Origin of the sequence: Sphingomonas sp. EC-HK361, from assembly GCF_902498785.1 — a bacterium.
GTDB lineage: Bacteria > Pseudomonadota > Alphaproteobacteria > Sphingomonadales > Sphingomonadaceae > Sphingomonas.
On the sequence record NZ_LR701493.1, the window covers coordinates 1 to 56,964 of the forward strand.

51 protein-coding genes, 1 tRNA gene and 1 pseudogene (1 of these 53 only partly in view) are annotated in these 56,964 nt (G+C 65.8%); 41 read left to right on the forward strand and 12 right to left on the reverse strand.

Annotated features, from left to right (window positions below; genetic code table 11):
* Positions 1–181: 181 nt before the first annotated feature.
* From BOS5A_RS01410 to BOS5A_RS01425, 4 genes and pseudogenes are all read left to right on the forward strand, one after another.
* Positions 182–409, forward strand: a pseudogene (locus tag BOS5A_RS01410) (zincin-like metallopeptidase domain-containing protein); the annotation flags it as partial.
* Positions 406–828 (forward strand): DUF2958 domain-containing protein, encoded by a 423-nt coding sequence (locus BOS5A_RS01415; protein ID WP_151953450.1) that lies wholly within the window; start codon positions 406–408, stop codon positions 826–828. The pseudogene BOS5A_RS01410 and the gene BOS5A_RS01415, both read left to right, overlap by 4 nt.
* Positions 829–913: 85 nt before the next feature.
* A complete protein-coding gene (locus BOS5A_RS01420; protein WP_151953451.1) occupies positions 914–2,686 on the forward strand; it encodes a ParB/RepB/Spo0J family partition protein in 1,773 nt (590 codons plus the stop codon).
* A 146-nt stretch (positions 2,687–2,832) separates the two neighbouring features.
* Complete coding sequence (locus BOS5A_RS01425) at positions 2,833–3,588, forward strand: DUF3800 domain-containing protein (protein ID WP_151953452.1); 756 nt, start codon at positions 2,833–2,835, stop codon at positions 3,586–3,588.
* A gap of 15 nt (positions 3,589–3,603) precedes the next feature.
* Here BOS5A_RS01425 and BOS5A_RS01430 read toward each other — a convergent pair whose 3' ends face one another.
* Complete coding sequence (locus BOS5A_RS01430) at positions 3,604–3,819, reverse strand: hypothetical protein (protein WP_151953453.1); 216 nt, start codon at positions 3,817–3,819, stop codon at positions 3,604–3,606.
* 381 nt (positions 3,820–4,200) lie between these two features.
* Here BOS5A_RS01430 and BOS5A_RS01435 point away from each other — a divergent pair, with 381 nt between their 5' ends.
* From BOS5A_RS01435 to rlxS, 7 genes are all read left to right on the forward strand, one after another.
* Entirely contained in the window at positions 4,201–4,500 is a 300-nt protein-coding gene (locus BOS5A_RS01435) for a DUF736 domain-containing protein (protein ID WP_151953454.1), read from the forward strand.
* Between the two features lie 280 nt (positions 4,501–4,780).
* On the forward strand, positions 4,781–5,014 hold the full coding sequence (locus BOS5A_RS01440; RefSeq protein WP_151953455.1) for a helix-turn-helix domain-containing protein: 234 nt from the start codon (positions 4,781–4,783) through the stop codon (positions 5,012–5,014).
* Complete coding sequence (locus BOS5A_RS01445; protein ID WP_151953456.1) at positions 5,007–5,591, forward strand: S26 family signal peptidase; 585 nt, start codon at positions 5,007–5,009, stop codon at positions 5,589–5,591. Before BOS5A_RS01440 ends, BOS5A_RS01445 begins: the two co-directional genes overlap by 8 nt.
* Positions 5,579–6,187 carry a lytic transglycosylase domain-containing protein gene (locus BOS5A_RS01450; protein WP_234419153.1) on the forward strand — a complete coding sequence of 203 codons (609 nt, stop codon included), beginning with the start codon at positions 5,579–5,581 and terminating at the stop codon, positions 6,185–6,187. The genes BOS5A_RS01445 and BOS5A_RS01450 overlap by 13 nt, the downstream gene beginning before the upstream one ends.
* A gap of 260 nt (positions 6,188–6,447) precedes the next feature.
* A complete protein-coding gene (locus BOS5A_RS01455; protein WP_234419236.1) occupies positions 6,448–6,762 on the forward strand; it encodes a hypothetical protein in 315 nt (104 codons plus the stop codon).
* Positions 6,755–7,039, forward strand: coding sequence for a hypothetical protein (locus BOS5A_RS01460; RefSeq protein ID WP_151953457.1), 285 nt, complete (start codon positions 6,755–6,757; stop codon positions 7,037–7,039). The genes BOS5A_RS01455 and BOS5A_RS01460 overlap by 8 nt, the downstream gene beginning before the upstream one ends.
* Positions 7,036–9,012 (forward strand): relaxase/mobilization nuclease RlxS, encoded by a 1,977-nt coding sequence (rlxS, locus tag BOS5A_RS01465; protein ID WP_151953458.1) that lies wholly within the window; start codon positions 7,036–7,038, stop codon positions 9,010–9,012. The genes BOS5A_RS01460 and rlxS overlap by 4 nt, the downstream gene beginning before the upstream one ends.
* 233 nt (positions 9,013–9,245) lie before the next feature.
* Here the strand turns inward: rlxS and BOS5A_RS01470 are convergent, their stop codons facing one another.
* On the reverse strand, positions 9,246–13,238 hold the full coding sequence (locus BOS5A_RS01470; RefSeq protein WP_151953459.1) for a hypothetical protein: 3,993 nt from the start codon (positions 13,236–13,238) through the stop codon (positions 9,246–9,248).
* Between the two features lie 449 nt (positions 13,239–13,687).
* Here BOS5A_RS01470 and BOS5A_RS01475 point away from each other — a divergent pair, with 449 nt between their 5' ends.
* The 6 genes from BOS5A_RS01475 (at position 13,688) to BOS5A_RS01500 (ending at position 21,082) form a co-directional block, all read left to right on the forward strand.
* Positions 13,688–14,488, forward strand: coding sequence for an RNA polymerase sigma factor (locus BOS5A_RS01475; RefSeq protein ID WP_151953460.1), 801 nt, complete (start codon positions 13,688–13,690; stop codon positions 14,486–14,488).
* Positions 14,485–15,054 carry a hypothetical protein gene (locus BOS5A_RS01480; RefSeq protein WP_151953461.1) on the forward strand — a complete coding sequence of 190 codons (570 nt, stop codon included), beginning with the start codon at positions 14,485–14,487 and terminating at the stop codon, positions 15,052–15,054. Before BOS5A_RS01475 ends, BOS5A_RS01480 begins: the two co-directional genes overlap by 4 nt.
* Entirely contained in the window at positions 15,054–18,488 is a 3,435-nt protein-coding gene (locus BOS5A_RS01485) for a UvrD-helicase domain-containing protein (RefSeq protein WP_151953462.1), read from the forward strand. Before BOS5A_RS01480 ends, BOS5A_RS01485 begins: the two co-directional genes overlap by 1 nt.
* A 104-nt stretch (positions 18,489–18,592) precedes the next feature.
* The gene (locus BOS5A_RS01490) at positions 18,593–19,354 is read left to right on the forward strand and encodes a multiubiquitin domain-containing protein (protein ID WP_151953463.1); all 762 of its coding nucleotides are present in this window, start codon (positions 18,593–18,595) and stop codon (positions 19,352–19,354) included.
* 1 nt (position 19,355) lies between these two features.
* On the forward strand, positions 19,356–19,796 hold the full coding sequence (locus BOS5A_RS01495; protein WP_199857164.1) for a Mov34/MPN/PAD-1 family protein: 441 nt from the start codon (positions 19,356–19,358) through the stop codon (positions 19,794–19,796).
* Positions 19,796–21,082: a hypothetical protein gene (locus tag BOS5A_RS01500; RefSeq protein ID WP_151953465.1), complete on the forward strand. Its 1,287-nt coding sequence runs from the start codon at positions 19,796–19,798 to the stop codon at positions 21,080–21,082. Before BOS5A_RS01495 ends, BOS5A_RS01500 begins: the two co-directional genes overlap by 1 nt.
* Positions 21,083–21,114: 32 nt before the next feature.
* On the opposite strand, the gene BOS5A_RS01505 is transcribed toward BOS5A_RS01500, so the two are convergent.
* The 5 genes from BOS5A_RS01505 to BOS5A_RS01525 form a co-directional block, all read right to left on the reverse strand.
* Entirely contained in the window at positions 21,115–24,279 is a 3,165-nt protein-coding gene (locus tag BOS5A_RS01505; protein WP_151953466.1) for a UvrD-helicase domain-containing protein, read from the reverse strand.
* Positions 24,276–26,939, reverse strand: a complete 2,664-nt coding sequence (locus BOS5A_RS01510; protein WP_199857165.1) for a PD-(D/E)XK nuclease family protein — start codon at positions 26,937–26,939, stop codon at positions 24,276–24,278. The genes BOS5A_RS01505 and BOS5A_RS01510 overlap by 4 nt, the downstream gene beginning before the upstream one ends.
* Positions 26,940–27,225: 286 nt before the next feature.
* Entirely contained in the window at positions 27,226–28,491 is a 1,266-nt protein-coding gene (locus BOS5A_RS01515) for a NotI family restriction endonuclease (RefSeq protein ID WP_151953468.1), read from the reverse strand.
* Positions 28,491–29,744, reverse strand: coding sequence for a DNA cytosine methyltransferase (locus BOS5A_RS01520; RefSeq protein ID WP_151953469.1), 1,254 nt, complete (start codon positions 29,742–29,744; stop codon positions 28,491–28,493). The genes BOS5A_RS01515 and BOS5A_RS01520 overlap by 1 nt, the downstream gene beginning before the upstream one ends.
* Positions 29,741–29,920, reverse strand: coding sequence for a hypothetical protein (locus tag BOS5A_RS01525; RefSeq protein WP_151953470.1), 180 nt, complete (start codon positions 29,918–29,920; stop codon positions 29,741–29,743). The genes BOS5A_RS01520 and BOS5A_RS01525 overlap by 4 nt, the downstream gene beginning before the upstream one ends.
* 546 nt (positions 29,921–30,466) lie before the next feature.
* Here BOS5A_RS01525 and BOS5A_RS01530 point away from each other — a divergent pair.
* From BOS5A_RS01530 to BOS5A_RS01590, 13 genes are all read left to right on the forward strand, one after another.
* Complete coding sequence (locus tag BOS5A_RS01530; RefSeq protein WP_151953471.1) at positions 30,467–32,503, forward strand: conjugal transfer protein TraG; 2,037 nt, start codon at positions 30,467–30,469, stop codon at positions 32,501–32,503.
* Between the two features lie 2 nt (positions 32,504–32,505).
* On the forward strand, positions 32,506–32,922 hold the full coding sequence (locus tag BOS5A_RS01535; RefSeq protein ID WP_151954445.1) for a CopG family transcriptional regulator: 417 nt from the start codon (positions 32,506–32,508) through the stop codon (positions 32,920–32,922).
* Positions 32,919–33,908, forward strand: a complete 990-nt coding sequence (trbB, locus tag BOS5A_RS01540; RefSeq protein ID WP_151953472.1) for a P-type conjugative transfer ATPase TrbB — start codon at positions 32,919–32,921, stop codon at positions 33,906–33,908. The genes BOS5A_RS01535 and trbB overlap by 4 nt, the downstream gene beginning before the upstream one ends.
* Positions 33,905–34,246, forward strand: coding sequence for a TrbC/VirB2 family protein (locus tag BOS5A_RS01545; RefSeq protein ID WP_151953473.1), 342 nt, complete (start codon positions 33,905–33,907; stop codon positions 34,244–34,246). Before trbB ends, BOS5A_RS01545 begins: the two co-directional genes overlap by 4 nt.
* Positions 34,243–34,530 carry a VirB3 family type IV secretion system protein gene (locus tag BOS5A_RS01550; protein WP_151953474.1) on the forward strand — a complete coding sequence of 96 codons (288 nt, stop codon included), beginning with the start codon at positions 34,243–34,245 and terminating at the stop codon, positions 34,528–34,530. The genes BOS5A_RS01545 and BOS5A_RS01550 overlap by 4 nt, the downstream gene beginning before the upstream one ends.
* Positions 34,524–36,962, forward strand: coding sequence for a conjugal transfer protein TrbE (trbE, locus tag BOS5A_RS01555; RefSeq protein ID WP_151953475.1), 2,439 nt, complete (start codon positions 34,524–34,526; stop codon positions 36,960–36,962). Before BOS5A_RS01550 ends, trbE begins: the two co-directional genes overlap by 7 nt.
* A gap of 4 nt (positions 36,963–36,966) precedes the next feature.
* Positions 36,967–37,713: a P-type conjugative transfer protein TrbJ gene (gene trbJ / locus BOS5A_RS01560; RefSeq protein ID WP_151953476.1), complete on the forward strand. Its 747-nt coding sequence runs from the start codon at positions 36,967–36,969 to the stop codon at positions 37,711–37,713.
* Positions 37,714–37,828: 115 nt separating this feature from the next.
* The gene (gene trbL / locus BOS5A_RS01565; RefSeq protein WP_151953477.1) at positions 37,829–39,130 is read left to right on the forward strand and encodes a P-type conjugative transfer protein TrbL; all 1,302 of its coding nucleotides are present in this window, start codon (positions 37,829–37,831) and stop codon (positions 39,128–39,130) included.
* Entirely contained in the window at positions 39,130–39,942 is an 813-nt protein-coding gene (trbF, locus tag BOS5A_RS01570) for a conjugal transfer protein TrbF (RefSeq protein WP_151953478.1), read from the forward strand. Before trbL ends, trbF begins: the two co-directional genes overlap by 1 nt.
* Entirely contained in the window at positions 39,939–40,868 is a 930-nt protein-coding gene (trbG, locus tag BOS5A_RS01575; RefSeq protein ID WP_151953479.1) for a P-type conjugative transfer protein TrbG, read from the forward strand. Before trbF ends, trbG begins: the two co-directional genes overlap by 4 nt.
* Entirely contained in the window at positions 40,865–42,067 is a 1,203-nt protein-coding gene (locus BOS5A_RS01580; RefSeq protein ID WP_151953480.1) for a TrbI/VirB10 family protein, read from the forward strand. The genes trbG and BOS5A_RS01580 overlap by 4 nt, the downstream gene beginning before the upstream one ends.
* Before the next feature lies 1 nt (position 42,068).
* Positions 42,069–42,284: a DUF2274 domain-containing protein gene (locus BOS5A_RS01585; protein WP_151953481.1), complete on the forward strand. Its 216-nt coding sequence runs from the start codon at positions 42,069–42,071 to the stop codon at positions 42,282–42,284.
* A 3-nt stretch (positions 42,285–42,287) separates the two neighbouring features.
* A complete protein-coding gene (locus BOS5A_RS01590) occupies positions 42,288–42,488 on the forward strand; it encodes a helix-turn-helix domain-containing protein (protein ID WP_151953482.1) in 201 nt (66 codons plus the stop codon).
* Here BOS5A_RS01590 and BOS5A_RS01595 read toward each other — a convergent pair.
* From BOS5A_RS01595 to BOS5A_RS01605, 3 genes are all read right to left on the reverse strand, one after another.
* Positions 42,466–42,831, reverse strand: coding sequence for a hypothetical protein (locus BOS5A_RS01595; RefSeq protein ID WP_151953483.1), 366 nt, complete (start codon positions 42,829–42,831; stop codon positions 42,466–42,468). The genes BOS5A_RS01590 and BOS5A_RS01595 overlap by 23 nt on opposite strands.
* A gap of 33 nt (positions 42,832–42,864) precedes the next feature.
* Positions 42,865–44,088 carry a tyrosine-type recombinase/integrase gene (locus tag BOS5A_RS01600; protein ID WP_151953484.1) on the reverse strand — a complete coding sequence of 408 codons (1,224 nt, stop codon included), beginning with the start codon at positions 44,086–44,088 and terminating at the stop codon, positions 42,865–42,867.
* 173 nt (positions 44,089–44,261) lie between these two features.
* A tRNA-Leu gene (locus BOS5A_RS01605) sits at positions 44,262–44,348 on the reverse strand.
* Positions 44,349–44,474: 126 nt separating this feature from the next.
* Between BOS5A_RS01605 and BOS5A_RS01610 the strand changes: the two genes are divergently transcribed.
* The 11 genes from BOS5A_RS01610 (at position 44,475) to BOS5A_RS01660 (ending at position 55,709) form a co-directional block, all read left to right on the forward strand.
* Positions 44,475–45,422: a complex I NDUFA9 subunit family protein gene (locus BOS5A_RS01610; RefSeq protein WP_151954446.1), complete on the forward strand. Its 948-nt coding sequence runs from the start codon at positions 44,475–44,477 to the stop codon at positions 45,420–45,422.
* 34 nt (positions 45,423–45,456) lie between these two features.
* A complete protein-coding gene (locus BOS5A_RS01615; RefSeq protein WP_151953485.1) occupies positions 45,457–46,266 on the forward strand; it encodes an undecaprenyl-diphosphate phosphatase in 810 nt (269 codons plus the stop codon).
* Between the two features lie 152 nt (positions 46,267–46,418).
* Entirely contained in the window at positions 46,419–47,864 is a 1,446-nt protein-coding gene (locus tag BOS5A_RS01620; protein ID WP_151953486.1) for an NAD(P)-dependent oxidoreductase, read from the forward strand.
* Positions 47,861–48,157, forward strand: a complete 297-nt coding sequence (locus BOS5A_RS01625) for a hypothetical protein (protein WP_151953487.1) — start codon at positions 47,861–47,863, stop codon at positions 48,155–48,157. The genes BOS5A_RS01620 and BOS5A_RS01625 overlap by 4 nt, the downstream gene beginning before the upstream one ends.
* A 23-nt stretch (positions 48,158–48,180) precedes the next feature.
* On the forward strand, positions 48,181–48,639 hold the full coding sequence (locus tag BOS5A_RS01630; RefSeq protein WP_234419154.1) for a hypothetical protein: 459 nt from the start codon (positions 48,181–48,183) through the stop codon (positions 48,637–48,639).
* Positions 48,632–53,152, forward strand: a complete 4,521-nt coding sequence (gltB, locus tag BOS5A_RS01635) for a glutamate synthase large subunit (protein WP_151953489.1) — start codon at positions 48,632–48,634, stop codon at positions 53,150–53,152. The genes BOS5A_RS01630 and gltB overlap by 8 nt, the downstream gene beginning before the upstream one ends.
* 83 nt (positions 53,153–53,235) lie before the next feature.
* Entirely contained in the window at positions 53,236–53,658 is a 423-nt protein-coding gene (locus tag BOS5A_RS01640; protein WP_151953490.1) for a hypothetical protein, read from the forward strand.
* A gap of 51 nt (positions 53,659–53,709) precedes the next feature.
* Positions 53,710–54,381: a glutathione S-transferase family protein gene (locus BOS5A_RS01645; protein ID WP_151953491.1), complete on the forward strand. Its 672-nt coding sequence runs from the start codon at positions 53,710–53,712 to the stop codon at positions 54,379–54,381.
* Positions 54,381–54,752: a tRNA-binding protein gene (locus tag BOS5A_RS01650; RefSeq protein ID WP_151953492.1), complete on the forward strand. Its 372-nt coding sequence runs from the start codon at positions 54,381–54,383 to the stop codon at positions 54,750–54,752. Before BOS5A_RS01645 ends, BOS5A_RS01650 begins: the two co-directional genes overlap by 1 nt.
* A 472-nt stretch (positions 54,753–55,224) precedes the next feature.
* Positions 55,225–55,437: a cold-shock protein gene (locus BOS5A_RS01655; RefSeq protein ID WP_151953493.1), complete on the forward strand. Its 213-nt coding sequence runs from the start codon at positions 55,225–55,227 to the stop codon at positions 55,435–55,437.
* A 62-nt stretch (positions 55,438–55,499) separates the two neighbouring features.
* Positions 55,500–55,709 (forward strand): hypothetical protein, encoded by a 210-nt coding sequence (locus tag BOS5A_RS01660; protein ID WP_151953494.1) that lies wholly within the window; start codon positions 55,500–55,502, stop codon positions 55,707–55,709.
* A gap of 148 nt (positions 55,710–55,857) precedes the next feature.
* On the opposite strand, the gene BOS5A_RS01665 is transcribed toward BOS5A_RS01660, so the two are convergent.
* Both BOS5A_RS01665 and BOS5A_RS01670 read right to left on the reverse strand, forming a co-directional pair.
* A complete protein-coding gene (locus BOS5A_RS01665) occupies positions 55,858–56,646 on the reverse strand; it encodes an SDR family oxidoreductase (RefSeq protein WP_151953495.1) in 789 nt (262 codons plus the stop codon).
* A gap of 11 nt (positions 56,647–56,657) precedes the next feature.
* A protein-coding gene (locus BOS5A_RS01670) for an acyl-CoA dehydrogenase family protein (RefSeq protein WP_151953496.1) crosses the window boundary here: on the reverse strand, positions 56,658–56,964 show its end. It continues 854 nt past the right edge of the window; 307 of the gene's 1,161 nt are visible here — the last part of the coding sequence; its start codon lies off the right edge, out of view; it ends in the stop codon at positions 56,658–56,660.

A 56,964-nucleotide genomic window follows, 5' to 3' on the forward strand; every position in this document is an offset into this window, starting at 1 on the left:
AGAAATGGCGGCGGGTCTGCCGCCGGATATCCTTCACCACCCGCTCGGCAGAGGCCTTCACCAGCGATTTTGCATTGGAGGATTTGGGCTTCATCTTCGTTCCTTCGTCACTACGACGAAGCCCAAACCCTCCTTACATCACAACCTCAAATCTGTGCCATTGGCGCTGACGGCGGACACGCGCGAGGAACTGGTCGCCGAGATGGGATCGGCCTTCCTCTGCGCCGCGCTCGGCATCGTGCCGACCGTGCGCCACGCCGACTATATCGGATCATGGCTGGAAGTGCTGCGCGAGGACAATCGCGCCATCTTCCGCGCCGCCAGCGCCGCGACCAAGGCCGCCGACTGGCTGCTCGCCCGGCACCGCGAGGCGCAGGAAGCGCTCATCGAAGGGAGGATCGCGGCATGATCCTCCTGACCCCCGACCTGCGTTTCGCGCTGCGCGCGAACGCCATCAACCACCGCGCCGCCCAGCGTGACGAGGTGCCCGAACCCGATCCCGTACCGGTGCTGAAACTGTTCAATCCGGTGGGCGCGGCGACGTGGCTGGCGACCGAACTGGCCGAGGACGACGACACCCTGTTCGGCCTCGCTGACCTTGGCTTCGGATGCCCCGAACTCGGCTATTTCAACCTGTCCGAGATTGCCTCGGTTCGCCTGCCGTTCGGCCTCGGCATCGAGCGCGACATCGGTTTCGAGACGCCGCACCCTCTGTCCGTCTGGTCGGTGTGGGCGCGCCGCGCCGGTTCCATTCCTTGGGCCGAAACCTTGCTTCACCGTGCCGCCCAAAGCGGTGCGGACCCCGAGCTTCCGCCAAGCGGCGGATGACGCAGGCGGCCGTTTGCCGCCAATCCGTAAGCCGATCCGCCCTCCCGCAAAGAACGACGGACCGGCACTCACAAGGAGTGAAGTCATGAAACTCGAATTCATCGACATTGGCAACATCGACGACAGCGCCGTGAACATGCGCCATGGCAGGAAGGCTCCCGATGTGTCCGACATCCTGCCGACCGTCCGCAAGCGCGGCATCATCGTGCCGGTCATCCTGCGCCCCGGCGTGGCCGAGGGCCGGTTCGAACTCGTCGCCGGGCGGCGGCGCGTTCATGCCGCTCGCATCGCGCAGGCCGACGAGGGCGCGGACCCCGAGCTTGGCCGGGTGCCGTCCGCGATCATGGAGGCGGGCGACGATGCCGCCGCGCTCGAAGCCTCGCTGATCGAGAACTTGGCGCGGCTCGACCCCGACGAGGTGACCCAGTGGGAAACCTTCACCCGGCTGGTCAAGGAAGGCCGCGAGGTGGACGACATCGCGGCCACCTTCGGGCTTCCCGACCTCACCATCCGCCGCGTGCTGGCGCTCGGCAATCTGCTGCCGCGCATCCGCCAGCTCTACCGCGACGAGAAGATCGACCGCACCACCGTCCGCCACCTGACCCTTGCCAGCAAGAGCCAGCAAAAGGCGTGGCTGGCGCTCTACGACGACCCCGACAACTACACGCCGACCGGCCATCAGTTGAAGGCGTGGCTGTTCGGCGGGCAGTCGATCGCGGCGAAGGTGGCGCTGTTCGACCTCGCCACCTATGCGGGCGCGACCGTCGCCGACCTGTTCGGCGACGACCGCTATTTCGCGGACCCCGAGGCGTTCTGGACCGCGCAGAATGAAGCCATCGAAGCCCGGCGCGCGGCCTATCTGGAGGACGGCTGGAGCGATGTCGTGATCGTCCCCGCGTCCGAGCATTTCCATTCGTGGGAATATGAGAAGGCCCCCAAGCGCAAGGGCGGGCGCGTCTATGTAAATGTCCGCTCGACCGGCGAGGTGACCTTCCACGAAGGCTATCTGACCCGCAAGGAAGCCCGCCGCGTCGCCAGCGGCGAGGCTCCCCAAGGCGCGAAGCCGCAGCGCCCCGAACTGACTTCGACCTTGCAGACCTATGTCGATCTGCACCGTCACGCCGCTGTCCGCGCCGCGCTGCTGACCCGGCCCGAGGTGGCGCTCCGCTTGATGGTCGCCCACGCCTTGGTCGGCTCGCACCTGTGGCGGGTGTCGCCTGAACCGCAGACCACGCGCAACGATGAGGTGCGCGAAAGCCTCGAAACCGCGCGCGGCGAAACGGTGTTCGACGAGCGCCGCCGCGCCGTGCTGGACATGCTCGGCTTCTCTTCGGAGGAACCGACCGTGACCGGGGGAAACGGCGACGACTATGGCGTGGCGGGCGTGTTCCTGCGCCTCGTCGAGCTTCCCGATCCTGCCGTAATGGAGGTGATCGCGGTCGTCATCGGCGAAACGCTGGCGGCGGGCAGCGCCGCCGTCGCTGCGGTCGGCACTGAAATCGGCATCGACATGGCCGATTGGTGGCAGGCGGACGAGGCCCTGTTCGGCCTGATCCGCGACCGCGAGGTGCTGGGCCGGATGGTCGCTGAGGTGGCGGGAGAGACGGTCGCCAGCGCCAATGCGGGCGAGAAGTCCAAGACCTTGAAGCGGATCATCGCCGACCATTTGGAGGGCAATGACGGTCGTCCCAAGGTCGAGCGGTGGGTGCCGCGCTGGATGCAGTTCCCGCCCAGCGCCTACACCACGCGCGGCGGTGTCGGCACCGTCGCGGCCCACGCCAAGGTCGATGCCGCGCGCGATGTCGCGACCGTGCCTGAACCCGACGAGCAGATCGAGCCGTTCGCCGAAGCGGCGTGATTGATAACGGGCGGGGGAAGCCCCGCCCGCTTCATTTCGACCCTCAAAAATCGGCCGCGCGCCTCCGCCGTTCCGGCGTCGGCGCGCGGATTTTCTTCGACTCTCCGACGTGAGCGGGATCACCAAACAGGCTATCGGGGCGCGTTATGACCGCAACCCTCGAAGCGATTCTGCAGGACTTGCCCGAGTCTGGCCGCACGCTCGCTTTCTGCGACGAAACCAACCTGACCGAACAGGCGACGGCCACGCTCGTGGCGAACCTGCGGCTCCACGTTGCCGTTGTGGTGCAGTCCGAGGTCTATGGACCCGTCGCCGAAGCGCTCAGCACGTTCCTGGAGGTGAATGGCCTGCCCGAGTTGCACGCGACAGAAGTCGTCAACCCGAAGGCCAGCACACCGTGGCGGGACGTGCCGTTCGACCTTCGAGTCGAGGCATTCGAGCGGTTGGCCCAGGCCCTGGACATGGCCGGATCCCGGATTCCTTACCTCTACCTCTCGAAACAAGATCATGATGGGTTCGTCGCCCAATCGGGCGGTCTAATAACTGCCGACTATAAGCGCAGTCTCAAGACCGTCTTTTTGTCCTGCATGGCGGATTATCTGGTCGGCTCGACCGCCATCCTTGTGATCGACCGGGACAAGAACAGCCCGGGTCCGGCACTCCACGCGATCCAGTCCCCGGGCGATCTGCTTGGCGGCGGAGCGATTTCGGTCGAATCTCACAAGGTCGTCGGCCTCCAGATCGCCGACATGGCGGCCTATGCCGTGCGGCGCTACCTCCTCAAGCGCCACGCGCTCTACGCCGGCAATGGCGGACCATTCGACGAGATCGCTGCGAAGACGGTGGCATCGTTCGAAGGACGTTTCGAGTTGCTGCTAATTGCCGAACCGCTTGCCGCCTGACGGCGGCCCGAGACCTCATTTCGTCCGATAGCGGATCACTTTCTTCTCGCTTCCGCAGATCGAGCAGTGCTCCTTGCGGCGCTCGAACCCTCGCGTGCCGGCCAGCTCGCGCGTCTTGTGGTTGGCGTGCTGGCGCACGGAAAGTCCGAGCCGCTCGCTGATGCAGTCGTCGCAGATCGGTTCGGGCGACAGCCGTTCGATCAACCCGCGAACCTGATCCAGTACCGTCATCACATGCACCCTGTCCGATCGTCTAGCGGCGGGGGACGCTGAGGCCAGCGACCGACTCGGGTCAGGCTTCCGCCGGTTGCGGCTCGACGCCCATTCGCGATCGCCGACGATCCGTGCGTCCCACCCACTCCATTCCGTTCGCCCGCTGCCCCGGCGGCCTTGATCGATTGCGGTTTGCCGCAGTCCGTCCTCTGGCGCGCAACGGCCACGCCGACCTTCTTCCCCGGCGCGGTGCCCGCGCCTTCCTCGCGAGGCAAGAAGCCCGGCTTCCGGCCGTCCTCCGCTGCGCTTCGGCCTGTCGGTGCGCGCCGTCCGACCAGCGGCCTGACAACCGCATCGAGGCCGCATGGGGCGGCGTCGGAACATCGAATGGAGGTTATCATGGCACAGATCGGCACGTTCACCCGCGGTGAAGGCGGCGTCTACAACGGCGAAATCCGGACCCTGACGCTGCGCGTCAAGGCCAGCATCCGGCCCGTCGACCGCGAGAACGAGAAGGCCCCGGACCATCGCGTGAGCGCCGGCGGCGTCGAGTTCGGCGCGGGCTGGACCAAGGCGGCGCGCGACACCGGCGCGGAATATCTGAGCCTCAAGCTCGACGATCCGTCCTTCTCGGCGCCGATCTACGCCACCCTGACGCAAGGCGATAATGGCGAGCACAAGCTCATCTGGTCGCGCTGAATACGGTGCCCCGCGCGCTTCGGCGCGCGGGGTTCGAGCGGTGAGCCGGATTTGCCATAGCTCGCGAGGGACCTTGCAGGCGGGGGCGTTTGCTTGTGTCCGCTTTCCGTCGCGCGGGGCTTCCGGACCCGTGCCACCCGACCTAACCCGCACCGCTCTCATTCGGGGTGTGTCGAAAAAGGTCTCCCCGATTCCGACACTCCCTGTCGGATGCCGCGCCCTCCATCCCCGGGGCCGTGGACGGCACCCAGCCGTCCGAGACCAACATCGGACAGCCAATATGGATAATGACGACGACATCTCGCGCGCGAACCGCGCCAAACGCGGCTCCCCCTATCTCAATACTGATCAGGCGGCGGCCTATTTGAAGATCTCGGGCCGTTTGCTCCGGCGCTTGCGGCGCGACGGCAAGGGGCCGGTTTTCCGCCTCCACAGCCGCTTCGTGCAATATCACATCGACGACCTCGACGCTTGGTCCGAGGAACAGGCGGTGGGGGAGAAGCGCCATGACTAGGCGCTCCGATCACCGCTCCGAGCTGCCGCTCCTCGCCTGGGGCGACCAGCTCCGCGCCGACAAGGACAAGCGCCGCCGGCTCGGCCGTCGCATCGCGATCATCGGCGCCGGTATTGCGATTCTGGGGTTGACGACGGCCTTCCCGCCGTCACCGCGCCTCGTTTGGAACGCCAGCGCCAGCGCCCCGGTCGGGCTCTATGCCGTGACGCCGGGGAGTGACGTCGAGCCCGGCAAAATGGTGATCGCCTGGCTGCCCGACGCGTGGCGCACATTCGCCGCCAGCCGCCGTTATCTGCCGGCCAACGTCCCACTCGTGAAGCGCGTTGCGGCTGGACCGGGCGACGAGATTTGCGCGCTCGGACAGGAGATTTTCATCAACGGTCGATGGGCTGCTGAGCGGGTCGCGGCTGATCCGCGCGGGCGTCCGATGCCTTGGTGGAGCGGCTGCGTGCGGCTCCGCGGACACCAGTTCTTCCTGCTGATGACGAGCAGTCCGGCATCGTTCGACGGGCGCTATTTCGGGCTCACCGAGAGCAGCCAGATCATCGGCAAGGCGCGTCCGCTGTGGACGCACTGAGGCGATTGGCGGCGGCCGCCCTGATGCTGGTCGCGACGCCGGCGCATGCCGACGAGGTCGCGCGCTGGACGATCTATATCGATGAGGCATCGGCCCGCTTCGGCATCCCGGCCAGCTGGATCGAACGGGTCATGCGCGCCGAAAGCAACGGCCTGACCATGCTCAATGGTCGGCCGATCCGCAGCCGCGCGGGCGCGATTGGCCTCATGCAGCTGATGCCGGCGACCTGGGCCGAGATGCGTGCGCGGCTCGCGCTCGGCGCCAATCCGGACGATCCGCGCGATAATATTCTCGCCGGCACCTTCTATCTCCGGCTGATGTACGACCGGTTCGGTTATCCTGGGCTGTTCGGCGCCTATAATGCCGGCCCGGGCGCCTATGCCGAATGGCTCGCCGGGAAACGCCGCTTGCCCGGCGAGACCATCGCTTATCTGGGCACGGTCGGCGGCGCGCAGCGACCACCGCAGCCTGCTGACGTCCCAGCGCCATCGCCGAGTCTGTTCGTGGTGCGGCGGGACAATTCCGCGCAGATCGTAGCCCCCGATCCCGCCCGCGAGCAGGTTTCGTTGTTCGCGGTTCGCAAGGACGTGCCATGATCGCGGGCGTTGGAGGGGCTCGTCTCGATAGGCCTAGCATGACGGCTGGCGGAGCGGCTCTCAAGGCCCGCGGGTGCCCCCCAATTTGCTGCGCAAATCGGTTCCCCCCACGTCCGCTGCGCGGCGCTGCGCTTCGCTCCGCGGCCCTGACAGCCGCTCCGCCACCCGTCTTCTCCACGTTGTTCTCGATGATGGGAACGCAAGCGATGGAGATCATCATGACCATGTTTCAACCCATATCGGTGGCGGCGGATCGCGTGATGGCGGCGCTGGTTTCAGGGCTCGAGATCGAGTTCGGGCACGGCGCCGGCGAGGCCTTGGCGCATCGATTTCTGGAGGCCGAAGAGAGCGATTTCCTCTGGGATGCACGAGAAATGGAGCGCTGGATCGGCGCGTTCGAGAGCGTCGACGAGGACGAAATCGACCTCGATCGGGTACGGATTTTCGGACGACTGGACGGCAAATGGTTCGTCGCGGTGATGATCGTCGATGGCGACGGAAACCCGCACGGATTGATGGGAAAGCGCGAATTCACGCGGCGGCGCCGGGCATTGGCGGCGTTTGCGGATGCCTGATCGTCACATCTTTTCAGGCCGGGTCGCGGTGCCGGATCGGCATCGTGGCCCGGCTTTCTTTTTGATCCGAGCGGGAGGATCGGGACAGGAAGAAGGGAAAAGGCGAAAGCAAGAGAAAGGCAATGCCTCCAAGGCATTGCCAAGTGGTTGTCTGCACATCGTTTTTTTACGAGACATGCCGCGCAGCGCGCGAGACATGCTCGTGAAGATCGGCGGAAATCCGCCATTTTTGCTCGGCAATCCCGAGATTCACAGTCCTGCAGGGGCTCAGCGATGAGCGACGACGAGGATTTCACCCCTCGGCTCGGCCGGCAGCGACAGCGGAGCGGCAAGAAGGCGCGGCGCTACCTTGGCCGCATCGTCGGCGCCGCGATCCGATCGGCCGAGAAGGGCGCGATCAGAAGCCGGCGGTTCGACGGCAGCCGGATCGGCCGCGGCGCCAGCATGGGGCGGCTGCTTTCCAGCCGCGATCGGTTCAGCGGCTTGCGCGCGCGGCGCGCGGTCGTGAAGACCCGGCTCGTGCGCATCGGCGCGAAGGGCATGCCAGCGGCGCGCGCTCACCTGCGCTATATCCAGCGCGATGGCGTCACGCGCGAAGGGGCGCCGGGCGAACTTTATTCGGCCGAGCAGGACACGGCCGACGGCAAGGCCTTTCTCCAGCGCTGCGATGGCGACCGCCACCAGTTCCGCTTCATCGTCTCGGCCGAGGACGGGTCGGAATATCCCGACCTCAAGCCGTTCACCCGCCGGCTGATGGCGCAGATGGAAAGCGATCTTGGGACCAGGCTCGACTGGGTCGCGGTCGATCATTTCAACACGGCGCATCCGCATACCCACATCATGCTGCGCGGCGTGGACGATACGGGTCAGAATCTGATCATCGCCCGCGAATATATCTCCCACGGCATCCGCGAGCGCGCGGCCGAGCTGGTGACGCTCGATCTTGGACCACGCACCGACCAAGAGATCGAGGCGCGGCTTCGTCACGATATCGGTGAGGAGCGGATGACGGCGATCGACCGCCGTCTGATCCGGTCGATGGACGCCGATCGCCTGGTCACATCGGCAGACCGCGACCCCTTCCAGCAGGCGCTCCGAGCGGGCCGGTTGCAGAAGCTCGCCAGCTTGGGGCTGGCAGAGAATGTCGGCGCCGGCCGCTGGCAACTCGCCGAGGATCTCGAAGCGACGCTGCGAACGCTCGGCGAACGGGGTGACATCATCCGCACGATGCAACGCGAGTTGACCGCACGAAAGCTCGAGCGGCCCTGGCTCGGTCGCAGCCTGTTCGGCGCGGGCGAGACCGATCCCGAACCGATCGTCGGACGCGTAATCGCCCGTGGCCTCGCCGACGAGCATCGCGATCGCCACTATCTGCTCGTCGATGGCGTGGATGGCCACGCCCACTATGTCGACATCGGACGCGGCGATGCCGTCGCACCGATCGCCGAGGGCGCGGTCGTCCGTGTGTCGGCGCGCAGCCTGGTGGTCCGCGATGCCGATCGCGTCGTTGCCGAGGTGGCGGCAGCCAATGGCGGCCGCTATTCGACCGACTTGCATCTGCGCCACGATCCATCCGCCACGCAGACATTTGCCGAGACCCACATCCGCCGATTGGAGGCGATGCGCCGCGCCGGCGCTGGGGTGGATCGCCAGCCCGACGGCAGTTGGACCATTGCGCCCGATCATATCGATCGTGCCGCCGCCTACGAGGCACGTCGCCACCGCGACCAGCCGGTGGACGTTGAGACGCTGTCAGCGAGACCAATTGAGCGGCTGCGCGACGCTGACGCAGCAACCTGGGTCGATCGTGAGCTCGCATCGCAAGCGCCGCTACCAATCCGCGATGCCGGTTTTGGTCGGGAGGTTCGAAGCGCGATGACTGCGCGCAGACAGTGGCTGGTCGAGCAGCAGCTCGCCGACATCGAGGGGACAAACGTGCGGCTGCGCGCCAACGCGCTCATGTTGCTGCAAAGGCGAGAACTGTTGCGCGAGGGCGACGCACTTTCGAGCGAGGTCGGGAAGCCGTTCGTTGAGGCGCGCGTCGGCGAGCGGATCGAGGGGACGATCACCCGGCGGATCGACCTCGCCAGCGGCCGGTTCGCGATGGTCGAGAAGTCGCGGGAATTTACGCTGGTGCCGTGGCGGCCGGTCCTGGAAAATCAACTCGGTAAAGCCGGCTCGGGCATCATGCGCGCCGACGGTGTGAGCTGGCGGTTCGGACGCGGGCGATCAGGGCCCGAGATTACATGATTCGGGCGATGTCAGCTTGCGCCCCACAATCGGCTTCGAGACGACCGCTTCAGGAGGCGCTGCGCTCAATGGGCGCAGCCGCAACAGCGTTCGAAAAGCGCCCCGGCTGTCGGCGCGATGCCAGTGTTTCTTTCGTGCTGCTCATAGGCCGGCCCGGGGCACGGATCGTACGAACGCACGCCTGTGACAGCAACATGAGGCGGCGCTCCCCATCAACGATAGTTTCCCGCGGGTCACACGTTAGCAATGCGATCGCTCATCCATTTTCTGACCCAGCGCTGACGTTTGATATCCCCGAGCCCATCCAAGACTGATGCAGGCAAAAGTTCTTGTTCTCCGCTGAAGAGGCCACGCGCGGGATGCCCCTCGGGCAACAGATCGAGGATTGCCTGGGCAGCTCCCGGATCTCGATCATGAAGGAAATAAGCACCGAGAACGGCGAGCGAACGATCCACGTTCGAATGAGCCATGCGTTCGCATAGCGCGACAGCCCTCTCGAGCGGAGCATGGTGACAAACCAGCACGACCGCCGACGGCGCGAGCGCCGCGCCAAGCCTGACGATCCGTTCCGGCGTGAACGGCGCCAGCAGCTCGTCCTCAATTGTGCCGGCGAAGACCAAGGCATCAAGCGCATCGAGCCGAAGCCAACCACGATCGCGGTCGCCGAATAGCGCCCGAATTCTCATGCGAATTGCTGCGGACCCGCAGCCGGCTCCGACCCGCAGACATCCCTGGCTGAGCGCTCGATCCGAGGTGGTCGTCGCTAACTTTATGAGCTGGTCACTGGTCTCGTCGGATAAGGGGGCGTAGGCCGCAAGCCCTTCCACTGCCTCCCGCGCGATAGGGTAAGAATCAGGTTCGTTGTGTGAAGGGTCGGCGTCCGACCACGTGTCGCCGGTCAGACGCAGCAATACCGGGAAGTGATCGGGATGCGGCTTTGCCGCAATCGCGCGCACCAGTGCCTGACGAACGTGTCGGCCAGGATCGCCGGCCAGCGCGAGGATTTCGACGGGGAACGGCGGATCAGTTCGGCTCACCAAGAACTCGACAGCAACGACCCGCGCACTCGCCCGAACGTGCTGACGGGCCTTCGTGACGGCTTCTTCATCCTCGATCTCGACCGCAGCGGAGGCAGCGGCCTCTGCCAGGTCCTTGTCCTCGGTCTCATTCAACCATCGACGAATCGTCTCGACCGGCATCTCGCCCGCCTCAATCAGGAGCGGGACGACCTCCGAGAGGATGCGAGGCTGCGCCGTCTCAGCTGCTTGCCGCAAAATTTCAACCGCTTGATCGCTGAGCATCGCGGCACGCGACCGCCCGAGAAGCAGCGCCCAACCGACCTCGCGGTAAGGGGGATCCAGCGCCCGAATAAGGCTCACCATTCCGGCCTTCTGGAGCTTGGAATAACGGCGGCGCGCGGCACTCAGGTCGCAGAGGAAGGCAACGCGCAGGGCGGCGGTTGGAGAAGAAGCGAACGCGTCGGCAAGAAGGCTCTGGTCGACGCCCATGGCGCAGGCGATGGCGGCCTGACTGTCGCTTTGCTCTGGAATGCCGGCGATCAGCGCCTGCTTGAGCTTCTCTCTGAACTCCGAATGCCAATGTTGACGCAGCGCGTCCCACGCCGCGTCCTCATGTCCGTCCGCCTGAGCTGCAGCGAACATCGCTGACAGCTCCTCGGGACTTGGGGGGGCGGCGGCATCTGCGTCGCGGATCGCGCGCGCCCAGTAATAGCCGAACTCGGACGCGCGATTATGTCCGGCCAGCTCCTTCCAATCGCCGGCCGCACGGAGGGCTTCGATATAGAGCTCAACGATGATGCCAGATGCATAGCCATCGTCGTCATGGCCGGAGGTGTAATATTCCTCGAACCCATAGTCGCACTCGCCGTCGGCAATGAGGCGCCACCGTTCCACATTTTTCGCCCGCTGGGCATCATCGCCTGCAAGATCGTTAAGTGCCTCCTCGAACACCGCTTTGAAGGATGTCAGATCGCGTAGCGCGCCGGTCACCACCGCCTCAATATTCGACCCGTGGCCCATGCCAACCAGACGGCGCGCGGCATGAAGATAGGCGGGCTCAAGCCCAGTCGCGATGCGGTCGAGTGCCACCGGGAATTTGGCGCCGTAGGAACCATGTTCGTCGGAAAGCTGATCGCGAACGAAACGCTCGGCGATCAGAAAGGAGCGTGGATCCTGCGAAATTCGATCATACCATGCGTCGGGAAAGTTCGGTGCCTTCCATCGGTCAATGAAAAAGGCCGCGCCGCGCTGGACGCTGGTCAACAACCAACGGGCCAGTTCCGATGGATTGGAAGCCTCACTGCCTACGTCGCTGGCGAGCTGGAGTAGCTTGGGAAAATCCGCAGACGGATCGACCAGAGCAGCGTCCAGCCAACCATCGATTGCAGCTTGGGCGGCAGCGGGAACGTCGAAGGTGAACGCACCGTCCTCGACGCCGGCGACGAGCCGGCGCCCTTCGTCGATCAGGCGAGCGGCCGTCTCCATGCCCCACTCAACGTGCGGTTGCGGGAGGGTGGTGAGCGCGGTCAGCAGCGCTGCAAAAGCCGGCTCATATCGAAACAGGTCAGCCTTCAGATGGCTCTCGAAACCCGCCCGTACACTCGGATGCGCGAAGGCGACCGATGTTGTCGGCTGTCGAAGATGGCGCGCGGCGATCATCGTGTCGATCAGCTTGTCGAGACCATTGGCAAGGTCAGGCGCGGCGAGCCGTAAGGACCGCATCAATGCAACGAGCTGCGTGCGATCGAACGATCCCCGTGCCGCCAGCACGCCCCAGATCGCGGCGGATTGACCGGTTGTGTCGGCATGGGTCAGGAAGCGGTCGACTACGCCCTCGACCGCATCACGATGAGCGAGCCCGATCAGGCGATGTAGCCATTGCCCGTCATTCTCGCCCTCAGCGCGACCGGACAGGATGTTGGCGAAAAACAGGGCGAGCTCAAGAGGCTTTTCGAGCACGCGGAGAACATCCGGTCTGAAACTGAGCGCCTTTGCCTGAAGGTCGGGCGGGAGGAGGTCCATCCGTTTATCGTATATCTCGGCGAAACGACCGTTGAGATACCGATCGGCTTCCAGTTCGATCGACCATGGTGCGAGACCACCGACGGCTTGCGCGCCGCGCAGCATGTCGCTTCGCGATGTAACCACGAACTGATTGTCGCTACGGGCGTCGCGCAGCATGCGCGGAAGCTGCTCGGTCCAGGTCTCGGAGCCGATTCGCAGGCTATTCTGCCCCCAAGGATCTTCGAGATAAAAGAGCTTCGGTCCCGTCTGAACGATTTGCCGGATGCTGGAGGGGTCATTGTTCGGATTGACCACAACTACGTCGAGCGCCCCGTTGCGCTTGCGCGCCTGATCGCACAGCGCGCGTGCAGCCAGCGTTTTGCCGGTTCCAGACGATCCAGCGATAACCACCGCGTTCTTCTTTTCGAGCTGTCGGATCATGTCGGGGAAATTTGTGGGTTCCACGAAGGCATCGAGTTCCGCGACGCTCGCAAGAAACCCGCCGTGGGAGCGAATCGTGCCGAGCAGATCATTATAAGCCCAAACCCCCGGTGAGGTGCCGCGCATGCGCGCCTTGGCTTCCTCACGAAGCGTGTCGAGACATGCTCCCTGCCGATCCTCCGGCACGCGCAGGATAGCGGTCAGTATATGTTCTAGCTCGTATTGGAGCAGCTTTGGCGTCAGGCTGGCATAGATGGCAACCCGCCCTTCCGGCGCGTCGGGCAGGATGTCACGAAGTGAGGCCGGAAAGTCGTCTCCTCCCGACCGCTCCTCAAAATCCCCGACAAGCAGTTTGCGAGCCACGCCTGACACATCGGCATTTGTCACGAGCAGATACCGAGCATCGGGATCGGCGAGGTGGTCCTTGGCCGGCGTGCGCCGTTTGCCGTGTTTGATGAGGCGCTCGAAATCGGCGAGCGACCACGGATCTCCGCCGCGCAACTTTATTTGCATGATGAGCCGGGCGGTGACGCCCAGCTCCGCCCGCGTCTCGATATGACCGGGATCATCTTCTGTGAGCTCGACCTCGATGTCATCGGCATTCGCTGGCTCCAGCGTGATGCGCGAGGCGGATTTGGTGACGAAAAGGATCCGCAGCGCCGCCAAGATCGAAACGTCGAGCTGATAATCGTAGCCGGCCAGCGCGGCTGCGGCACCCGAATCATTATCGAGGGCGGGGCTGGGATTGGTTGGCGCGTTCATCGGCTCACATTAGATTGGATCGAGTGCAGAACGAGAGCGAAGAGTCGCCCTCGTCAGCATAAAGACGATGACGTCCGACGATCTACGTGGATCGCCGTCCTGCGCATGATTGGGTTTGGCGAGACTGCCTCCGCCATTTTCTTTTTGGCGGCGGTCGCGTCGAGCTTGTCCTGGTTATTCCGAATCCTTTCGATCAGACCTTCTTCGAGGCGTCTCACTACTGTAGGCGACCTTTCTGATTTGGCGGGACCAGCTGGGAGACGACGGTGACGGGTACAAAGCCGGAACCTAAGCACGTGCGCGAATATAATCGAGTCCCGGTTTCCGATCGGAAAAACCACCATCGCTTTACCCCCAGAAGAGGCATGTAGAGCGGGTGCCACCGCAGTGGCGGCGTTCGCGGTTGAGTGAAGATCCGCGATGGATCACAGTATCGAACGGGAGGAAAGATGGCGGAGAACGACGGGGAGGGCGCCGAAACGATCCCGCCGCTGCGCAAGCGCAAGCCGGACCAAACGCTATACACGCGCCGGCCGGAGACGTTGCAGCTGTTGGCGGGCCTTCTTGAGCTCCCCGAACGCGAGGTGCCCGAGCGGGCCGCGATCACCCGGCGGAGCGCTCCCGGCTGGCTCCGCGGCGAATGCCTGGTCTTCATGATGCGCCGCGCATCGCGCCGCGGCGACAAGCGTTCTTACCAACGGTGGTGCCGGCTCCTGCTCGAGCGAGTGCGGGCGCAGATGCCGCATGGTCGTAGCGGAACGCCGTTGACCACCCTCGAACTCGCCATGGCCGAATACGGCGTCGACCGGTTCGCCAAGCTGCTCGGCCCGGACCTGTCCGGCTATAACGAGTCGCTCGACATCTATGAAGCCGTGTTCGACCTCGCGCTCGCACGGCTGCGCACCGATGCCCTCAAGACCACCCTGCCGAAGCGGGACGATACGAAGCCGAAGCCCACCTACGTTGAATATGGCTCTGATCCGCGCGTCGATCTCGAAGTGGAGCAGGCCAAGGCTGAGGAAGACCTGTTCGGCATTGCGCGCGGCAATGACGAGGATTTCCGATTGAGGGCGTGGGAAGCGATTGACGCGCTACCAACGGAACAAAACAGGATTCTCACCATGATGAGGGAAGGCGTGCCGCCAGGAGAGATGGCGAAGATACTCGGGCTTGAGCCCAAGACGCTGTATAACCGCAAGATGGCAGCACTGAAGGCCGTGCGGGACGCGATCGGGAGCGCGGGACAATGAGCGCTGAGGAACCAACACTGGATGCCGTGCTCGAGGCCTTCATGATGGACGCGCATCAGGACGGCGCGCTTGCGACCTACCTGCAGCGCCATCCGCAATTCTCGCTGGAGCTGATCGACCTTTCGCACGAGATGCATCGTATTCCGGCCGACGAGCCCCTGCCGCTCGACCACGCCGCGCGCACATCCATCGATGCCGTCGTCGCGCGGGTCCTCGATACCTGGCCTATGCAAGAGGGACCGCGCAACCTGTTCGCGGAACTCAGGCCCGCGGACTACGGCCGGGTGTCCACAACGATGGGCGTGCCGCGTGGGGTGATCGGAGCCGTAAAGGACGGACTGGCGATCTGGTCCACCATTCCCGGCAAGTGGCTGGCCCGCCTGGCCGCAGCGCTGGGCGGAACGGTGGACGAACTGCGCGCGAGCATCGGAGGTGCTTCCCCGCAGGCGAGCTACAAGTCCGAGGCTCGACCTGAGCGGAAGGAGCCGGTCCCGTTCGAACAGCTGCTGATCGAGGCGCGCGTGGACGAGGCGCGCCGGGCAGAGATCATGGACGACGGTGACTGATGGACGCGATTGAGACCTCGCGGCGGGAGGCGGCGGCACTGCACGCCGCCGCTCTTGCCCGAGGTGTCGATCCGTGGAAGCCACTCGAGTTGGTCCTCGGCGAGGTCGAGCGCGCAGGCTTCGAGGCTGAACCGAGGCAGAAGGGCGCGACCCAGCTGGGAAACGCTCAGGCGAGATTCGACCCGGAGCTTGGCCTCATCCTTTACACGGATGAGGGCACGGACTTCGACCGTGCCTTTCTGATCGCCCACGAACTCGGACACGCCTTGCTCGGCGACGGCGAGGGTGCGTGCGACACAGATCAGGAGCGCTCGTCGGAACCCGCCCCCGAGGGTGAGGAGCGGGTAGTCGCCCATGGCCCGCGTCAGCGGCGCGAGGTGCAAATGGACCTGTTCGCCCGCGAACTCCTGCTCCCGCGGCCTTTCGTGAAGGACTTGCACCTCGGCAAAGGGATGAGCGGCGAGATGATCGCCGCCAGGATCGGCGCGACAAAGGGTGTCGTCTATCAGCAGATGCTCGACGCCCTGCTCCTTCCGGAAGCCCCCGCAGATTTGGCGCCGCGCCCGCGAAAGCCGCTGAACCAACGCCAGCAGGTAGCGGCGGACCACCGCGGATGCGCCTATCTGCTGGAGGCGGGGCCTGGCACCGGTAAGACCCAGACGCTTGCCGCGCGGGTGTCGGCGCTGCTCGCCGAAGGCGTCGATCCTCGCCGCATCCTCGTACTCACCTACTCCAACCGGGCTGCCGGCGAACTAACCGATCGGATCGCCGGTACGCGTGGCGATGCGCTGGCGGCGATGTGGATCGGCACCTTCCACGGCTTTGGTCTCGACATACTGCACGCGTTCGGCGACCGCATCGGCCGGACCCGCCGGCCAACCCTGCTCGACCGCGCCAGCGCCGTCGCATTGCTCGAGGACGAGCTTCCGCGGCTCCGCCTGCGCCATCACCGCGACATGAAGGACCCGACGACCCTCGTGTCGGACATGCTCGATGCGATATCGCGGGCACAGGACGAGTTGTGCGACTGCGCGCGCTACGCATCGCTCGCCACGGCTATGCGTGACGCAGCGGACGCACTCGAGGGTGAAGCGCGGGCCGCCGCCTTCGAACGCGCCGAGCGGGCGGCCGAGATAGCGGTTCTCTATGCGCATTATGAAAAGCTCAAGCTCGCCGGCAACTTCGTCGACTTCGGCGACCTCGTCATGTTGGCGGTCGACCTGCTCGAGAACGACGCCGCCGCGCAGGCACATTACCGAGGCAAATATACCCACGTCCTCGTCGACGAATACCAGGACGTGAACCGCGCGAGCATCCGCATGTTGAAGGGGCTGAAGCCCGATGGCCAAGGACTCTGGGTCGTCGGTGACGCGCGGCAGTCGATCTACCGCTTCCGCGGTGCCTCTTCTCGCAACATGGCGCTGTTCACCCGCGACTTCCCCGGTTCTGAACATGGAGACCTGATCGAGAACTATCGCTCGACGGAGGAGGTGGTGCAGCTGTTCACGCACCTCGGGCGAGGCATGACGCCGGTCCGGGGCGAAGGCGATCCGGAGCCGCAGCCGTACGAGCCGCTGAGGTCGGTGCGCGGCCCTTCCGGTGTTACGCCCGAGTTGATCGTGGTCCGCGAGAACGCATGTCTCGCTCCCGTTATCGCGGACGAAATCCTCGCCGACGTCGCGGCGGGTGGACGCTACCGAGACCATTGTGTGCTGGTGACCGGCAACGACCGCCTCGCTGTCATCGGGCGTGGTCTCGAAGCGCTCGGCGTTCCGGTGCTCTTTCTTGGCAGCATCTTCGAACGGCCTGAGATCAAGGACCTACTCTGCCTCTTGTCGCTGACCACCGATCCGTGGGGCGCGGGCCTCGTGCGCGTAGCGTGCATGCCGGAATTCCGTATGGACCTTCAACAGGTCATCGAGACGACGACCGCGCTGAAGAGCCTCGCCGCAGGCGGCTCGAACGCGCTGCTGGATGCCGACAAGGCCGCCGCGCTCTGTCCGTCGGCGGCGGCTCCGCTGGCGTCGCTTGCACACGCGCTGTCCGAGGTCGGATATGCGAGTAACCCCTGGTATGCGCTGGCTGGCATCCTGCTCGATCGGTCGTCAATCGCAGCGCGCCTCGCGGCGGGAACCTCCGCTGCGGACAGCTCCCAGGCGATCGCGGTCTGGCAGTTCATGAACTTCGTGAAGGCGGTCGGCGCACGCGAGAAGCCGGCCATCCCGGCATTACTGCGGCGTGTCCGGCGCCTGCTTCGCTTAGGCGACGACCGCGATTTGCGTCACCTGCCGGCGGCTGCCTCAGGGATCGACGCGGTCCGCCTCCTGACGATCCACGGCGCGAAGGGGCTTGAGTTCCCGTCCGTCCACCTGCCGGGTCTCAACGCTGACACCATGCCCAAAGCCGCTCACTACGGGCGCCCGGCCTGTCCTCCACCGGACGGCATGATCGAATTCGCCCGGGGTTCCGTCACCGAAGAGCTCGCGATCAGCCACGACGAGGAACAAGACTGCCTGCTCTACGTCGCGACGTCGAGGGCCCGGGACCGACTCCGGCTCTACCGTTGCTCCGAGAAGAAGGATCGTAAGCCGCGCGCTGAATCCTCCTATGTCGCACGCCTCGCAGGCAGGCTCACCTCGCGCGAAGCCGCGCCGTCGCGTGAGCCGTCGGCTGCGGCGGATGCGGTCGCCGTCCCCATAACGGTGCCGGCGACGCTCAGCCTTGCAGGCTGGAGGATCGAGACTTACCGCAAGTGTCCCAGGCGCTTCCTCTACATGCAGCTCCTGCGCACGGGCGGAGCGACCGACCGCACCACCTATGGGTTGGTGCACGACATCGTGCGGAGAGTATGCCGCGACATCGCCGCGAGCCAGACCACTCCGAGTGAGGTGGAGCTCGAGCGTTTGACACGCGCTGCATGCGACGTGCCGGAGCTTTCCGAGCATGGCTATTACGCCGATTTCGTGCAGCTCGCGGTAGAGCTCGTCACATTCTACGGAGGGGAACGCCGAACGCTCGCCGTCGCCAGCCACACGACGGTCGCAATCGGGGTCGGAATCGACCTCGTCGAGATCGACGCCCACGAGATACTCGACGAGAACGGCTCGGCCGTCCTGTGGATCGTCCAGACCGGCCACCAACGGAGCAAGGCGGAGGAAGCGATCGACGTGCGCGCGGCCGTGGTGAGCGCGATGTCGCGTATGTCGGGCTCGCGAGTCGAGATGCTCAATCTGGCGGACCGGCGCCGGGTCACAGTTGCTCCCAAAAAGGGCGCTGAGGGCCACTTCCAGCGTATCACCGCCGCGGCCTTGGCAGGCATCCGAGCCGGCTCCTTCCCCAAGCTCGACAACGCTGGACCCCGCAGCTGTGGGAACTGCCCGGCGCTGATGATCTGCGATGCACTGCCCGCGGGCGCCGCGATGGTGACGATCTAATCACACCTTGCGAGCCGACAGACGGCCAGCGCTTTTCCGATCCAACAGGTGGCTTCGATTGACCGTGCAGGACCCCCGGAAGGGTTCGCATTGGAGCTTCGAAGATGGACTATGAAAAGATCGAGAGCGGCGCCGACGGTCCCATGCGGGACGACGGCGTCGAGCTGAACCACACCACCGACTACCGCCTCAACTATGGCGATGGTGGCCTGACGTTCCGTCAGCTGGTGTTCGCGGACCCGGTGCCCGTCGGGCGCCAGATCCTGGAGCGCGCCGGCGTCCGCGACGTCGAGCAGTATGCGCTGATCGCGATCCTGCCAGGCGGCGCCATGGAGGACATCCGCCTCGACGAGCCGATGGACCTTCGCGGCCGCGGCATCGAGCGCGTCGTGGCCTTCCGCACCGACGTGCTGCAGCGTGCGTTCCTGCTCGGCCGCGACATGCTCTGGGGCCGCCCCGACATCAGCGGGCACGACCTCTACGCGCTCGCCGACCTGGCGGAGGGTGAGGCGCTCTACATCGACGTGCCGGGCGGAACCGACATCCCGGTCCCGCGCGACGGCATGGTCGACCTGGCCAAGCCGGGTGTCGAGCGTTTCGTTGCCGGCCCGCCCCACCCGCCGGCGGGCTTCGACATCGCCGTCAGCTACAATGGTATCGTCCGCACCGTGCGGGTGACGCCGGGCGAGACGATCGCGGCGCTGATCGAAACTGTGAGGCCTCAGTTCGGCAATCCGGGCGGTGACCTTGTCCTGGTGGATGCGGCGTCGGGACGGGTGCTCGAGCCGACGCATACCATCGCGCAAGAGGGCGTCCAGCCTGGCGCCCACCTGCAGCTGCGGCCCCGCACGGTGCAGGGCGGCTGACATGCCGACGCTTCTGCCACGGCATGTGTTCGACGAGACCTTCGACCGCCTCCGCTCCTGCGGGGGCGGTCGTCGCGAATGCCAGGCGCTCTGGGTCGGACCCTGGTCCGATCCGAAGCGCGTGACCCGCGTGGTCCATCCCAAGCACAGCGCCAGCGCCGTCGGGTTCACGCTCGAGGACAGCTGGCTGACATCGTTCTGGAAGTCGCTGGCGGATGCCGGGGAAGGCGTCCGTGTCCAGGTGCACACCCACCCTGGCGCCGCCTACCACTCGGCGACCGACGACGCCTTCCCGATCCTCGCGGTACCCGGCTTCCTCAGCCTCGTTATCCCCCGCTTCGCACTCGGCCCAACCGGATTCGACAGCGCGTTCCTCGCGCGCCTCGATGACGACGGGCGCTGGCGCGAGGTGCCTATCAAAGACCATCTGGAGCTCATCTGATGTCACTCAACGAAGCACTTTCGCGCACCCTCCTCCTCATGCGGACCGACCTCGACGCCTCGGTCCCCGACGGAGCCTTGGTCGATGCGCTGACTTCCGTCCGCGTGGTGCTCCACGCGGGCGCCGACGCGATGGCGACGCATTCCGGGCAGACCGCGCTCGTCACCGCAGCACTCACCATGGCGCGGTCGGGCCATGAGGTATGGATCGACGGCGCAGACGTCGACACCATCGGTGCGCAGCCGCCGCTCGAACCCGGCAGCCTGATCGACGCCATCGTCGCGGTGGGCCAGGACCTGCTGCCCGGCTGCTCGATCGCCCGAGGAGCCCCGCCGAATACTGACCTCGCGGTCACGATTGGCACGGTCGCCACGAGCATCGAGTCTACCCGCCGCATCGCGATCGACGCGGGTGATTGGTGGGGCCGGATCGCGCCGCAAAGCGCCGGTTGGTCCGGGTTGGACTGGCCGCTGGGCGGCATCTGCGCCGGTGTGCTGGTCGCCTCGGAGGCGTTCCGGATCGCGATGCGGCGGCTCGCCAACCATGCCCGCGCCCGCGACTATTTCGATGAGCTTTATGCGGAAACCGCAGACGCCACCTTCGCGTTGGCGCCGGAGAACACGCCGAAGACTATTTCGCTCCCGCACTTCGACCTTGTCAGCGGCGGCGCAATCGCGAACGCGGCGCTATTCGCTTTGGCCAGGCTACCGGGGGTGGTCGGCAGCGGCCGGGTGCTCGACGACGATGTGTCCGCGCTCAGTAACCTCAATCGGAACGCGCTGCTGGTGCGCAGCGCGCTGGAGATCGCCAAGGTGACGGACCTCACACGTCGCGCGAAAGGTATTGCCATCGATCCCGAGCCCGTCCGCTACGTCATGGGCATGCCGGTAGCGCCTATTGTGCTGGTGGGCGTCGACGACATTCCGTCCCGTTGGGCGGTGCAGGCGGCGGCGCCATACTGGCTGGGGGTCGGCGCGACGGAGGGGTTCGCCGTGCTGGTCTCGTCCCATACGCCGGGGCAGGCTTGTGTCGGGTGCCTGCACCCCGCCGCGGCGTCCCCGACCGGGCCCATCCCGACTGCCGCGTTCGTGTCCCTCCTGTCAGGCCTGTTGCTCGTCGCCCGCTGGCTTCGGTCGCTCGGCCTCGAGGGACCGGCGCTTGCCGACCAGCAGGCCTTTATCAACGCACTGCGTCCAGAGGGCTGGACCTATGGCGCGATGCCTGTCGCCCCCAATTCCAACTGCCCGGTCGGCTGCGCGGCGTCCACGACGCGCACAGCGGCCTGAGTGCGACAGACGCCGATCGCCCAATCCCAGGGTCAGCGGATCTCGATCCGTGTCATGACCGCGGCGATCGGCTGGTGCACCCAATACTCGAAGCGCGTCCGCCCGGTGACGCGCTCGATCGCGCGGGCGTAGACCGAGACCTGACCCGCGAAGGCGCGCAGGCGCTCCTCGTCGAGCGCGACCGAGCCGGGGAAGCTCTTATGGTCGATGATTGCATAGCCGTCGCCGAGATCGACCAGCAGGTCGAGGCGACCGGATAGCACCTGCAGGCCGTCCTCCGCGTGCACCGGCCACTCGCGGAGCGCGGTCGCGCCCGCGAACCGCGTGCCAACGAATGTGTGAAGGCGATCGGCGATGGTCACCAGATCCGCCGGCGCCACATGGGGCACGCCCCAGCGCAGGAGCGCGGCCTCCGCCTCGGACGTCCGCACCTCAAGGCCAGCGCCTGGGTCGTCGGAAGCGAGGAATCGGTGAATCGCCTCGCCAAGCAGCTGCAGATCCGGATTGCCTACCAGCGGGATACGCGCGCCGAGCCCATCCGTGCCCGTTACGACCACCCCGGCATCCTTCAGGACCGCGTCACTCGGCCGTAGCCGTAGCGGCGGATGCGCGACACGCGCCGTCGTGGGACGGCCGTATTCGATCACGGTCTCCGCTGCCTCCTCGGCAGGCTGCAGCACCTCGGCGCAGGGCCGCGCCGGGAAGCGCTCGGCGGCGACGGTCACCGCCGCGCCTACGTCCGCGATGAGAGGCGAACCCGCGTCGTCCGTAAGCTCGTCGAGCCACGGCAGGGCGCCACCGGTCGTGGCAAGCACGAGATGGTCGCGCGCGCGCGTCATGCCGACGTAGAGCAGGCGCGTGCGCTCCAGCCGTTCGGCGGCGATCGCGGCGATCCCCTGCGGGCTGACCGGAGCGCTCACATCGAGATCAACGTCCTTTTGCTGCTCGCCATAGGGCCAGGGCCAGTAACGCAGCACCCGTCGAGCAAGTGGAGCGTCCCAATTGGGTGAACCCTCATCCTCGGCAGTCAGCCCGAACGGTGACCCGCGCGCCGGCGCGTCGAGCTCGGCCAAGACCACGACGGGCCATTCGAGGCCCTTTGCACCATGGTAGGTCATGATATTGACCGCGTCGGGATGCGTACTCTCGGGCTGGCGTGCATCGTCGCGGTCCGCGATCCATGCGCAGGCGCCGGCCAGCGTGGCGGCCTGACGCTCCGCGCGCTGTTCCTCTTGATAGCCCTCGACCAAACCCCTGAGTGCCTCAAGATTCTGCAGGCGCTGCTCGGCCTCGCCCCAGCGCAGGATTGTGTCGAGGACAGTGTCTGCGTGAAGCAACGCGTCGAGCACTTCGGCTGGCGTCAATTGCGGCGCACGCTCGCGGATCACCGAGAGCGCTTCGGCGAACGGGAGCTGGGCGACGAGGCCCGCGCGTGCGTCGGCTTCGAAAACGGCGGCGAACCAGCCTTCGCCGTCTGTGCCGAGACGGGCAAGCTCCGCGAGCGCGAGCGTGTCGCTGCCGTCGGCGATCCAGCGGAACGCGGAGAGCGCGAACTCGATCTCAGGTTGATCGAGAAGTCCCGAGCGCTCGACGGCGACACGGACGCCGTGCGCCGCGAGCGCCGCCGCGAGATCGCTGACTTGCGCATTACTGCGGCAAAGCACCGCCACGTCGCCGCCGCGCGCACCGCGCGTCGCACCACTCCGTTCGGTGACCGGCCAACCGGCGGGGTCGGCGAGCAGGCCGGCGATCCTGCTGGCGAGCATCGCCGTGCGCTCGTCCTTCCGCTTGCCCGTCATCGGAAGGAAGGAAAGGGCGGCCGGGAATGCGGGATCCTCAGTCCGTGCGCATCCCTCGAAGCAGATCTCCTCCTCGGCCATGCCGACCCGCAGCATGTTCGGGGCAATCGCGGCGTTCACGAAGTCCGCCAGTTGTGGCCGTGTCCGGAAGGAGCGGCGCAGATATGCCACCCCGCCGCCCGATGCTGCGGTGATCGCCGCCGCCGCCGCCGTGGTGAGCGCCGGGTCGGCGTCGCGGAAACCATAGATCGACTGCTTCGGATCACCGACCCAGAGATTGCGGCCGGCAATGCGCGAAAGCGCGGTGAAAATGGCGATCTGGATCGGGCTGGAATCCTGAAACTCGTCGACGAAAACGGCACCGATCAGCTCGCGCAGTCGCGGGCCATTCGCCGGGTCGGAGATGATTTCGAGCGCAAGCATTTCCTGGTCGACGAAGTCGAGCAATCCTCGCGCACGCTTGTGCGCAGCATATGCCTCCATGCACCGCGCTGCGCAGTCGAACACAAGTTCGAGATAGCGACGGATGTCGGCTCTCAGCGCGGGATGACGAGGATGGGCAGCCGCAGCGGCGATCACTGCCGTGAACAGGCCCGCGTCGGCCTTGGTGGCGCCGAGCTTGGTGAGCCGCGCCCAGTCCGACCAGGGCAGCCTGTCGCCTGACGCCAGCGTCCGCAGGGTCTTCTCCACGACGGGGACGTCCTTGGAGAGCGTCGTGGCCTTCAGACCTGCACGGCCACGCTCGACCTCGACCATGCACGCCTCGAGCGCTAGGCGGAGCGCTTGATCGAGGGCGTCGTCCGTTTCGCCCGCCGCCGCGGTGGGCAAGAGCGCGACAAGGCTCGCTGCCGAGCGCTCGGCGCAATGCGCGAGCCTGTCGGCGGCTATGCCATTAGAGCGCGCAAGGTCCACGGCGCGCCTGACCTCGTCATGCCATCCCCTGATAGTCCTGCCATGCATCGTGTAGCTGCGCGCCTGCAGGCCAAAGCGCTCGGCGACCTGCGCGATCGCCGGGCCACTCTCCTCGATCACGACGCCCACGGCGCGGGAAAACACCGCCGCCTGACGATCTTCGGCAATGATCTCGGCGACCGGGGACCGTCCGAGCTCGAACGCGAACTCGGCAATCAGCGATCCGCACACTGAGTTCACGGTGCCGATGCGCGCCGAAAGCATCGCGGCCGCGAGATCGGCGCGACCGCCCTCGATCAACCGGGCCCGGATACGTCCCGAGAGCTCCGCCGCGGCGCGCTTTGTGAAGGTTGTCGCGAGGACACGGTGCGGCGGTATGCCGCCCATGACCTCCGCCACAATCTCTTCGACCAGGCGAAAGGTTTTGCCGGTGCCAGCGCTCGCGATGATCGTGTCGACCCTGTTCTGTACGCCAACCTCCGTCATGCGAGCCCCCTGACACGGCACAGCGTTGCATAGTCGCACCACCCGCAGTGCACATCGCGGGTGATGCCCAGTTCGGCGGGAATGCTGTCCTCAACACCTTGGACGCCTGTCGCGAGAATCGTCCCTGCCTCCGCTCCCGCCCGCCACGTCCGCCAACCCGCGAGGATCGCGGCCCAGGTGTCGGGAAAGGAGCGTGCCCCTTCGATGGGTCGCCCAACGAGGCCGCTGCCGACCAAGGTCAGGAACTGCCGCTGGTTCAACAGGAAGTAGCCAGCCCGGTAGGGTCCGCCGCCAGAGACCAGCGCGCCGTAGGTCGCGAGCTGGACTGCACGGCCCTTTGCAAGCTCGTCGACACGCGAACGGTCGCTACGCGTCCACTTCAGGTCCACGATTACGGCGTTTCCGGAGCGGTCACGGGCGACGAGGTCGACCGACCCCTGCATCGCGAGCAGAGTCTCGAAAGTACCGCTGACCTGCTGCTCGGTCGCCTCTACCGTCAGACCGTTCTCCGCGAGGCAGCTGGCGAGACTGGCCATGGCCGCAGGGAGTCGCCGGCGCGCCGAGTTCAGCTCCTCGGCGAACTCCGGGTGTCGGAGCGGCGCTGCCAGCTGGTCGATTCGTCCCTCGAGGAGAGCGGTCGCGCGCTGCTCAGCCTCCGCCAGTCCCGGTGGATCACCAGGCGCGAACACCTCGCGGGCGATCGCGTGAGCGAGATTCCCCAGCAGCTGATTGGCATCGGGAATCGAGCGGACGCGGCCGGGACGGAGCCGAGCCACATGCCGCAGGGCCCACATAAGCTGACAGGAGAAGAGATTCTCCAGCGACGTCGCGGACTCCGCCGTGTCGGCAACTCGCGCCGAAAACCCACTGGGCACGGACCAGGCGAATTGCGCAACGGGCAATGCTCGTGGCTCGATGGCCCGGCGCTCGATGGTCGTACCCGCGAGTTCGAGTGTCGGCCCGCGCAACGCTGCCTCGAGGGCAACCAGCGACGCGATACGGTCCAGCGCAGGTTTCAGGCGATGGGCGAGCGGATGCGCCATCTCGTCCGCCTCACAACCCGGCCCGCCCGAGACGAAGACGATACGCTCGCGCGCGTTTATGACCGATCGCTCCCAGGCGGCGCTCGCGGCTCGGGCGGCCAGTGTCACGTCGTCGGCGGGACAGCCTGCGGCCGCGAGCTCCTGCCGCTCAGCTTCGGTCCACGGCGAGCGCGAGGCGCCCTCGCGCGTCGTGGAAAAATTCCACCAGACCACCGCGTCCCTCGGCGCCCAAATCGCACCCGGATGGGGGACGCTGCGCCATCGCGCGGCCTCGGCCTGTGAGCCGGGGTTCGGGTGCCCTGGGTCCAACGCTTGGTCTATCACCCGCTCGACCAGGAGACGCGGCACAAGATCTCGGCCAAGCGCTGCGAGCGCCGCACGCACCTCGCCCGACAATGTTGACGTCGAGGCATAGAGCAGGTCGCCGGTGGCAGCGTAGCGGCGGACCGCCCATGCGGTTACGCGCTCGCAGATGCCGAGCGCCTGGGCGAGCGGCATCCCGGAGGCCGCATCCGCCATTTCCAGCTCAGTCCACTCCCGCCACCGCGCCAGCCTGGGCTCGACGGCGGCAAGGGCGTCGGCGTCGCCTGCGGCGTACTCGCGCTCGGCAGTGGCGATCGCTTCCCATGCTTCAATCCATTCGGGGCCGCCGCGCCCGGGCGCCTGTTCGAGGGCAGAGGCGAGCCGCCGTGCTGCGCGCGGGGCGATGGGGGAGGCCGGGAAGATCAGCAGCTCCATCAGCGCCTGAGGATCGAAGGGTGCCCAAGACCCTCTGAAGGCCAGCAGCAAGAGCTGAAGGGAACCACGGTGGATCGACGACCGGCTCCGGCCAGCACGCGGTTGACCGATTGCACTCAGCCCGTGGTCGAGGAGGTCAGTATCACCTTCCTGCGCGACCAGCGCCACCTCGCCGTCCTGACCGGCGAACCACTGACCCAGTACTTCGGCCGCGAGGGGCTCGCTTGCCGAGGTTGCCAAGGTCACGGAGCCGTCAGCACCGGGCTCGGGTACGATGCCATCGACGATCCACCTCTGCAGGCGGCCGAGCGATGTGGCTGGCGCGGCAGCGGTACTGATCCCCACGTCCTCCACGATGCAACCGAGGGCTCGCAGCCGCTCCACAACGCGACGTAGCGGAGATGGGAGCAGGTGAGCGGAATCGATCAGACGGAGGCGAGTGATCGGCGAGGTGGTCAATCCGCCAAGCTTCGCGAGAATGGCGGCGATGCGATCAGCAAGGCCGGGAGCGAGATCCGTCGCCGATGTGGAGGCGATGGCAAGCTGGGTAAGCCGTTCACCACACCAGGATGCGTCGCCACGCCATCCGAGGCCGACGAGCTCGTCGCGCCAGCCAAGGAGGGTTCGCGCCGTAGCCCAAGGATCCATGGCGAGCGAGCGAGACCAGAAATAGTCGCCTTCGAGCGCTTCAAGAGTCGACTGGAATGCAGCGATCCGTACCACCTGGGGGCGGTGCGGACCGCCCAAGCCTACGGCCGTCTCAAGGATATCGACAAGGCCCACCGGGCCTACGACGGGCTGGCCTAGCGCCCCGGGCCCCTCGCCGCCGTGATCGGGGCTGGCGCCGCCATCTGCCCAAAGGCCAAACACTACGTCCATCTCAATATTCCCTCCCAAGGGAAGCATGTCAGTTCGATAGCGCTAGGCGCAACCGGCTTCGTGTCCGATCGGACTCGGGTCAGTTGGGAGCAAAGCGAGCGCGACCTGACCACCGGTTTCATTCAAGTCTAAGCGAAGCGGATTACACCGATCGGAAAGCCGCACTGGATCCTGCAGTCTTTTTTGACGGGTAAGGGCGGCAACGTTTCGCATCGTGATCGAAAACCTCCCGTCTTTCCGCCCGATTGCGGGAGCGCTACGCCATGAAGTCGCCCCTTCGCTTCGATCAGACGTCTGACGCGTCGCCCGAAACCGCGCCTTCGCTGGGGCCGCGATAGTCGGAGAGCCGTTCGGCCTCGGTCAAGGGAATCTCGGTATCGGCAGGTGTTCTGGTTTTCTTCGCCGTGCGCACCGCCGATGGCGTGGTAGCAACCTCGGCCATCACCGTGCGTGCAAGCTCCGGCCAAAAGCGTTTCAGGCGTCGCGACAGCCCGGCAAGCAAGCCCAATTCGGAATCGATATTGGACAAGGCCGCCGCGGGTGCCACCTCCAGCGCCCAGTGCGAGATCGCCGCCGCGTCCGTGCCTATCATGGCGCGGGTGGTGATTGGCGATGGGGTCGCACCCGACGCAACATCGGGTTCGAAGACGTAGATCCAAGCTGGACACGGATCTTGCCGTTTTCTGCCAGGCGCAAGCAGACTCACCGTACCATCGCCGGCATCGGTCAGCACCGGCGATCCGAGATGGCGTTGCCAGCTATCCCAGACCGAAGTCGGGATGGCGAGCACGCAACCGGCGCAGCGCTCGTGATGGCCAAGCTGAAACTTGAACATCATCTGGTAGAATGTGCGTTTGAACACATTGGCGATATTGGGCCCTTCGACACCCTCGGACAGCCACCATTGATTCTCCTGCACGGTCTTGCCGAAGTTGGTGGGATGCATGCGCAACCCCTCGCGCAGGTTACGCACGGCATCGCGGTATGAGCCGTGGAAATCCATCGTCTGTATCTCAAGAATACCGAACCGCCCGATGTGCGGATGGCCATTCTCCATCGTCATTTCGACGATGGTCACGTCGAATGAGAATTCCGGAGATTGGTCGGTCGCAGGGATAGAGAGTTCACCGCTCGTCTTCTTGTCGAAATAGATGAAAACCGGCTGGCCGGCGTTCAGGCGGGTCGCAATATCTTCGCGCACATCGTTATGTCGGAGCGTGAGCGCCGGCGTGACATAGGGATCGATGTCTGGCGACAGCGCGAACAACTGGCGGGTTGCCTGCTTGACGAGGTTGTCGCTGAGCGCCCGGTACGGGCAGACGAGCCAATCCTGGCGCGGTCCGTTACTCACGCTACTGATCGTACAGACGCCGCGCGCCGCGTCGGCCTTGATGCACTGGCGCGTCTCGTTGGTCGCGTCGCTGAGAAACGGGCAACGCTCGCTTTGCTGATCGGCGACAGAATCTGAGGTCGTGATCACCGTGGGATGAACCCGGTGACCGAACCATTCGCTGACGAAATTCCCGGGTGCGCCCGATCGCTTCCCCGACATTATTCAGCCGCCACCAGCTCGGGAATGCGATACCGTGAGCGAACGCGTGCGGTGCCATCGAGCGCGTTGCCGCTCAGCAGCGCATGCAGCGATTCACCAACCGCCTTGCCTAGCAACGGCGGAACTGCATTCCCCACCTGGTCGTACTGCTGCGAATGATTGCCTTCGAACACGAACCAGTCCGGGAAACTCTGTATGCGGGCCGCTTCACGGATGCTGATCGTGCGGTGCTGGTCGGGATGCGTATATTCGCCCGACTTGGGATCACGAAAACGCGTGATAATCGAGCGTGCGACACCATCCCACTGCATGCGGCGATAGCGGCGCGTATGATCCTTGCGGTGCGCGCGCTGCATGCCGGGCGGCAGCAGATCATGCGGCAGATCGCGCCAGTCCTGTCCGGGTTTCAGCAGGCTGATGCGCGCGATGTTGGCTTCAGATAGCCGCGCAGCATAGTGATTGTGCAAGCCCGTCGATCCGCTGCGCATGGCAAGCTGGTAAGGGCCCTTGGGCTTCCTGTCGTAGGTTGACTGGAAGCCTCCCGCCGCGATCGCCGGTAGGTCGGCGATTGCCGCCTCGATTGACACGAACCCTTCGGTATCGACCGGAGCGATCGTCCGATTGGGCACGAGTTCGCCAATGCCACGGCGTCCATGTGTAGGGAGCGGGAAGCCGCCATCGATGGGCTGATCCAGGCGCCAGCCGATAAAGAACATCCGCCAGCGCATCTGCGGCACGCCATATTGCGCGGCCAGCAGCTCAGCGCACTCGACCCGGTAGCCGGCTTCGCGAAAGGCTCGACCAATCTCTCCCAGGACAGCGCCGCCATTTAAGGTAGCGAGCCCGGGGACATTTTCGATGACGACGCAACGCGGTTGAAGGTCGGTCGCCACGTTGAGGAAATGTTTGAAAAGGCCGTTTCGGGGATCCCAAATTTCACGCTGGCCGATGATACTGAACCCTTGGCACGGCGGCCCACCGACCAAGAGATCGAGTGCACCGACATCAAGATCGGTGCGATCCATGATTTCCCGCGCACTCAGTTTGCTGACATCGGTCTGGACAAACGGAATATGCGGAAAATTGCGTGCGTGGGTCAAAGCGCATGCCGGATCGATGTCAGAGCCGAACACCACGTCGAACCCCGCATTGGCCAGACCGAGCGTCAAGCCGCCCGCCCCGCAAAACAAATCCACGGCCGTGAGCCGGTTCTCGCGCGGGGATGGCGGGGCCAGAAGATAACGCGACCTCATGCCTGCGGTCCCCGAAACAGCTCTTGCTGAACGGCAAATCGCTCGCGATCGAGATGCTCCCGGATGAGCCGGGCGATCAGCGTCGATTTCTTATAACCCTTAACCTTGCAATAGGCCTCAAACCGATCGCTTTCCGCATCGGGCAACAGCACATGCACGCGCGCATTCTTCGTCATAGCCGGTCCCCCAACGGCACCTACGGAATATGCCATACCAAGCCCACTCCTTGCTCACAAGTGAGTAAGAGTGTGCATTTCTGCGCCTGATCCGTCAAGAACATAAATGGAACATTTCGTTTATAGCGCTCCGTTGGCAATTCAAAGTTCCCGTGTCAGGTGGTAAGCGCTGTCGTTTCCGTCTGTCCCACCCACAATTGGTCGCATGGCCTTAGCGGCGGATAAAACTGGCCACGCAATGTGTATGAATGACCGTCTGGCTCCGGGAGCTGTCTGATGCCCCTAAGCGTCTATACCTGGGTCTTGGCAGCTTCAGTCGCCGACTAAACGAAGGTGCGCTTCCACGGCTGGCGCGCTTGACAACCTGACAGGCAGCTCACGGCCCACTTCCGGAAGTTGGTGAGGGTCCTGCATCCATCCCCGCTGTCCGGCGGGCCGTGAAAACGTATCTGGCGTCCCTAATCAGGCTCTGACGCGTTCGGCGTGATCAGCAGACTTTAGCGGCCGAGCCCGCGCAGACTGATTCTGGTGCGGGCGGAGGCCCGCATGACCCCGACCAAATTACTCATCGGACAGATCATTGTCGTGTTCGCCATCGTACTGGCAGGCGTGTGGTTCGCAACCCAATGGGCTGCCGCCGAGCTTGCCTACCAGCCCGAGCTTGGTCTGCCTTGGTTTGTCGCGTTCGGGCGTCCGATTTATGCCCCCTGGGCGCTGTTCGGCTGGTGGTTTTCGTTCGAGGCTTACGCACCGACGATTTTCGAAGAAGCGGGCGCGATCGCAGCCGCGAGCGGCCTGACCGGATGCGCTGCGGCGATCTTCGGTTCCTTGTGGCGCGCCCGGCAGCGGCGAAACGTCACCACTTATGGGTCCGCTCGCTGGGCAATCGCCAAGGATATCCGCTTGGCCGGGCTTCTCACGGAAGCGGGCGTTTTCCTTGGCCGGACAGGGCCGCGCTATCTTCGGCATGACGGTCCCGAACATATCATGGCGTTTGCCCCGACCCGGAGCGGCAAAGGCGTGGGCCTGGTGGTTCCCACGTTGCTCGGCTGGTCCGGTTCGGCCGTCATCCACGACATCAAGGGCGAGAACTGGCAACTGACCGCCGGCTGGCGCCAGCGCTTCTCGCACTGCCTGCTGTTCAATCCGACCGACGCACGCTCGGCGCGCTACAATCCGCTGCTCGAGGTGCGTCGCGGCACCGACGAGGTCCGCGACGTCCAGAACATCGCCGACGTCCTCGTCGATCCGGAAGGGGCGCTGGAACGCCGCAACCACTGGGAGAAGACGAGCCATTCGCTGCTGGTCGGCGCCATCCTGCACATTCTCTATGCCGAGGAGGAGAAGACGCTCGCCCGCGTCGCGTCCTTCCTGTCCGATCCGCAGCGCCCGTTCACCGCCACGCTGCGGCGAATGATGACGACCAACCATCTCGGGACCGCCGAAGCGCCGGTCGTCCATCCGGTTGTCGCATCCGCCGCGCGCGAAGTGCTCAACAAGTCCGAGAACGAGCGGTCCGGCGTCCTGTCGACGGCCATGTCGTTCCTCGGCCTCTACCGCGATCCGACGGTCGCGACGGTCACATCGCGCTGCGACTGGCGGATCGCCGATCTCGTCGAAGGCCAGTCGCCGGTCTCGCTCTACCTCGTGGTGCCGCCCTCGGACATCAGCCGCACCAAGCCGCTGATCCGCCTCGTGCTCAATCAGATCGGGCGCCGGCTGACGGAACATCTGCACGCCGAGCACGGCGCCAACGCGGCCGCTCGGCACAAGCTGCTGATGATGCTCGACGAGTTCCCGGCGCTCGGCCGCCTCGACTTCTTCGAGACGAGCCTTGCCTTTCTCGCTGGCTACGGCGTGCGCGCCTTCCTGATCGCTCAAAGCCTCAACCAGATCGAAAAGGCCTATGGCGAGCACAACGCCATTCTCGACAACTGCCACGTTCGAGTGGCGTTCGCGACCAACGATGAGCGGACCGCGAAGCGCATCTCCGATGCCCTCGGGACCGCGACCGAGCAGCGCGCAATGCGCAACTATGCCGGGCATCGTCTCGCTCCCTGGCTCGCCCATGTCATGGTCAGCCGGCAGGAGACCGCTCGCGCGCTGCTGACGCCGGGCGAGGTCATGCAGCTGCCCGCGACCGATGAGTTGGTCCTCGTCGCCGGCACACCGCCGATCCGGGCGACAAAACTGCGCTATTTCGAGGACGGGGCGTTCAAGGCGCGCGTATTGCCTCCACCGGCTCTCGCTACCGGCGACTATGTCGATCGACCAGCCTCGCGGCCGGATGACTGGGCCGGCATCGTCCGTGGGATTGATGCGCGTCTCGGCGCCGCGAGCGATGAGGATGGCAGCGATAACGGCGGTGGGCTCGAACAGGCCCGTCATCCCGGCCAGGAACTTGATCGTCCGTCAGCGCCCGATCCGACCACTGCCGACCCGCTCGGTCTTGGCGCGGATGACGATGATGTCGCAGCCGACCAGCGCGCCATGGATCAGGCGCGCGCACTGGGCACGGCACGCACCGTCTACGCGATCGACGCCGCTGATCATCGGCCCGGCGACCTGCAGCTGGACCTGTGATGGTGGTCGAGAAAGTCCGTCACCAGCTGTTCCTCCCCAAGCCGGTTAGCGACCGTCTTGAAGCCCTCGCCGCAAAGCCGGGCGCGTCCAAGTCGGCGATCCTGACCGACGCCGTCACGGCCTGGTTGAACCGGCGCGGCGCCTCGGAACTCGAAGACAGGTTCGCCCTCCGGCTCGATCGCATGACGGCCGCGATCGGCAGGCTCGAGCGCGATGGCCATATCCAGATCGAGACACTGGCGCTGTTTGTCCGGTACGAACTGGCGATCCAGGCTCCGCTCGCCGAGAACGATCATGCGGGCCGCGCGCTCGCGGCCAAGCGGTTCGAGGCCTTCATCGCGCAGGTCGGCAGGCAAGTCGCCGCCGGACGACGGACAATCGCCGACGGGTTCGCCGGCGCCGCGGAGTCCGGCCAGTGACCGCCGGCATTTCCGCGGAGCGCCGCCGCGCAATGCTGCGCACGGCTATGGGGCCGGCAATCGCCGAAGCGCTTGCCGATCCCCGCGTCATCGAGATCATGGTCAACCCCGACGGGGCGCTGCGGCTCGACCGGCTCGGCGAAGGCCGCACCGATACCACTGTCCGCATGGATTGCGCCCAGGTCGAGCGGATCATCCGCCTCGTCGCGTCCCACGCTCGCGCCGAGGTCCATGGCGACGCGCCGATCGTGTCGGCAGAGCTGCCGCCCCACATCGAAGGCCGCGCTGGCGAACGGTTCGAAGGCGTGTTGCCCCCCGTATCGACCGCGCCGTGCTTCTCGATCCGCAAGCCCGCAGAGCGGCTCTACAGCCTCGACGACTATGTCGCCGACGGCATCATGGGCCAAGCCGCCGCCGATCGTCTCAAGGCCTGCGTCACCCAGCGTTACAACATCCTGGTCGCTGGCGGCACGAGCTCGGGCAAGACAACACTCGCCAACGCGCTGCTCGCCGAGATGGCCTGGGTCGACGAGCGCGTCATCCTGATCGAGGACACGCGCGAGTTGCAGAGCCCGGCCGCTGATACGGTCGCGCTGCGCACGCGGCCCGGCATAGTGACGATGGCCGACCTAATCCGCTCGACTTTGCGGCTGCGTCCCGACCGCATCATCGTGGGCGAGGTTCGCGGCCCCGAGGCGCTCGACATGCTCAAGGCCTGGAACACCGGGCACCCGGGCGGCATCGCCACCGTTCACGCCAATAGCGCGATGTCGGCGCTCTATCGCATTGAAGGCCTGGTCCAGGAAGCGGTGGTCACCGTGCCGCGCCGGCTGATCGCCGAAGCAATCGACATTATCGTCTTTATCTCCGGCCGCGGCCTCCAGCGCCGGATCACCAGCATTGCGCGCGTCGCCGGGCTCGACCCGGACACAGGAAGCTACGCGCTCGCCGACCTCCTCAACCCCGCCAACCCCCAAGGAGAATGACCGTGCAACTTGCCAAGATACCGTCCCGCAGCTCAACCTTCCTCGTCGGCGCCGCTTGTCTGCTGACCCTCGCCGTCAACAATTCCGCGCAGGCGGCAGGGTCGGGAATGCCCTGGGAACAGCCGCTCCAGCAGGTTCTGGAATCGGTGCAGGGGCCGGTCGCCAAGATCGTCGCCGTCATCGTCATCATCGTCACCGGCCTGACTCTGGCGTTTGGCGAAAGCAGCGGTGGCTTCCGGCGCCTCATCCAGATCGTGTTCGGGCTGTCGATCGCGTTCGCGGCGTCGAGCTTCTTCCTCAGCTTCTTCAGCTTCGGCGGTGGAGCGCTGATCGCGTGATCGGTCCAAATTCCTTTCACGGCGCTCAGCATCTGGAAGGCTACGAGGCTCCCATCCACGGGAGCCTCGGTTCGCCGATCCTGCTCGGCGGCGCACCGCGCGGGATCGCGATCGTCAACGGCACGATCGCGGCCGCGGTCGGGCTCGGCCTCCAGCAATGGATTGCCGGCCTGGTGCTCTGGGCGGTCGGGCACAGCATCGCCGTGTTCGCAGCGCGCCGCGACCCTGATTTCGCACCCGTTCTGATCCGCCACCTCCGCCAGAAGGGCTATTTCTCGTGCTGAACCTTGCCGAATACCGCCACCGAGCCGACCGACTGGCGGACCATCTTCCCTGGGCGGCGCTGATCGCAACCGGCGTCATCCTCAACAAGGATGGCAGCTTCCAGCGCACACTGCGATTTCGCGGTCCCGATCTCGAATCCGCGACCGAAGCCGAGCTGATCTCCGCCTGCGCGCGGGCCAACAACGTGCTCAAGCGCTTCGGCACCGGCTGGGCCTTGTTCTTCGAAGCGGAGCGGCGTGAGGCGTCCGCTTATCCCGACAGCTCCTTTTCCGACCCGGCGTCCTGGCTGGTCGATCAGGAACGGTCCGCCAACTTCATGGCCGAGGGCGAGCATTACGAGAGCCGCTACTATCTGACGCTGACCTGGCTCCCGACGCCGGACAGCGCCGAGGCGGCGGGGCGGTCGCTGGTCGAACGTCCGGATGCCGACAAGGGTCGAGACTGGCATGGTGCGCTTTCCAGCTTCATCGCCGAGAGCGATCGCGCGCTCGACCTGCTTGCGAGCTTCATGCCCGAGGTGCGCGCGCTCGATGACGCGGAGACGTTGACGTTTCTGCACGGGACGATTTCTTCACGCCGGCATCGTGTCGCCGTCCCGGAGACGCCGATCTATCTCGACGCGCTGCTCGCCGACACGCCGCTCACCGGCGGTCTCGAGCCAAGGCTCGGCGACGAGCACATCCGCACGCTGACCGTGCTTGGCTTTCCGAGCATGAGCCGTCCCGGCATTCTCGACGCGCTCAACCATCAGGACTTCGCCTATCGCTGGGTGACGCGCTTCATCGCGCTCGACAAGAGCGATGCGACCAAGGCGCTGACCAAGCTGCGCCGCCAGTGGTTCAACAAGCGCAAGTCGATCACCGCGCTGCTGCGCGAGATCATGTACAACCAGCCCTCGCAACTGCTCGACACCGACGCCGACAACAAGGTGGTCGATGCCGACCTCGCGCTGCAGGTTCTGGGCGGCGACCATGTCGCGTTCGGATATCTGACGACGACCATCACGGTGACCGACGCCGATCGCGCGGGCGTAGAAGACAAGGTTCGCCAGGTCGAGCGGATCGTCAACGGGCTGGGGTTCACGACAATCCGCGAGGGCGTGAACGCCGTTGAGGCGTGGCTCTCGTCGCTGCCCGGTCAGACCTATGCCAACGTCCGCCAGCCGCTCGTTCACACGCTGAACCTGGCCCATCTGATGCCGCTGTCATCGGTCTGGGCGGGACCGGCGCGCAACGCCCATCTCGACGGGCCGCCATTGCTCCACGCCAGCACCGCCGGATCGACACCGTTCCGCCTGTCGACCCATGTCGGGGACGTCGGACACATGCTCGTGGTCGGGCCGACCGGCGCCGGCAAGTCCGTCCTGCTCGCGCTGATCGCGCTTCAGTTCCGGCGATACGCGGGCTCGCAGGTCTACATTTTCGACAAGGGATTCTCCGCACGCGCCGCGGTGCTGGCGATGGGCGGCGCGCATCACGCGCTGGGATTGGGAGCCGACGCGGGAGAGACGCTGGCGTTCCAGCCACTTCGCCGGATCGATGATTCCACGGAGCGGAGCTGGGCGGCCGAATGGATTGCCGCACTGCTCGCGCACGAGAAGGTCGCGGTCACTCCCGAGGTCAAGGATGCGGTCTGGTCCGCGCTCGGCAGTCTGGCGTCCGCGCCGGCGGAAGAGCGCACGCTGACTGGCCTAACCTTGCTGCTCCAGTCGAATGCGCTTCGAACTGCGCTTGGCGCCTACACGCTCGACGGTCCCTACGGCCGGCTGCTCGACGCTGCCGAACAGCAATTCGCCTTTGCCGATGTCCAATGCTTCGAGACCGAGGCGCTGATGGGGCAAGCGGGCGTGGTCGCGCCGGTGCTGACCTATCTCTTCCACCGGCTCGAAGAGCGGTTCGATGGGCGACCGACCCTGTTGATCCTCGACGAGGCGTGGATCTTTCTCGATCATCCGCTGTTCGCCGCGCGCATCCGCGAATGGCTGAAGGTGCTGCGCAAGAAGAATGTCGCGGTGCTGTTCGCGACCCAGAGCCTGGCCGACATCGCGTCGAGCAGCATCGCGCCGGCCATCATCGAGAGCTGCCCGCAGCGCATCCTGCTACCCAACGACCGCGCGATCGAACCGCAGAGCCGCGAAGCCTATGAGCGGTTCGGCCTCAACGACCGGCAGATCGAGCTGATCAGCCGCGCGAGCCCCAAGCGGCAATATTATCTGCAATCCGCGCGCGGCAACCGGCTCTTCGAGCTCGGCCTTGGGCCGGTCGCGCTGGCGCTGTGCGGCGCCTCCGATCCGGCCACGCAGACGCGGATCGACGCGATGATCGCCGATGGCGGTCAGGCGGACTTTGCGGCGCGGTTCCTGAGCGCCGCCGGCCTCGAATGGGCTGCCGACCTTCTCCCCGATTTCCCCGCCCACCAAGCAAAGGAGTAATGTGATGCGTTTCTTCACCAGCAAATATCTGATCGCGAGCGCGCTCGGTCTGAGCGCCGCCAGCTCGCTCGCCATAGGCCTGAGCCTGACGACGACGCCGGCCCATGCGCAACTGACCGTGTTCGATCCGAGCAATTACAGCCAGAACCTGCTGACCGCTGCGCGGACGCTGACGCAGATCAACAACCAGATCCAGTCGCTCCAGAATCAGGCGCAAAGCCTGATCAACCAGGCCAAGAACCTGACGCGGATCGACTTCCCCGAGCTCCAGGCGCTGACGCAGACGCTCCAGCAGATCGACCGGCTCATGGGTCAGGCGCAGGGTATCAGGCTCCAGGTTTCCGGGCTCGACCAGCAGTTCCGCCAGCTCTTCCCGCAAAGCTTCGGACAAGCGCTTCGGCTGAACGACCAGGTGATCGCGGCGCGCGGCCGGCTCGATACCGCGATGACCGCTTACCAGCACACCATGACGGTGCAGGCGCAGGTCGCCGAAAACGTCCAGGCCGATGCGCAGACGCTCGCATCGATCGTCGCCAAGAGCCAGGGTGCCGAAGGGGCGCTGCAGGCACAACAGGCGACCAACCAGCTGCTTGCGCTGTCCGCCAAGCAGCAATTCCAGATCCAGAACATGATGGCCGCGCAATATCGCGCCGAGACGATCGAACGCGCCCGGGAGGCGCAGGCACAGATCGACGCCCAGGCAGCGACCACCAAGTTCCTCGGTTCCGGCACCGCCTACACCCCCCAGTAGGCCTGGCCGGTCGAGGCGGCGGCGGTCCGCCTCCCGTCGCCGTCCGCCGCGGGGCGGGGCCTCGCTCCCCCGGTCTCGCCCCGCGGCATCTCTCCTCTCGCAGGACTTGTCCGACGTGAACGATCTCAATGTCATCGACCGCTTCATGCAGGCGTTCATCACTTACATCGACGCCGGCTTCGGGCTGCTGGGCGGTGATGTCCGCTTCCTCACCGTCACGTTGATCGGCATCGATATCACGCTGGCCGGGCTCTTCTGGGCGCTGGGCGGCGAGGACAACGTCATCGGCCGCTTTCTCAAGAAGATCCTCTACATCGGCGCGTTCGCGTTCATCCTGAACAGCTTCTCGACGCTCGGCGACATCATCTTTCGCTCCTTCGCGCAGGCGGGTCTTACCGCGGGCGGTGGCACGTTGACCGCCGCCGATCTTCTGAAGCCGGGGCGCCTGGCCGGGACTGGGTTCTCGGCGGCGTGGCCGCTGCTCCAGCAGGTGTCGCAGCTGATGGGGTTCACGACCTTCTTCGACAATTTCCTGACGATCGCCGTGCTGCTCTTTGCCTGGGCGATCGTCATCATCACCTTCTTCATCCTCGCGGTGCAGATGTTCGTGACGATCATCGAGTTCAAACTGACCTCGCTGGCCGGCTTCATTCTCGTGCCGTTCGCACTCTGGAATCGCACTAGCTTCCTTGCCGAGCGCGTGCTCGGCAATGTCGTCTCATCCGGCATCAAGGTGATGGTGCTCGCCGTCATCGTCGGCATCGGCTCGAATTTCTTCACCGAGTTCACCAACGCCTTGCAGGGCCAGGAGCCCGACATCGCGCAAGCCATGAGCCTGACGCTCGCCAGCCTGACGATCTTCGGCCTCGGCATCTTCGGCCCCGGCATCGCGTCGGGCCTGGTCTCGGGCGCCCCGCAATTGGGTGCGGGCGCAGCGCTTGGCACAACTGTCGGTGCCGCCGGAATCACAATGCTCGCAGGCGGTGCGGCCGTCGGAGGCGCACGCGCCCTCGGCGGCGCTGCACTCGGTGCCGTTCGCGCCGGTACTTCAATGGGATCGGCCGCCTCGACCGCCTATACGCTGGGCAAGGAAACTGCCGCAGCGCCGACGATGGGCGCAGGCCTGGGCGGCGTCGCACGGGCCGCAGGGAATGCCGCGCGTGATCGCGTTTCCAATGCCTTCGGCCTCCGCGAGGCGGCCTCGCAAGGGAGCGCTGCCGCGTGGAAGGCGCTCAATCGCACTGGCGGCGATGCTGCTTCTTCGGCCGCGGCCGACGACGGGGCACCCGGTTGGGCTCGCGACATGCGCAATCAGCAGACGGCCCGCCACCATCGTCAGATTGCCCTCCACACCCTCCAGCAAGGCGATCGCGGCGGCGCCTCCGCCACCCCCGACATCAAGGAAAGGGACGACTGATGATCTTCAAGCGCGCCGTCCAGCGCTATGGACGAACCCCCGAACCCGAGACTCCGTACCAGCGTGCAGGCCAGATTTGGGATGAACGCATCGGCTCCGCGCGAGTACAGGCACGAAACTGGCGTCTGATGGCCTTCGGTTGCTTGGCGCTAACCGGCGGCCTGTCCGCAGGTGTCGTCTGGCAGTCGATGCAAAGCCGGGTGACACCCTACGTCGTCGAAGTCGATCGGCTCGGCGAGGCGCGCGCGATCACCGAGGCCGAGGCCGGCTATCACCCGACCGATCCCCAGATCGCCTGGCACCTGTCGCACTTCATCGCGCATGTTCGGGGGCGGTCGCTCGATCCGGTCCTGACACGGCAGAACTGGCTCGAGGCCTATGACTTCACCACCAAGCGGGGCGCCCAGTTCCTCGGGGACTACGCGCGCGGCGCCGATCCCTTCGCCAATATCGGCGAGAAGACGGTCTCGGTGCAGGTCACCAGCGTGGTGCGCGCGTCCGATCGCTCGTTCCAGGTCAAATGGACCGAGACCGCCTACGAGCGCGGCGCCGAAGCGGGGACATCTCATTGGACCGCGATCCTCACGGTCGCGATGAAGCCGCCGAGCGATGCCGACACGCTCCGCCGGAATCCGCTCGGCGTCTATGTCCATGCGGTCAACTGGAGCCGCGAGCTCGATCCGCCACAGCAGCCGCGCCCATCCGCGCCGCCGACCTCCACGCCGCCGGTGCCCGCCGCCCTGCCGCTCGGATCGCCGCTCGATCCCAACCTCGCTGCGCCCGCGCAGCCCAGCACGGAGACCCGTCCATGAAGATGATCCTAGCCGCATCGGCGTTGGCCCTTTGCGTCACCTCCGCCGCCGCCCAGAATGCGGCGGCACCGTCACCGATAGCGCCCGTCGCCGCCGACAAGCAATCGACCCCGAAACCGCCCGTCCGTCATGCACGGGTCAGAAGGCCGGTCAGTCCGGCGGTGGCACGAGTGGCAACAGCCAATCGCGCAGCGACGCAGCAACCGACGGCGCAGGCTTTCGTGAACGCCGTGCAGGTCTATCCCTTCTCTGATGGCACAATCTACCAAGTCTACACCGCGCCCGGCGCCGTCACCGATATCGCCCTTCAACCGGGAGAGAATCTCGTAGCGGTCGCTGCCGGCGACACGGTCCGCTGGGTCATTGGCGACACGACGAGCGGGGCCGGCGCCGACAAGCGCACGCACATTTTGGTGAAGCCGTTCGCCTCGGGACTTGCGACGAACATAATCATTACAACCGATCGGCGCAGCTATCACCTTCAGCTCACCGCGACGTCGCGCACCGCCATGGCTGCGCTGTCCTGGACCTATCCTGCCGATCAGCTGATTGCGCTCAGACGTGCTGCCGAGCAGGCGGCCGCAGCGGCGCCGATCTCGGAAGGGCTCGCGGTCGACAATCTGCATTTCAATTACACGGTGAGCGGTGACCAGCCGGCATGGCGACCGCTGCGCGCCTTCGACGACGGCCGGCAGACCTTCATCGAGTTTCCTGCCAGCCTTGCAGTTGGCGATGCGCCCCCGCTCTTCATCGTCGGGCCGACCGGCGAAGCCGAACTGGTCAACTATCGCGTCCGCGGCCGCTACTATGTCGTCGATCGGATATTCGAGGCAGCGGAACTCCGGCTCGGCACGAAGAAGCAGCAGATCGTTCGCATCACCCGTGTCGCCGAAGGTCGTCAGGCCCGGAAGGGCAAGCGCGCATGACCGAGGCCGTCATTGCGCCCGCCCCGAAAGTGGATCCGGAGACGCTGGCGATCCGGGCAAGGCCGGCGCGCGCCATCCGCTTCCGCCGAGGCGTCATCGTCGCCATTGCCGCGCTTGGATCGATCAGCCTGATGGCGGTTGCCTGGGTCGCTCTCAAACCGCGCGTGTTCGGCTCGATAGCCGAGCGGCAGGAACTGTCCGAACCGAGCAATCGGCCCTCGACGGACTCGCTGAACGGATTGCCGTCGACCTACGGCGATGTTCCAAAACTCGGCCCGCCGCTACCGGGGGACCTCGGTCGGCCAATTCTCGAGCACCAGCGTCAGATGGCTGCGGAGACCGGTTCGAGCGTGGATGCCGCCGGCCAGTCGGCGGCGCAGGAGCGCGACCGCCGGCTCGCGGAACTGAAAGCTGCGCGAGAGTCCGGTGTCCTGGTCCAGGGACGCACGACATCGGCGCCCACGCCGGCGTCCGATGCCACGGCAATCCCAACCCCGGCATCGACAGGAACGGCCAGCCCGGCACTCGATCCGGATCGCGATCCGAACGCGCAGGGGCGAAAGGCCCAATTCGTCGGCACCCTCGATCGGAGCGGCGACGTCAATCCGCACACGCTGGCGGTCGCACCTTCGCCGTACCTCCTCTCCGCGGGCAGCGTGATCTCGGCGAGCCTGATCACCGGGCTTCGGTCAGACTTGCCCGGCCTTGTGACGGCGCAGGTGACAAGCCCGGTGTTCGACAGTCCCACCGGGCGTATCCTGCTCATCCCCCAAGGGTCGCGGCTCATCGGTAGCTACGACAGCGTTGTGGCCTTTGGTCAGAAGCGCGCGCTGGTCATTTGGCAGCGGATCATGTTGCCCGATGGCAGTTCGCTTCGGATCGACAATGTGCCCGCGACGGATGCATCGGGCTACGCCGGCCTTCAGGACAAGGTCGACTTCCACACTTGGGCGCTGCTCAAAGGCGTCGCGCTCGCGACGTTGCTCGGCGTCGGATCGGAGATGACCGTCAGTGGCGAGAGTGATCTTGTCCAGGCGATCCGGGAGTCGACGCAGCAGAATGTGTCGCGGGCGGGCGATCAGCTGACCTCGCGAAACCTCAACATCCAGCCGACGATCACGATCCGGCCCGGCGCAACCGTCAGGCTTGTCGTCCACAAGGATCTCATCCTTGCGCCTTGGCGCGAGAAGGAGCGTTGAAATGGCTGACCTCAAGCTGCCCCAGCTTCCGGATCGCAATCCGGTGAAGCTCAACATCTCGGTCATGCCGGATTTGCATCAAGCACTCACCGAATACGCAGCGCTCTACGCCAGTACCTATGGCCGCGACGAGCCGGTGGTCGAACTGATCCCTGCGATGCTCGCCGCCTTTTTGGACAGCGACAGAAGCTTCACGCGCAACAGAGGACGGGGGTGAGATATGACCCGCCCCACAGAGCGGCAGTCTGACGCCGTCGTCATCGAGCCTCTTTCGGTCCGAATATCGACTGCGGTTCAACTCACCGGGATCAGCCGTTCGCGCCTTTACGAGCTTATCCAGTCTGGCGATCTTGAAACCGTCAAGGTCGGCCGATCGACCTTGATCCTATACAAAAGCCTCAAGGCGCTGACGGGCGGATAGATGGCCTTTCTGCCACGTCGGCATCCGCCCACGCGACCAGATGATCCCATGTCACAAGCGGTCGCCGCCGCTCGCCTTTCTTTTTCCTGCGAAGGGTGCGCCTGCTTTCGCCTTCCGAGGCTTTCTCAGCCATCGTCAGCAAATCCCGCGACGTGGTCTTTGCGGACGACATGAACATGCCTTCAAATGTGGTCAGCATGAGCCACCTGGCAACCCGAGGATCATCGACGTCAAATTCAACGCCGATGTCGTGCGCGGCGCGCACGGACATCTGAGCGATCTCAGCTATCAATCCGTCCAACGCCTTCTTCGCGGCTTCATATCGGTCGAGATCGCTCGTCATGGTATCCTCGCAATTGCCCAAGTCGCTAGCGAGCTAACGTCGGACGCCGAAGTGCGGCCGAAGAATTTTTGCGCCGTCTCGTAGCTGCTCCAGATAGTGCGACCAGTGCTGCATCATCTTGACACGCTCATCCCAATACTCGCCACGGGTGTAGGCGCGGCGGACCATTGAGGTATCGAGATGAGCGAGCTGCTTCTCGATGGCGTCCGGATTCCAGATCCCCATCTCGTTGAGCAGGGTCGCGGCCATCGCTCGGAAGCCATGCGCCGTCATTTCTTCCTGGCTGTAGCCGAGCCGTCGAAGCGCCGCGTTGACGGTGTTTTCCGACATGCACTGCTTTGGCGAGCGGAAAGACGGAAAGAGAAATCGTCCGTCGCCCGTCAAAGCGTGGAGCTCTTCAAGCAATTCGAGCACCTGACGCGAGAGCGGCACTCGATGCGGCCGCCGCATCTTCATCTTCTCTGCCGAGAGCGACCAGACGGCTCCCTGCGTATCGAACTCCGTCCATTCAGCACTGCGCAGTTCGCCCGGCCGCACTAACAGATGCGGTGACAGCCGAAGCGCGATGGCGGTGATCTCGTGACCGGTATAGCCTTCGATCGCGCGAAGGAGCCCGCCAGCTTCCTTCGGCGTTGTGATCGCCGCTAGGTGCTGGACCTTCGGCGTGATGAGGGCGCCGCGCAGGTCGGCTGCGACATCGCGATCGGCTCGTGCGGTCGCGATACCGTATCGGAACACCCGGCTGAGCACGCTGCGCATCCGCCTGGCGCTCTCGTAGCGGCCGGTCGCTTCAACCTTACGCAGGACGGCAAGGACCTCCTGTGGCGTGATCTTGGAGATCGGTAGAGTGCCGATCATCGGGTAGGCCATGCCGAGCAGCCAGCGAATCTTGTCGAGCGTGATCGGCGCGCGCCCCTCCCGTTCGTTCTTGGCTACCCATTCCTCGGCGATGGTCTTGAAGGTGTTGTCGGCGGCGACCTTGCGCGCGAGGGTTTCGATCCGCTTCTCGGCAGCGGGGTCGAGGCCGGCTGCGATCTGTTCCCGCGCCTTGTCGCGCTGCTGGCGTGCCGCCGCGATCCCCACTTCGGGCCAGGCGCCAAAATAGAGCGTCTTCTGCCGGCCGAGGTGCCGGTAGTTCATGCGCCACAGCTTCGCGCCGTTCGGCTGGATGAAAAGATACAGCCCGTCAGAATCGGCCAGCTTGTAAGCCTTGTCCCGGGACTTCGCGTTGGTGATCTGGATGTGATTCAGTGCCATGATGGTGCCAGCTCCAAAGGGCTCGCCGGAACCATCAAAAACACCATCAAAGTTGATGGTATGCCGATGGTTCCGGGTGGATGAACCCGGATTCCATTCGGCGATTCTCTCTGAAAAAGTGCTGGAAAACCAGCCGCTTGCTGGACAATCCCGGACGTTGCCGGAACAGCCGTTGGTGCCCAGAAGAGGACTCGAACCTCCACGGCCTTGCGACCGCCAGCACCTGAAGCTGGTGCGTCTACCAATTCCGCCATCTGGGCACGGGGTAGGCCGGCGCCTGTAGGGGAGCGGGCGCGGCCTTGTCAACAGGGCGTATCGGGGGCACAGGCCTCACGCGTATTCGCCGGCGAAACGGCCGGCCGCTCATGATCCGAAAGAAGGGCGCGATGAAGGACAGGCTTGTCACACTGGTGGGGGGCGGCGGCTTCCTTGGGCGCTACATTGCGCAGGCGCTGCTGGCGCAGGGCGCGCGGGTGCGGGTGGCGGAGCGCGATCCGCGCCGGGCCTGGTATCTGAAGCCGCTCGGCGGGCTCGGGCAGACGCAGTTCGTCGCGGCCGACGTGACCCGGCCCGACACCGTCACCCGCGCGGTGCAGGGATCGGACGCGGTGGTGAACCTCGTCGGCAGCTTCACCGGCAATCTCCAGCGCATCCATGTTGCAGGCGCCGAGGCGGTGGCAAAGGCGGCGGCGCAGACGGGGGCGAGCGCGCTGGTCCACATCTCCGCGATCGGCGCCGATCCGCACGGCGATTCGCGCTATGCGTGCACCAAAGGCGAGGGCGAGGCGGCGGTGCGTGCGGCCTTTCCTGGCGCGACGATCCTGCGGCCCGCGACGGTATTCGGACGCGAGGACCAGTTCATCAACCGCTTCGCCGGGATGATCGCGACGCTGCCGGTGGTTCCGGTGCTGAAGCCGGGCGCCAGGTTCCAGCCGGTCTTCGCGGGCGACGTGGCCGATGCGTGTGTCGCGGCGCTGGCCGATCCGGATGCGCGCGGCGGGCACCTCTATGAACTCGGCGGTCCTGATGTGCTGACCATGATGCAGCTCCATAAGTGGATCGCGGACGCGATCGGGCGGCATCCGCGCTTTGCGCCGCTACCCGATGTGGCAGGTGGCGCTATTGCGGCGCTAGGCTTTCTGCCGGGTGCGCCCATCTCGTCGGACCAGTGGAAGCTCCTCCAGCACGACACGGTCGTGTCGCCGGGGGCCGAAGACCTGGCGACGCTCGGCGTGACGCCGACCCCGCTGGATGCGGTCGCGCCCGGCTGGCTCGTCCAGTATCGCCGCGCCGGCCGGTTCGGTGCGCGCGCTGCGATCGACGCGGCCGCCTGACCCCACCTCCCCCCAGCGAAAGTAGCAAACGCCCGTGACCGATCTGCTGATCGTCATCCTCCTCGGCATAGTCGAGGGCGTGACCGAGTTTCTGCCCGTGTCCTCGACCGGGCACCTGATCCTGGCCGGCGCGCTGCTCGGGCTGCCCCAGGCCGATGCGACCTTCGATATCGTCATCCAGCTCGGCGCGATCCTCGCGATCGTCGTGCTGTTCTGGGGGCGCTTCATGAAGGTGCTGTCCGGGCTGATGGTGCGCGATCCCGGCGCGATCGCCTTCACCCGCAACGTGCTGCTGGGCTTCCTGCCGGCGGCGATCGTCGGCGCGATTGCCTACAAGGGGATCAAGGCGGTGCTCGAGGCGCCGACGGTCGGCCCGCTGGTCGTCGCGATCGCGCTCATCGTCGGCGGCATCGCGATCCTGTTCATCGAGAAGACCGCGCCCGTGCCCGATACCGAGAGCGTCGAGACGATGGGCTGGCGCACCGCGCTGGGTATCGGCGTGGTCCAATGTCTGTCGATGATCCCGGGGGTCAGCCGTTCGGGCGCCACGATCCTTGGTGCGCGGACGATGCGGGTCAGCCGGGAGACGGCGACCGAATACAGCTTCTTCCTCGCCATCCCGACGATGCTCGGCGCGACGACGCTCGCGCTGTGGAAGGGGCGGCACGAGCTTGGCGACGCGCACCTGACTTCGATCGCGATCGGGTTCGTGGTTTCGTTCATCGTCGCGATCGTGGTGGTGAAGTGGTTCGTCGGGTTCGTCAGCAAGCACGGGTTCGTGCCGTTTGCATGGTATAGGATCGGCGCGGGCATCGTCGCGCTGATCGCGTTAGCCTTGAGATAGGACCATAGCGGTTATAATTCCTCGTGGTCCTCGCTGTCCAAGAGATCGTCACGCATGACTACGTGAAAACAATGGCAGTATAACTTACGTATCGATCGATTTTTGCGTGACGCGGCGCTCGCCTTGTGATTTAGGGCGCGTGAGGAGGCATCATGGCGACCGAAACGATGCTGCGATTCGTCGAGCGGCAACAGGCTTATCCTGCCAAGCGCGAAGCGGAGATCCGTGCGGAGGATTTCCGGGAAATTGCCGATCGCTATGCCGTCGAGGGCGCCGAGGAGCAGGCCGCGCGCTGCTCGCAGTGCGGAGTGCCCTATTGCTCGGTCCATTGCCCGCTGCACAACCACATCCCGGACTGGCTGCGGCTGACCGCTGAGGGGCGGCTGCGCGAGGCGTATGAGCTGTCGAACGCGACATCGTCGATGCCCGAGATCTGCGGTCGCATCTGTCCACAGGACCGGTTGTGCGAGGGCAATTGCGTCATCGAGTTTTCCGGTCACGGTGCGGTCACGATCGGATCGGTCGAGAAGTTCATCACCGATACCGCCTGGGACAAGGGCTGGGTCGAGCCGCTCGTGCCCGGGCGTCCGACGGGACAATCGGTCGGCATCATCGGGGCGGGTCCGGCGGGGCTGACCGCGGCGGAGCAGCTGCGCGCTGCCGGGCATGACGTGCATGTCTATGATCGCTACGACCGCGCCGGCGGGCTGCTGACCTACGGCATCCCCGGCTTCAAGCTGGAAAAGCCCGTTGTCGAGCGCCGGGTGGCGCGGCTGGAGGCGGGCGGAATCCTCTTTCACCGCGGGTTCGCGGTCGGGCGTGACGCCAGCCTTGCCGAACTGCGCGCCCGTCACGACGGCATCCTGATCGCGACCGGCGTCTACAAGGCGCGCGCGATCGACGTGGACGGGCATGACCGCGCCGGGGTCGTCGCGGCGCTCGATTACCTCACCGCGTCGAACCGCAAGGGGTTCGGCGATGCCGTGCCCGCTTTCGACGACGGCTCGCTCGATGCCGCCGGCAAGGACGTGGTCGTCATCGGCGGCGGCGACACCGCGATGGACTGCGTGCGCACCGCGGTGCGGCAGGGCGCGAAGTCGGTGAAGTGCCTCTATCGCCGCGACCGCGCGAACATGCCCGGCTCCGTGCGAGAGGTCGCCAATGCGGAGGAGGAAGGCGTCGAGTTCGTGTGGCTCACGGCGCCTGCAGCCTTCGAAGGCGATGCGGCTGTGACAAACGTGCGTGCGCACGGCATGCGTCTGGGCGCGCCGGATGCAAGCGGTCGCCGAGCGCCCGAACGCGATCCCGGCGGCGAGCACGAGCATAGCGCCGATCTGGTCATCAAGGCGCTTGGCTTCGATGCGGAGGACCTGCCTCGTCTGTTCGCAGCGCCGGAGCTCGGCGTGACCCGATGGGGCACGGTGCTGGTCGATGCGAAGACCATGATGACGAGCCTGGACGGCGTGTTCGCCGCCGGCGACATCGTCCGCGGCGCAAGCCTCGTGGTTTGGGCGATCCGCGACGGCCGCGACGTGGCGGCGGCGATGCACCGGTATCTGAGGGCGAAGGCGGCGACTGGCGAGAGGAAGGCGGCGTGAGGCTTACGGTGGAAGAGGTGCGCGCTATCAAACGTGCCGCGACCCTGACCTTCGGCAAGGACTCGGTTGTCCGCCTTTACGGCAGCCGCGCGTTCGATGATCGCCGCGGCGGCGACATAGACCTTCACATCGAAACCGTTGAGGCAGTCGATATCTTGCAGAAAAGGGCGGACTTTCTGGAGCATCTATTCGCCAGACTGGACTATCAGCGTGTCGACGTGATTGCGACGCAGCGTGGCTCGCAGCCGCGGCCCATTGAAGCGATCGCCTATCGCGATGGAGTGATCCTGTGACAGAAGATGGCGAAAAGGCGCTGTTGCGCGAATATTGCGGGACGTGCGAACGCCTCAGCAAGGGCTTTCGCGAGACGGCATCCTTGATTGCGCCGCTCATGCCCATCGGACCTGACCGGATCGATGCGCTTGAACTCGGCGACGAGACGCTGGTGCTTGCCTATCTGAAGCGGTTCGAACAATTTGAGGACGCGCTTCACCGGACCTTGAAAGCCATTTCGAAGGTGATGGAGCATGGCCGGATCGAACGGCTGACATCGGTTGACGTCACCCGGCGCGCGCACGGACTGGGTATTCTGGAAAGTGAAAAAATCTGGGCGGACGCGGTCCGGACGCGCAACGCTCTTGCGCACGAATATCCGCTCAACCCGGCGAAGCGTGCCGAACAGATCGCCGCCGCTTGGAACTCGCGAAAGACACTGGATCATACGTGGTCGGCCATTATTCGGTTCATCGACGAAGAGCGCCTCCTCGATGATTGATCCGGGCTACCCCCATACCCACCTTGCCGAACACGGCATGTATCGCCCCGAATTCGAAGGCGATGCGTGCGGGGTCGGACTCGTCGCCGCGACCGACGGCCGTGCGGCGCGGCGGGTCGTCCAGTCGGCGGTGGATGCGCTGAAGGCGGTGTGGCACCGCGGCGCGGTCGATGCGGACGGCAAGACCGGCGACGGGGCGGGCATTCATCTCGACCTGCCGGTGCGCTTCTTCGACGATTGCGTCGTGGCATCGGGGCACAAGGTCCGCCCGAATCGGCTCGCGGTCGGGCAGATCTTCCTGCCACGCACGGATCTGGGCGCGCAGGAGACGTGCCGGACGATCGTCGAAAGCGCGATCATCGAGGCGGGCTATACCATCTATGGCTGGCGGCAGGTGCCTGTCGACGTGTCGGTCATCGGCCGCAAGGCGCAGGAAACGCGCCCCGAGATCGAGCAGATCATGATTGCCGGGCCGATGCCCGACGACATGGACGCCGACGAGTTCGAGAAGACGCTGTATCTCGTGCGCCGGCGGATCGAGAAGCGCGTCATCGCGGCGCAGATCAGTGGCTTCTATGTCTGTAGCCTGTCGTGCCGGTCGATCATCTACAAGGGGCTGTTTCTCGCGGAATCGCTGTCGGTCTTCTATCCCGATCTCACCGATCAGCGCTTCGAATCGCGGGTCGCGATCTTCCACCAGCGCTATTCGACCAACACCTTCCCGCAGTGGTGGCTCGCGCAGCCCTTCCGCTGCCTGGCGCATAACGGCGAGATCAACACGATCCGCGGCAACAAGAACTGGATGCTCAGCCACGAGATCAAGATGGCGAGCATCTCGTTCGGCGAGCATTCGGAGGATATCAAGCCGGTGATCCCGGCGGGCGCGTCCGACACCGCGGCGCTGGATGCTGTGTTCGAGGCGATCTGCCGCTCGGGCCGTGACGCGCCAACCGCCAAGCTGATGCTGGTGCCCGAGGCGCTCGATGAATGCAGCGCGGTGCCTGGGCCGCACGACGCGATGTATCGCTATCTCGCATCCGTTATGGAGCCGTGGGACGGCCCGGCCGCGCTCGCGATGACCGATGGCCGCTGGGCGGTCGCTGGGATGGACCGCAACGCGCTGCGTCCGCTGCGCTATACCGAAACCGCGGACGGCCTGCTGATCGTCGGCTCCGAAAGCGGCATGGTCGTCGTGCCCGAGAGCACGATTGTCGCCAAGGGCCGGCTCGGCCCCGGACAGATGATCGCCGTCGATCTGGCGGAGGGGAAGCTCTACCACGACCGCGAGGTGAAGGACCGGATCGCGGGCGAGCAGGATTACGCCGCGATGATCGGCGAATTCCACACGCTTGCCGACTTGCCGCCGGCGCCCGAAGGGTCCGTGGCCAGCTATGACCGCGCAGAGCTCGCGCGTCGCCAGGTCGCGGCGGGGCAGACGCTTGAGGACATGGAGCTGATCCTCGCCCCCATGGTCGAGACGGGCAAGGAAGCGATCGGGTCGATGGGCGACGACACGCCGCTCGCGGTCATTTCCGACAAGCCGCGGCTCATCAGCCAGTTCTTCCGCCAGAACTTCTCGCAGGTCACGAACCCCGCGCTCGACCCCTTGCGCGAGCGCCACGTCATGTCCTTGCGCACCCGGTTCGGCAACCTCGCCAACATTCTCGATACCGAGGATCGGCGCGAGCGCGTGCTGGTGCTCGAAAGCCCGGTGCTGACCGGCGAGCATTGGGCGCGGCTGAAGGCGCATTTCGGATCGAGCGTCGCGGAGATCGACTGTACGTTCGAAGCGGGCGGCGGCCCCGAGCGGCTGCGCGCCGCGATCCAGCGCATCCGCAACCAGGCGGAACAGGCGGTGCGAGAGGGGCGGACCGAGCTGTTCCTGACCGACGAGGCGATCGATGCGGAGCGCGTCGCGATCCCCGGCGTGCTCGCCGCGGCGGCGGTGCATACCCACCTCGTGCGGCGGGGCCTGCGTTCCTATGCCAGCGTCAACGTACGCACGGCGGAATGCCTCGACACGCATTATTACGCCGTGCTGATCGGGGTCGGCGCGACGACGGTGAACGCCTACCTCGCCGAGGCGGCGATCGCCGATCGCCACGCGCGCGGGCTCTTCGACGATATGGCGCTTGGCGAATGCCTGAAGCGCCACCGCGTCGCGATCGAGGAGGGGTTGCTCAAGATCCTGTCGAAAATGGGGATCGCGGTGATCTCCAGCTACCGCGGCGGCTATAATTTCGAGGCGGTGGGCCTCAGCCGCGCACTGGTGAACGATCTGTTCCCAGGGATGCCGGCGAAGATTTCGGGCGAGGGCTATGCCTCGCTCCACCTGAACGCCACGCTTCGTCACGAGGCGGCGTTCGACCCGGCCGTGGTCACGCTGCCAATCGGTGGCTTCTACCGCCAGCGCGCGGGCAGCGAGACGCATGCCTATTCGGCGCAGCTGATGCACCTGCTGCAGACCGCGGTCGCGACGGACAGCTACACCCAGTATCTGCAATTCTCGCGCGGGGTCAGCGATTTGCCGCCGGTGTATCTGCGCGACCTCCTCGAGTTCAACTTCCCGGCCGAGGGCGTGCCCGTCGATCAGGTCGAGGCGATCACCGAGATCAGGAAGCGCTTCGTGACGCCCGGCATGTCGCTCGGCGCGCTGTCGCCGGAGGCGCACGAGACGCTGGCGATCGCGATGAACCGGATCGGCGCCAAGGCGGTGTCGGGCGAAGGCGGCGAGGACAAGGCGCGCTACCAGCCCTATGACAATGGCGACAACGCCAATTCGGGGGTGAAGCAGATCGCGTCGGGCCGCTTCGGCGTGACGGCGGAGTATCTGAACGCCTGCGACGAGATCGAGATCAAGGTCGCGCAAGGGGCGAAGCCCGGCGAGGGCGGGCAGCTGCCGGGCTTCAAGGTCACCGAGTTCATCGCCAAATTGCGCCACGCGACGCCCGGGGTGACGCTCATCTCGCCGCCGCCGCACCACGACATCTATTCGATCGAAGACATCGCCCAGCTCATCTACGACCTGAAGCAGATCAACCCGCGCGCGCGGGTCTGCGTGAAGCTCGTCAGCTCGGCCGGAATCGGCACCGTCGCGGCGGGGGTGGCGAAGGCGCATGCCGACGTCATCCTCGTCTCGGGCCATGTCGGCGGCACGGGCGCTTCCCCGCAGACCAGCATCAAATATGCGGGCACACCATGGGAAATGGGGCTGTCCGAGGTCAATCAGACGCTGACCCTCAACGGCCTGCGCGGTCGGGTGAAGCTGCGCACCGACGGTGGGCTGAAGACCGGGCGCGACATCGTCATTGCCGCGATCCTCGGCGCCGAGGAGTTCGGGATCGGGACGCTGAGCCTCGTCGCGATGGGCTGCATCATGGTGCGCCAGTGCCATTCGAACACCTGCCCGGTCGGCGTCTGCACCCAGGACGAGCGGCTGCGCGCGAAGTTCGGCGGCAGCCCGGAAAAGGTCATCAACCTGATGACCTTCATCGCCGAGGAAGTGCGCGACATCCTTGCGCGGCTCGGCGTTCGCAGCCTCGACGAAGTCATCGGACGCACCGAACTGCTCCGCCAGGTCAGCCGCGGCGCCGAGCATCTCGACGACCTCGACTTGAACCCGATCCTGGCCAAGGTCGATGCCGATGACGACCAGCGGCGGTTCAGTCTGACCACATGGCGCAACGCCGTGCCCGACAGCCTCGATGCGCAGATCATCAAGGATGCCGCCGCGGTCTTCTCGCGCGGCGAGAAGATGCAGCTGACCTATTCGGTGCGCAACACCCACCGCGCGGTCGGCACCCGGCTGTCGAGCGAGATCACGCGGACCTTCGGCATGGCGAAGCTGGCGGACGGGCATGTCACCGTGCGGCTGCGCGGCAGTGCGGGGCAGAGTCTCGGCGCGTTCCTGTGCAAGGGCATCACGCTCGAGGTGTTCGGCGATGCCAACGACTATGTCGGCAAGGGGCTGTCCGGCGGCACGATCATCGTGCGGCCTGCGGTGTCCTCGCCGCTCGCCAGCCAGGACAATACGATCCTCGGCAACACGGTGCTCTACGGCGCGACCGCCGGGCGGCTGTTCGCGGCGGGGCAGGCGGGGGAGCGCTTTGCGGTGCGCAACTCGGGCGCTTCCGTCGTGGTCGAGGGCTGCGGCGCGAATGGCTGCGAATATATGACCGGCGGCGTCGCGGTGATTCTCGGCGAGGTCGGGCGCAATTTCGGCGCCGGCATGACCGGCGGCATGGCCTTTGTCTACGATCCCGATGGCTGCTTCGACAGCCGGGCAAACCCCGATTCGATCGTCTGGCAGCGCGTGGCCACGCTCCACTATGCGGACCTGCTCAAGACGTTCGTCGGGGATCATGTCGCCGCGACCGACAGCAAGTGGGCCCGCGGGCTGATCGAGGATTGGGACCGCGCGGGGGGGCATTTCTGGCAGGTGGTGCCGAAGGAAATGCTGACCCGGCTCGCGCATCCGCTCGACGATGCAGAGGCGCTCGTCGCGGCAGAATAGCCCGCGGACTCGCCGACAGACTCGATTGCCGGGCCGACTGGTGCTATGAGGCGGGACTGTCATCGCTTTTCAGGTGATCCGTCATGCGTATCCTGTTCGCTGCTCCGCTCGTGCTCGCCGCAACGCCGGCCCTCGCGCATGAGGCGCCGCCGCCGCGTTTGCCCGATGCCCGCACCGCCGCGACGCTGCTGACCGACCCGCGCGTCCAGGATGCGCTCGCGACGCTGGTCACCCGGTTCAGCGATGCGCTGCTCGATACCCATGTCGGCCCGCTCGCCGCGCTCGATCCGGACAGTGACGTGGCGCCCGGCGATACGCTCGGCGACCTCGCGGCGCGGCGCGATCCGCACTTCCGCCGGCATGTGTATGAGAATGCGCGGCGCACCGCCGACACCGCTGGCCGCACCGCCGGTGCCGCGGCGGCGATGTCGGACGAGCTTGCCGCTACCGCCGCGCGGCTTCGCGGCGTCATCGACCACGCATCGTCCGGCCTAGACGACCGATAAATCGCGCAGGCCCCGCTGGACGCGGCGCGCGCCTGCGATAAACAGGCGCGCATGTGGCAACTCTATCAATTCCCGCTCTGCCCGTTCAGCCGCAAGGTCCGCACGCTCCTCAATGAAAAGGACGTCGGCTATGAGCTGGTGCGCGAGGCGCCGTGGGAGAAGCGCGACGAGTTCGTCGACCTGAACCCGGCGGGGCAAACCCCGGTCATGGCGGACAGCGCGCGCGGCACGCTGCTGATCGATTCGATGGCGATCTGCGAATATTTCGAGGAGACGGTCGACAAGGCCGCGATGATCAACGGCACCGCGGCGAACCGCGCGGAAATTCGCCGGCTTGTCGCGTGGATCGACACGCAATTCTACCGCGACGTGACCGCGCCGCTGCTGCGCGAGCGGATGGAGAAACGCATCGTCCACCGCGCGACCCCCGATGCTGCGGCGCTGCGCGAGGCGATGAAGTCGGCGATCGGGCATCTCGACTATCTTGACTATCTGCTCGATCACCGCACCTGGATGGCGGGCGCGACGATCAGCCTCGCCGATCTGGCGGCCGCTGCGCAGATCTCGATCGCGGATTATCTGGGCGGCGTGGACTGGAAGGGGCATGAACAGACCGCGCGCTGGTATCGCGGGATGAAATCGCGCCGTGCTTTCCGGCCGCTGCTCGCCGAGCGGATGAGCGGGATCGAGCCGCCGAAATATTACGAAGACCCGGATTTCTGATGCATCTGGCGCACGATCCTGCGGCGCCCGCGGTGGAAACGACGACCTTCGACGATTTCCTGAAGGTCGACATCCGCATCGGCACGATCCTGTCCGCCGAGCCGTTCCCGCAGGCGCGCAAGCCCGCCTTCATCCTGACGATCGATTTCGGCAGCGGCGTGGGGGTGAAGAAGTCCTCGGCGCAGATCACCGAGCATTACACGCCGGAGACGTTGATCGGGCGGCAGGTGGCGGCGGTGGTCAACTTCGCGCCGCGCCAGATCGGGCCGATCATGTCCGAGGTGCTGACGCTGGGGTTTCCGGATGAGGACGGCGCGGTGGTGCTGTTCGCGCCGGACCAGCGGATGGAGAACGGCGCGCGGCTGTTCTGAGGTGGCTCTGTCCTACACCGGGCCTTTTGGGCGATAACCGATATCGCTCTTTCACATCGTCGATCCCCGCTGTCCTACAGCCCGCACTTTATGCAACGCGCAGGCGCGCCCGCACACGCGCCTAGGTGTCAACCGTGTCAACCTGCGTCGATATCCGGCGATAATACAGGGGTATAGGCCGGTGCCGACTCGCCGCGCCGCGGCGAAGCCGCCCTTCGGCTGCCTGCCAAGGCAGGCGCTCAGAACACCTTTGCTCGGACCGCGCTTTTGCGCGTCGGCTGCGCCCGGAATGTAGGGCGGGCAGCCGCGCCGCCCTTGTGCAGGCACGCTTTTGCACCCATATCCACCGCGCTACAGTCGCATATCGACGGTCTTGGGTAGCTGCGGCTCCGCTTCCTTCTTTCCCTGCTGCGTGCGGCACCGGGCGTTCCGGCAGTCGAAACGCCCTACGCAAACAAGAAGGACTATCCTCATGGCCCAGACCGGCACCGTGAAATTTTTCAACAACGACAAGGGCTTCGGCTTCATTGCGCCCGATGGCGGCGGCAATGACGCGTTCGTCCACATCTCCGCCGTCGAGCGCGCCGGCATGGTCACGTTGAACCAGAACCAGCGCGTGAATTACGAGATGGAAGAAGATCGTCGCGGTCGCTCGAGCGCGGTAAACCTCTCGCCGGCCGAGTAATCGGATACGGGGCGGCGTGGATTGGCCCCGCCGCCCTTCTTCATTTCAGACAGGAGCCCCGCATGGCCGACGATCCCAGCACCTTTCGCGCCCGCGCCGCAGCCGAGCAGGCCAATGCGGATGCAGCGGCGCTCGACAATGTGCGGGAGCGCTGCGAACGCGCCGCCAAGGCCTGGACCGAAATGGCCGATCGCGCCGAACGCACCCAGGCGCAGCGGCATGCACGCGAAGCGGCGAGCGTCGCCGCGCGCGAGGCGGTCGTCGCTGAGTAGGCGGCGCCTGATCCGCTTCAACTGAACTTTCATTTCCGTTGGCTTCGAGCGTAGATCGAGCCTGTCGAGATCGCAGTCGAGAAGCGTTCTCGACAAACGCTTCTCGGCTTCGCTCGAAGCTGCTCGAACCAAACGGTTGAGATTGGACCTACGCGTCGATGCTCGTCCCCAGCGCCGCATTGACCAGCCCGCCATCACACACGATCGTGTCGCCGACGATGTAGTCACCGGCCCGGCTCGCAAGGAAGATCGCGGTGCCGGCCATGTCGGATTCGTCGCCGATCCGCTTCGCCGGGATGCCCTGCGCCACCTCGTCGCCGTGATCGCGTGCCGCGCGGTTCATCTCGCTCGCGAAGGCGCCGGGCGCGATCGAGGTCACGTTGATCGAATCCTTGATGAGCCGCGCCGCCAGCCGCTTGGTCAGGTAGATCAGCGCCGATTTCGACGCGTGATAGCTGTAGGTATCCCACGGATTGAGCCGCAGCCCGTCGATCGAGGTGATGTTGATGACCTTGGCGGGCTGCGCGCGGGTTCCGGCGGCCTTCAGCATCGGGTGGAGGGCCTGGGTCAGGAAGAAGGGCGACTTCACGTTCAGGTCCATGACCTTGTCCCAGCCGCTTTCCGGAAACTCCTCGAACGGCACGCCCCAGGCCGCGCCCGCATTGTTGACGAGGATGTCGAGCCTGTCCTCATGCTCGGCGAGCTTCGCGGCGAGTGCCTTGCAGCCATCGACGGTCGAGACGTCCTGCGGCAGCGCGATGCAGTTCGGACCGAGCTCGGCCACGGTGTCCTCGCACGCCGCGGCCTTTCGCGACGAGATATAGACCTTCGCCCCCTGCGCGATGAACCCTGCCGCGATCATCTTGCCGATACCCCGGCTGCCCCCGGTAACGAGCGCGACCCGGCCGTCGAGCCGGAATAGGTTGGCGGTGTCCATGTCTTCTCTCCCTAACCGCCACGCTTCATCGTTTCGCGGGCGATGATGATCTGCTGGATCTGGCTGGTGCCTTCGTAGATGCGGAACAGCCGCACGTCGCGGTACAGCCGCTCGATCCCGTAATCGGCGATATAGCCCGCCCCGCCGAAGATCTGGACCGCGCGGTCGGCGACGCGGCCGACCATTTCGGAGGCGAAGTATTTGGCCGCGGCCGATTCCATGACGACATCCTCGCCGCGGTCTTTCCGGTCGGCGGTTTCGAGCACGAGGGCGCGCGCGGCGAGCGCTTCGGTCTTCGAATCCGCGATCATCGCCTGG

Bases quoted from the DNA above. Each gene is read 5' to 3' on its own strand.
- gltB (WP_151953489.1), top strand. From the start codon at position 48,632: ATGATTGATCCGGGCTACCCCCATACCCACCTTGCCGAACACGGCATG.
- BOS5A_RS01470 (WP_151953459.1), bottom strand. From the start codon at position 13,238: ATGAACGCGCCAACCAATCCCAGCCCCGCCCTCGATAATGATTCGGGT.
- BOS5A_RS01490 (WP_151953463.1), top strand. From the start codon at position 18,593: ATGGACTATGAAAAGATCGAGAGCGGCGCCGACGGTCCCATGCGGGAC.
- BOS5A_RS01600 (WP_151953484.1), bottom strand. From the start codon at position 44,088: ATGGCACTGAATCACATCCAGATCACCAACGCGAAGTCCCGGGACAAG.
- BOS5A_RS01660 (WP_151953494.1), top strand. From the start codon at position 55,500: ATGGCCGACGATCCCAGCACCTTTCGCGCCCGCGCCGCAGCCGAGCAG.
- BOS5A_RS01425 (WP_151953452.1), top strand. From the start codon at position 2,833: ATGACCGCAACCCTCGAAGCGATTCTGCAGGACTTGCCCGAGTCTGGC.
- BOS5A_RS01435 (WP_151953454.1), top strand. From the start codon at position 4,201: ATGGCACAGATCGGCACGTTCACCCGCGGTGAAGGCGGCGTCTACAAC.
- rlxS (WP_151953458.1), top strand. From the start codon at position 7,036: ATGAGCGACGACGAGGATTTCACCCCTCGGCTCGGCCGGCAGCGACAG.
- BOS5A_RS01530 (WP_151953471.1), top strand. From the start codon at position 30,467: ATGACCCCGACCAAATTACTCATCGGACAGATCATTGTCGTGTTCGCC.
- BOS5A_RS01655 (WP_151953493.1), top strand. From the start codon at position 55,225: ATGGCCCAGACCGGCACCGTGAAATTTTTCAACAACGACAAGGGCTTC.
- BOS5A_RS01590 (WP_151953482.1), top strand. From the start codon at position 42,288: ATGACCCGCCCCACAGAGCGGCAGTCTGACGCCGTCGTCATCGAGCCT.
- BOS5A_RS01475 (WP_151953460.1), top strand. From the start codon at position 13,688: ATGGCGGAGAACGACGGGGAGGGCGCCGAAACGATCCCGCCGCTGCGC.
- BOS5A_RS01620 (WP_151953486.1), top strand. From the start codon at position 46,419: ATGGCGACCGAAACGATGCTGCGATTCGTCGAGCGGCAACAGGCTTAT.
- BOS5A_RS01445 (WP_151953456.1), top strand. From the start codon at position 5,007: ATGACTAGGCGCTCCGATCACCGCTCCGAGCTGCCGCTCCTCGCCTGG.
- BOS5A_RS01520 (WP_151953469.1), bottom strand. From the start codon at position 29,744: ATGAGGTCGCGTTATCTTCTGGCCCCGCCATCCCCGCGCGAGAACCGG.
- BOS5A_RS01460 (WP_151953457.1), top strand. From the start codon at position 6,755: ATGCCTGATCGTCACATCTTTTCAGGCCGGGTCGCGGTGCCGGATCGG.
- BOS5A_RS01610 (WP_151954446.1), top strand. From the start codon at position 44,475: ATGAAGGACAGGCTTGTCACACTGGTGGGGGGCGGCGGCTTCCTTGGG.
- trbF (WP_151953478.1), top strand. From the start codon at position 39,130: ATGATCTTCAAGCGCGCCGTCCAGCGCTATGGACGAACCCCCGAACCC.
- BOS5A_RS01440 (WP_151953455.1), top strand. From the start codon at position 4,781: ATGGATAATGACGACGACATCTCGCGCGCGAACCGCGCCAAACGCGGC.
- BOS5A_RS01580 (WP_151953480.1), top strand. From the start codon at position 40,865: ATGACCGAGGCCGTCATTGCGCCCGCCCCGAAAGTGGATCCGGAGACG.
- BOS5A_RS01505 (WP_151953466.1), bottom strand. From the start codon at position 24,279: ATGACGGAGGTTGGCGTACAGAACAGGGTCGACACGATCATCGCGAGC.
- BOS5A_RS01595 (WP_151953483.1), bottom strand. From the start codon at position 42,831: ATGACGAGCGATCTCGACCGATATGAAGCCGCGAAGAAGGCGTTGGAC.
- BOS5A_RS01485 (WP_151953462.1), top strand. From the start codon at position 15,054: ATGGACGCGATTGAGACCTCGCGGCGGGAGGCGGCGGCACTGCACGCC.
- BOS5A_RS01640 (WP_151953490.1), top strand. From the start codon at position 53,236: ATGCGTATCCTGTTCGCTGCTCCGCTCGTGCTCGCCGCAACGCCGGCC.
- BOS5A_RS01495 (WP_199857164.1), top strand. From the start codon at position 19,356: ATGCCGACGCTTCTGCCACGGCATGTGTTCGACGAGACCTTCGACCGC.
- BOS5A_RS01585 (WP_151953481.1), top strand. From the start codon at position 42,069: ATGGCTGACCTCAAGCTGCCCCAGCTTCCGGATCGCAATCCGGTGAAG.
- trbG (WP_151953479.1), top strand. From the start codon at position 39,939: ATGAAGATGATCCTAGCCGCATCGGCGTTGGCCCTTTGCGTCACCTCC.
- BOS5A_RS01500 (WP_151953465.1), top strand. From the start codon at position 19,796: ATGTCACTCAACGAAGCACTTTCGCGCACCCTCCTCCTCATGCGGACC.
- BOS5A_RS01645 (WP_151953491.1), top strand. From the start codon at position 53,710: ATGTGGCAACTCTATCAATTCCCGCTCTGCCCGTTCAGCCGCAAGGTC.
- trbJ (WP_151953476.1), top strand. From the start codon at position 36,967: ATGCGTTTCTTCACCAGCAAATATCTGATCGCGAGCGCGCTCGGTCTG.
- BOS5A_RS01525 (WP_151953470.1), bottom strand. From the start codon at position 29,920: ATGACGAAGAATGCGCGCGTGCATGTGCTGTTGCCCGATGCGGAAAGC.
- BOS5A_RS01420 (WP_151953451.1), top strand. From the start codon at position 914: ATGAAACTCGAATTCATCGACATTGGCAACATCGACGACAGCGCCGTG.
- BOS5A_RS01515 (WP_151953468.1), bottom strand. From the start codon at position 28,491: ATGTCGGGGAAGCGATCGGGCGCACCCGGGAATTTCGTCAGCGAATGG.
- BOS5A_RS01480 (WP_151953461.1), top strand. From the start codon at position 14,485: ATGAGCGCTGAGGAACCAACACTGGATGCCGTGCTCGAGGCCTTCATG.
- BOS5A_RS01650 (WP_151953492.1), top strand. From the start codon at position 54,381: ATGCATCTGGCGCACGATCCTGCGGCGCCCGCGGTGGAAACGACGACC.
- BOS5A_RS01455 (WP_234419236.1), top strand. From the start codon at position 6,448: ATGGCGGCGCTGGTTTCAGGGCTCGAGATCGAGTTCGGGCACGGCGCC.
- BOS5A_RS01415 (WP_151953450.1), top strand. From the start codon at position 406: ATGATCCTCCTGACCCCCGACCTGCGTTTCGCGCTGCGCGCGAACGCC.
- BOS5A_RS01430 (WP_151953453.1), bottom strand. From the start codon at position 3,819: ATGACGGTACTGGATCAGGTTCGCGGGTTGATCGAACGGCTGTCGCCC.
- BOS5A_RS01510 (WP_199857165.1), bottom strand. From the start codon at position 26,939: ATGGACGTAGTGTTTGGCCTTTGGGCAGATGGCGGCGCCAGCCCCGAT.
- BOS5A_RS01665 (WP_151953495.1), bottom strand. From the start codon at position 56,646: ATGGACACCGCCAACCTATTCCGGCTCGACGGCCGGGTCGCGCTCGTT.
- BOS5A_RS01545 (WP_151953473.1), top strand. From the start codon at position 33,905: ATGACCGTGCAACTTGCCAAGATACCGTCCCGCAGCTCAACCTTCCTC.